Origin of the sequence: Halorientalis pallida, assembly GCF_004118325.1 — an archaeon.
In the GTDB taxonomy this organism is placed as follows: domain Archaea; phylum Halobacteriota; class Halobacteria; order Halobacteriales; family Haloarculaceae; genus Halorientalis; species Halorientalis pallida.
Map to the genome: position 1 here is coordinate 218531 of NZ_RDFA01000006.1, position 56488 is coordinate 275018.

The 56488-nt window shown below is 62.0% G+C and carries 55 protein-coding genes, 1 tRNA gene and 1 pseudogene (2 of these 57 cut by a window edge); 35 read left to right on the plus strand and 22 right to left on the minus strand.

The window, feature by feature from the left end; genetic code table 11:
• On the plus strand, positions 1-416 hold the end of the coding sequence (locus tag EAF64_RS16765) for an NAD-dependent epimerase/dehydratase family protein (RefSeq protein WP_129070129.1). It extends 577 nt beyond the left edge of the window; 416 of the gene's 993 nt are visible here — the last part of the coding sequence; the start codon falls outside the window, past its left edge; it ends in the stop codon at positions 414-416.
• Between the two features lie 31 nt (positions 417-447).
• Here the strand turns inward: EAF64_RS16765 and EAF64_RS16770 are convergent, their stop codons facing one another.
• Together EAF64_RS16770 and EAF64_RS16775 are read right to left on the minus strand one after the other, a co-directional pair.
• Entirely contained in the window at positions 448-1467 is a 1020-nt protein-coding gene (locus EAF64_RS16770) for an NAD-dependent epimerase/dehydratase family protein (RefSeq protein WP_129070130.1), read from the minus strand.
• The gene (locus EAF64_RS16775) at positions 1464-2480 is read right to left on the minus strand and encodes an NAD-dependent epimerase/dehydratase family protein (protein WP_129070131.1); all 1017 of its coding nucleotides are present in this window, start codon (positions 2478-2480) and stop codon (positions 1464-1466) included. Before EAF64_RS16775 ends, EAF64_RS16770 begins: the two co-directional genes overlap by 4 nt.
• Before the next feature lie 261 nt (positions 2481-2741).
• Here EAF64_RS16775 and EAF64_RS16780 point away from each other — a divergent pair, with 261 nt between their 5' ends.
• Positions 2742-4556, plus strand: coding sequence for an ABC transporter ATP-binding protein (locus tag EAF64_RS16780; protein WP_129070132.1), 1815 nt, complete (start codon positions 2742-2744; stop codon positions 4554-4556).
• A gap of 24 nt (positions 4557-4580) precedes the next feature.
• Here the strand turns inward: EAF64_RS16780 and EAF64_RS16785 are convergent, their stop codons facing one another.
• The gene (locus EAF64_RS16785; RefSeq protein ID WP_193767735.1) at positions 4581-5702 is read right to left on the minus strand and encodes a DegT/DnrJ/EryC1/StrS family aminotransferase; all 1122 of its coding nucleotides are present in this window, start codon (positions 5700-5702) and stop codon (positions 4581-4583) included.
• A gap of 99 nt (positions 5703-5801) precedes the next feature.
• Here EAF64_RS16785 and EAF64_RS16790 point away from each other — a divergent pair, with 99 nt between their 5' ends.
• Complete coding sequence (locus EAF64_RS16790) at positions 5802-7142, plus strand: nucleotide sugar dehydrogenase (protein ID WP_129070134.1); 1341 nt, start codon at positions 5802-5804, stop codon at positions 7140-7142.
• A 24-nt stretch (positions 7143-7166) separates the two neighbouring features.
• On the opposite strand, the gene asnB is transcribed toward EAF64_RS16790, so the two are convergent.
• On the minus strand, positions 7167-9110 hold the full coding sequence (gene asnB / locus EAF64_RS16795; protein WP_129070135.1) for an asparagine synthase (glutamine-hydrolyzing): 1944 nt from the start codon (positions 9108-9110) through the stop codon (positions 7167-7169).
• On the minus strand, positions 9110-10018 hold the full coding sequence (locus EAF64_RS16800; RefSeq protein WP_193767736.1) for an NAD-dependent epimerase/dehydratase family protein: 909 nt from the start codon (positions 10016-10018) through the stop codon (positions 9110-9112). The genes asnB and EAF64_RS16800 overlap by 1 nt, the downstream gene beginning before the upstream one ends.
• A gap of 118 nt (positions 10019-10136) precedes the next feature.
• On the opposite strand from EAF64_RS16800, the gene EAF64_RS16805 reads away from it, so the two are divergent.
• The 7 genes from EAF64_RS16805 (at position 10137) to EAF64_RS16835 (ending at position 17044) form a co-directional block, all read left to right on the plus strand.
• A complete protein-coding gene (locus tag EAF64_RS16805; protein WP_129070137.1) occupies positions 10137-11111 on the plus strand; it encodes a methionyl-tRNA formyltransferase in 975 nt (324 codons plus the stop codon).
• Complete coding sequence (locus tag EAF64_RS16810; protein ID WP_129070138.1) at positions 11111-11881, plus strand: hypothetical protein; 771 nt, start codon at positions 11111-11113, stop codon at positions 11879-11881. The genes EAF64_RS16805 and EAF64_RS16810 overlap by 1 nt, the downstream gene beginning before the upstream one ends.
• A gap of 56 nt (positions 11882-11937) precedes the next feature.
• A complete protein-coding gene (locus EAF64_RS16815; protein WP_129070139.1) occupies positions 11938-12513 on the plus strand; it encodes an acyltransferase in 576 nt (191 codons plus the stop codon).
• Positions 12510-13598 (plus strand): DegT/DnrJ/EryC1/StrS family aminotransferase, encoded by a 1089-nt coding sequence (locus EAF64_RS16820; RefSeq protein ID WP_129070140.1) that lies wholly within the window; start codon positions 12510-12512, stop codon positions 13596-13598. The genes EAF64_RS16815 and EAF64_RS16820 overlap by 4 nt, the downstream gene beginning before the upstream one ends.
• Positions 13595-14554: a Gfo/Idh/MocA family protein gene (locus tag EAF64_RS16825; RefSeq protein ID WP_129070141.1), complete on the plus strand. Its 960-nt coding sequence runs from the start codon at positions 13595-13597 to the stop codon at positions 14552-14554. Before EAF64_RS16820 ends, EAF64_RS16825 begins: the two co-directional genes overlap by 4 nt.
• A 105-nt stretch (positions 14555-14659) precedes the next feature.
• On the plus strand, positions 14660-16099 hold the full coding sequence (locus EAF64_RS16830) for a sulfatase family protein (RefSeq protein ID WP_129070142.1): 1440 nt from the start codon (positions 14660-14662) through the stop codon (positions 16097-16099).
• A 90-nt stretch (positions 16100-16189) separates the two neighbouring features.
• A complete protein-coding gene (locus tag EAF64_RS16835) occupies positions 16190-17044 on the plus strand; it encodes a class I SAM-dependent methyltransferase (RefSeq protein ID WP_129070143.1) in 855 nt (284 codons plus the stop codon).
• A 7-nt stretch (positions 17045-17051) separates the two neighbouring features.
• On the opposite strand, the gene EAF64_RS16840 is transcribed toward EAF64_RS16835, so the two are convergent.
• Positions 17052-18374, minus strand: a complete 1323-nt coding sequence (locus EAF64_RS16840) for a hypothetical protein (protein WP_129070144.1) — start codon at positions 18372-18374, stop codon at positions 17052-17054.
• Between the two features lie 615 nt (positions 18375-18989).
• Here EAF64_RS16840 and EAF64_RS16845 point away from each other — a divergent pair.
• From EAF64_RS16845 to EAF64_RS16855, 3 genes are all read left to right on the plus strand, one after another.
• Positions 18990-19955, plus strand: a complete 966-nt coding sequence (locus tag EAF64_RS16845; RefSeq protein ID WP_193767737.1) for an FkbM family methyltransferase — start codon at positions 18990-18992, stop codon at positions 19953-19955.
• Between the two features lie 207 nt (positions 19956-20162).
• Complete coding sequence (locus EAF64_RS16850; protein WP_129070146.1) at positions 20163-21164, plus strand: glycosyltransferase; 1002 nt, start codon at positions 20163-20165, stop codon at positions 21162-21164.
• Between the two features lie 74 nt (positions 21165-21238).
• Entirely contained in the window at positions 21239-22174 is a 936-nt protein-coding gene (locus tag EAF64_RS16855; RefSeq protein WP_129070147.1) for a hypothetical protein, read from the plus strand.
• Positions 22175-22189: 15 nt separating this feature from the next.
• On the opposite strand, the gene EAF64_RS16860 is transcribed toward EAF64_RS16855, so the two are convergent.
• The gene (locus tag EAF64_RS16860; protein ID WP_129070148.1) at positions 22190-23497 is read right to left on the minus strand and encodes a sulfatase; all 1308 of its coding nucleotides are present in this window, start codon (positions 23495-23497) and stop codon (positions 22190-22192) included.
• 219 nt (positions 23498-23716) lie between these two features.
• On the opposite strand from EAF64_RS16860, the gene EAF64_RS16865 reads away from it, so the two are divergent.
• The 3 genes from EAF64_RS16865 to EAF64_RS16875 all read left to right on the plus strand — a co-directional run bounded on the left by EAF64_RS16865 (position 23717) and on the right by EAF64_RS16875 (position 27786).
• Positions 23717-24886 carry a glycosyltransferase family 4 protein gene (locus EAF64_RS16865; protein ID WP_129070149.1) on the plus strand — a complete coding sequence of 390 codons (1170 nt, stop codon included), beginning with the start codon at positions 23717-23719 and terminating at the stop codon, positions 24884-24886.
• Positions 24887-25001: 115 nt separating this feature from the next.
• Entirely contained in the window at positions 25002-26435 is a 1434-nt protein-coding gene (locus EAF64_RS16870) for a hypothetical protein (protein WP_129070150.1), read from the plus strand.
• 85 nt (positions 26436-26520) lie between these two features.
• A complete protein-coding gene (locus EAF64_RS16875; protein ID WP_129070151.1) occupies positions 26521-27786 on the plus strand; it encodes a glycosyltransferase family 4 protein in 1266 nt (421 codons plus the stop codon).
• Here EAF64_RS16875 and EAF64_RS16880 read toward each other — a convergent pair.
• Positions 27778-29220, minus strand: coding sequence for a sugar transferase (locus tag EAF64_RS16880; protein WP_129070152.1), 1443 nt, complete (start codon positions 29218-29220; stop codon positions 27778-27780). The genes EAF64_RS16875 and EAF64_RS16880 overlap by 9 nt on opposite strands.
• Before the next feature lie 134 nt (positions 29221-29354).
• Here EAF64_RS16880 and EAF64_RS16885 point away from each other — a divergent pair, with 134 nt between their 5' ends.
• The 4 genes from EAF64_RS16885 (at position 29355) to EAF64_RS16900 (ending at position 33554) form a co-directional block, all read left to right on the plus strand.
• Positions 29355-31463: a hypothetical protein gene (locus EAF64_RS16885; RefSeq protein WP_129070153.1), complete on the plus strand. Its 2109-nt coding sequence runs from the start codon at positions 29355-29357 to the stop codon at positions 31461-31463.
• A gap of 51 nt (positions 31464-31514) precedes the next feature.
• Positions 31515-31757, plus strand: a complete 243-nt coding sequence (locus tag EAF64_RS16890; protein ID WP_129070154.1) for an antitoxin VapB family protein — start codon at positions 31515-31517, stop codon at positions 31755-31757.
• Positions 31744-32145 (plus strand): type II toxin-antitoxin system VapC family toxin, encoded by a 402-nt coding sequence (locus EAF64_RS16895; protein ID WP_129070155.1) that lies wholly within the window; start codon positions 31744-31746, stop codon positions 32143-32145. Before EAF64_RS16890 ends, EAF64_RS16895 begins: the two co-directional genes overlap by 14 nt.
• A 236-nt stretch (positions 32146-32381) precedes the next feature.
• Positions 32382-33554, plus strand: a complete 1173-nt coding sequence (locus tag EAF64_RS16900; protein WP_129070156.1) for an MFS transporter — start codon at positions 32382-32384, stop codon at positions 33552-33554.
• 121 nt (positions 33555-33675) lie between these two features.
• Here the strand turns inward: EAF64_RS16900 and EAF64_RS21470 are convergent, their stop codons facing one another.
• From EAF64_RS21470 to EAF64_RS16935, 7 genes are all read right to left on the minus strand, one after another.
• Positions 33676-33855: a type II toxin-antitoxin system RelE family toxin gene (locus tag EAF64_RS21470; RefSeq protein WP_227739027.1), complete on the minus strand. Its 180-nt coding sequence runs from the start codon at positions 33853-33855 to the stop codon at positions 33676-33678.
• Positions 33856-33952: 97 nt separating this feature from the next.
• On the minus strand, positions 33953-34225 hold the full coding sequence (locus tag EAF64_RS16910) for a ribbon-helix-helix domain-containing protein (RefSeq protein ID WP_129070157.1): 273 nt from the start codon (positions 34223-34225) through the stop codon (positions 33953-33955).
• 86 nt (positions 34226-34311) lie between these two features.
• Positions 34312-35130: an ABC transporter permease subunit gene (locus EAF64_RS16915; protein WP_129070158.1), complete on the minus strand. Its 819-nt coding sequence runs from the start codon at positions 35128-35130 to the stop codon at positions 34312-34314.
• Entirely contained in the window at positions 35127-35936 is an 810-nt protein-coding gene (locus EAF64_RS16920; RefSeq protein ID WP_129070159.1) for an ABC transporter permease subunit, read from the minus strand. The genes EAF64_RS16915 and EAF64_RS16920 overlap by 4 nt, the downstream gene beginning before the upstream one ends.
• A complete protein-coding gene (locus tag EAF64_RS16925; RefSeq protein WP_129070160.1) occupies positions 35933-36847 on the minus strand; it encodes an ABC transporter ATP-binding protein in 915 nt (304 codons plus the stop codon). Before EAF64_RS16925 ends, EAF64_RS16920 begins: the two co-directional genes overlap by 4 nt.
• 252 nt (positions 36848-37099) lie before the next feature.
• Complete coding sequence (locus EAF64_RS21475; protein ID WP_227739028.1) at positions 37100-37300, minus strand: DUF5615 family PIN-like protein; 201 nt, start codon at positions 37298-37300, stop codon at positions 37100-37102.
• Positions 37300-37581 (minus strand): DUF433 domain-containing protein, encoded by a 282-nt coding sequence (locus EAF64_RS16935; protein ID WP_129070161.1) that lies wholly within the window; start codon positions 37579-37581, stop codon positions 37300-37302. Before EAF64_RS16935 ends, EAF64_RS21475 begins: the two co-directional genes overlap by 1 nt.
• Positions 37582-37673: 92 nt before the next feature.
• On the opposite strand from EAF64_RS16935, the gene aglM reads away from it, so the two are divergent.
• Positions 37674-38969: a UDP-glucose 6-dehydrogenase AglM gene (gene aglM, locus EAF64_RS16940; protein WP_129070162.1), complete on the plus strand. Its 1296-nt coding sequence runs from the start codon at positions 37674-37676 to the stop codon at positions 38967-38969.
• Between the two features lie 7 nt (positions 38970-38976).
• On the opposite strand, the gene EAF64_RS16945 is transcribed toward aglM, so the two are convergent.
• The 3 genes and pseudogenes from EAF64_RS16945 to EAF64_RS16955 form a co-directional block, all read right to left on the minus strand.
• Positions 38977-39381, minus strand: coding sequence for an HVO_A0114 family putative DNA-binding protein (locus tag EAF64_RS16945; RefSeq protein ID WP_129070163.1), 405 nt, complete (start codon positions 39379-39381; stop codon positions 38977-38979).
• Positions 39382-39404: 23 nt separating this feature from the next.
• Positions 39405-39710, minus strand: a pseudogene (locus tag EAF64_RS21775) (toxin-antitoxin system TumE family protein).
• 86 nt (positions 39711-39796) lie between these two features.
• Positions 39797-40363, minus strand: a complete 567-nt coding sequence (locus tag EAF64_RS16955; RefSeq protein WP_129070164.1) for a metal-dependent hydrolase — start codon at positions 40361-40363, stop codon at positions 39797-39799.
• Positions 40364-40457: 94 nt separating this feature from the next.
• Between EAF64_RS16955 and EAF64_RS16960 the strand changes: the two genes are divergently transcribed.
• Together EAF64_RS16960 and EAF64_RS16965 are read left to right on the plus strand one after the other, a co-directional pair.
• On the plus strand, positions 40458-40718 hold the full coding sequence (locus tag EAF64_RS16960) for an AbrB/MazE/SpoVT family DNA-binding domain-containing protein (protein ID WP_129070165.1): 261 nt from the start codon (positions 40458-40460) through the stop codon (positions 40716-40718).
• On the plus strand, positions 40719-41117 hold the full coding sequence (locus EAF64_RS16965; protein WP_129070166.1) for a hypothetical protein: 399 nt from the start codon (positions 40719-40721) through the stop codon (positions 41115-41117).
• Between the two features lie 6 nt (positions 41118-41123).
• Here EAF64_RS16965 and EAF64_RS16970 read toward each other — a convergent pair whose 3' ends face one another.
• On the minus strand, positions 41124-43469 hold the full coding sequence (locus tag EAF64_RS16970) for an STT3 domain-containing protein (protein WP_129070167.1): 2346 nt from the start codon (positions 43467-43469) through the stop codon (positions 41124-41126).
• Positions 43470-43569: 100 nt separating this feature from the next.
• Positions 43570-45090 carry a phosphoenolpyruvate carboxykinase (ATP) gene (locus EAF64_RS16975; protein ID WP_129070168.1) on the minus strand — a complete coding sequence of 507 codons (1521 nt, stop codon included), beginning with the start codon at positions 45088-45090 and terminating at the stop codon, positions 43570-43572.
• Between the two features lie 136 nt (positions 45091-45226).
• Between EAF64_RS16975 and trmY the strand changes: the two genes are divergently transcribed.
• The 3 genes from trmY to EAF64_RS16990 all read left to right on the plus strand — a co-directional run bounded on the left by trmY (position 45227) and on the right by EAF64_RS16990 (position 47921).
• Positions 45227-45823 (plus strand): tRNA (pseudouridine(54)-N(1))-methyltransferase TrmY, encoded by a 597-nt coding sequence (trmY, locus tag EAF64_RS16980; RefSeq protein WP_129070169.1) that lies wholly within the window; start codon positions 45227-45229, stop codon positions 45821-45823.
• A 59-nt stretch (positions 45824-45882) separates the two neighbouring features.
• Positions 45883-46947: a PKD domain-containing protein gene (locus tag EAF64_RS16985; protein ID WP_129070170.1), complete on the plus strand. Its 1065-nt coding sequence runs from the start codon at positions 45883-45885 to the stop codon at positions 46945-46947.
• A gap of 602 nt (positions 46948-47549) precedes the next feature.
• On the plus strand, positions 47550-47921 hold the full coding sequence (locus tag EAF64_RS16990; protein ID WP_129070171.1) for a hypothetical protein: 372 nt from the start codon (positions 47550-47552) through the stop codon (positions 47919-47921).
• 6 nt (positions 47922-47927) lie between these two features.
• Here the strand turns inward: EAF64_RS16990 and EAF64_RS16995 are convergent, their stop codons facing one another.
• Complete coding sequence (locus EAF64_RS16995) at positions 47928-48425, minus strand: GDP-mannose mannosyl hydrolase (protein WP_227739030.1); 498 nt, start codon at positions 48423-48425, stop codon at positions 47928-47930.
• Between the two features lie 92 nt (positions 48426-48517).
• On the opposite strand from EAF64_RS16995, the gene EAF64_RS21140 reads away from it, so the two are divergent.
• Complete coding sequence (locus tag EAF64_RS21140) at positions 48518-48673, plus strand: hypothetical protein (protein ID WP_170845417.1); 156 nt, start codon at positions 48518-48520, stop codon at positions 48671-48673.
• Positions 48674-48721: 48 nt separating this feature from the next.
• On the opposite strand, the gene EAF64_RS17000 is transcribed toward EAF64_RS21140, so the two are convergent.
• Positions 48722-49234 (minus strand): YfcE family phosphodiesterase, encoded by a 513-nt coding sequence (locus tag EAF64_RS17000; RefSeq protein ID WP_129070172.1) that lies wholly within the window; start codon positions 49232-49234, stop codon positions 48722-48724.
• A 102-nt stretch (positions 49235-49336) separates the two neighbouring features.
• On the opposite strand from EAF64_RS17000, the gene EAF64_RS17005 reads away from it, so the two are divergent.
• The 8 genes from EAF64_RS17005 to tgtA form a co-directional block, all read left to right on the plus strand.
• Positions 49337-50122, plus strand: a complete 786-nt coding sequence (locus EAF64_RS17005; protein WP_129070173.1) for an ABC transporter ATP-binding protein — start codon at positions 49337-49339, stop codon at positions 50120-50122.
• Complete coding sequence (locus EAF64_RS17010) at positions 50112-51863, plus strand: hypothetical protein (protein WP_129070174.1); 1752 nt, start codon at positions 50112-50114, stop codon at positions 51861-51863. The genes EAF64_RS17005 and EAF64_RS17010 overlap by 11 nt, the downstream gene beginning before the upstream one ends.
• 66 nt (positions 51864-51929) lie before the next feature.
• Positions 51930-52002 (plus strand) — tRNA-Pro (locus tag EAF64_RS17015).
• A gap of 157 nt (positions 52003-52159) precedes the next feature.
• Positions 52160-52810, plus strand: a complete 651-nt coding sequence (locus tag EAF64_RS17020; protein ID WP_129070175.1) for a hypothetical protein — start codon at positions 52160-52162, stop codon at positions 52808-52810.
• A gap of 203 nt (positions 52811-53013) precedes the next feature.
• Positions 53014-54498 carry a glycosyltransferase gene (locus EAF64_RS17025; RefSeq protein ID WP_193767738.1) on the plus strand — a complete coding sequence of 495 codons (1485 nt, stop codon included), beginning with the start codon at positions 53014-53016 and terminating at the stop codon, positions 54496-54498.
• A gap of 38 nt (positions 54499-54536) precedes the next feature.
• Positions 54537-54926 (plus strand): cupin domain-containing protein, encoded by a 390-nt coding sequence (locus EAF64_RS17030; protein ID WP_129070177.1) that lies wholly within the window; start codon positions 54537-54539, stop codon positions 54924-54926.
• 129 nt (positions 54927-55055) lie between these two features.
• On the plus strand, positions 55056-55625 hold the full coding sequence (locus EAF64_RS17035; protein ID WP_129070178.1) for an NUDIX hydrolase: 570 nt from the start codon (positions 55056-55058) through the stop codon (positions 55623-55625).
• Between the two features lie 75 nt (positions 55626-55700).
• Positions 55701-56488, plus strand: partial view of a tRNA guanosine(15) transglycosylase TgtA gene (tgtA, locus tag EAF64_RS17040; RefSeq protein WP_129070179.1) — the 5' portion only. The gene runs 727 nt beyond the window's last position; only the first 788 of its 1515 coding nucleotides appear in the window; the start codon lies at positions 55701-55703; the stop codon falls past the right edge of the window.

Sequence of the window (56488 nt, forward strand, 5' to 3'; positions counted from 1 at the left end):
ACTTCTTCGTGAACCGGGCGCTGGCCGGGGAGACACTGACTGTCTACGAGCCCGGGAGTCAGTCCCGGAACTTCGTCCACGTCAAGGACGTGGCCGACGCGTTCGTCAAGAGTGCAGAGCGGCTGGTGGAACAGCGTGCGGCTGGGGAGACCGGGGTCGAGAAGTACGAGATCGCCAGTGACGAAGATCCGGGCGTGATGGAAGTGGCCGAGTTGGTGCAGTCGATTGCTCGTGAGGAACGTGGCATCGACGCCGACGTGGAACTGGTCGAGAACCCTCGCAGTGGGGAGACACTGGTCGACGAGTTCGGGGTGGATACGGCGGCTGCGCGGGATCGGCTGAGGTGGAAGGTGTCGGAGAGCGTCGAGGACTCGGTTCGCGGGCTACTGTCGGACGTGAAAGGAACCGATCAGTAAAACCCTCGGTAAATCGACCACCGATACGGATTTACCGCTCATGTAGGAGCGTTTCGAGATTTTTCTGGACGTACTCTCTGTCACGGGCGTCAAGATACCAGTCAAGAGTCTTCCTGATCCCCTCTTCCACGGTATACTGGGGTTCCCAGCCGAGGAGTTCCTCCGCACGTGTGGTATCTGCAGCTCGATGACGAACGCCCTCCGGTTTATCAGTCATATAGTTAATCTCGTCAGGCTCCCAGTCCAGATAGTCGAATATGTACTCGACAGCTTTGTTCATCGTCACGTACCGACTGATACCGGCGTTGACTGGCGTTCCGTCGGTGACGTTTTCGGCTGCGAAACGGATCGCTCTGGTAATATCTTTGACGTAGGTGAAGTTCCGAGTCTGTTCACCGTCACCCCAGATCTGGAACGGGTCTTGTTTGGCGTAGGCCTTCGCCATGAACGCGACGATGGCGTGGGTTTCGTTCTCTCGCGGACCGTATGCAGTGAATATTCGAACGATGCTTGCGTCGATGTCGTACTGTTCCTGGTAGGCCTGCAGCGATCGCTCCCCCATGAGCTTCGCCCAACCATAGACTTCGTCCGCGTATGCCCCACCTCGTTCGTCGAAGCTCACCATGTCCTCACGGAGACGTCGTTTTTCCTTTTGAATGTCGGTCGGATAGGTGCAAGCACTGGAGGCGAACGAGATCCGGTCAACCCCGTTCTTGGCGGCTGCTTCGTACACGATATTGTCCAGTGTCATGTTCGTGGCACAGTTTGCAGGGTACTGCGAAATGTACCCCCGTCCGCCGTGATCCGCTGCGAGGTGGAAGACTGTATCGATGCCCTCGGTCGCTTCATCCGCGAAGCCCCAGTGTTTAAGATTCCCGTCGAGAATTTCGATCTCGTCTCTGACAGCAGTGAGGTTTTCCATCTCACCGCTAGAGAAGTCGTCGGCGACGCGAACGTTCGCACCGTGATCGACCAGATCCTCAACGAGGTGTGAACCGATAAACGATGCACCACCTGTGACGAGAACGTCCTCACTGTCCCACTCTGTCATTCACCATCACCTCCATCTGTAGCTGCCGTCCGTTGCTCTCCGTCAAGTCGGTCTTCTGCCCACTCGTAGACTTGTCGGAGCCCCTCTTCGAGCGGGACGCTCGGCACCCAGTCGAGCTCTTCCCGCATTTTCGTCATATCACAGGCGTATTTGTCAGTACCCGTCGGTTTCGATAGGTCGTGTCCAATTTCGATATCTTTGCCGCTGATCTCGATGATCATTTCCGCGAGCTCGTTGATAGTAACGACTTCGTTAGAATTGCCGAGGTTGATCGGTTCGCCGTCCGTTTTCTTCTCCAGTGCCTCTATCATCCCGTCTACTAGATCGGTTACGTAAATGAATCCTCTTTCTTGGGTTCCGTCTCCGAATAGTTCGATAGACCCGCCCTCTGGTTCCTCGATCACCTTTCGACAAAGCGATGGGATGACGTGGCTACTGTCTGGATCGAGGCTCTCTCGTGGTCCGTAGCAGTTGAAGATGCGAACCGCACCAGTATTGACCGTCGTGTCGGTGTGATACGCGTCACACGCGACTTCACCGAGTATTTTTGCCCAGCCGTAGGTGCTGTGGGGGTTCGCCGGGACCGCCTGCTCCTCACTGAACAGGTTCAGATCGTCGTGTTCCTGTCGATAGATGCAGGCACTCGAAGCGAACAGGAAGCGGTCGACATCGTGAATCCGTGCGGCTTCGAGCATGTTCTGGTTCATCAGGACGCTCGGCGTGAGTCCTCCAACGTTCTCCCGCTGGATATAGTGGATACCGCCGACCGAGGCTGCGAGGTGAAACACGTGGTCGACTCCCTCAGTAGCATCAACACAGCCCTTGTGCGTAGTAAGGTCGACGGGGCGCACCTCGATGCGGTCCTTCAGATGTTCGATCCGGTCTCGATCTCCGCGTGAGAAGTTGTCGGCGATGACAACGTCCGCCTCGCGCTGAAGTAACTCTTCCGTCAGATACGAACCAATAAAGCCTGCACCGCCGGTTACTAATACAGTAGAATCGCTCAGATCCATTCTGATCCGGTAACGGTACCGTACAGGTATAAACTTTCATTTTGTCGCTGATAACGCGCCAATTCAGGTCCTGATGTGGTTTTAGATCGGTAGTAACCGGGCTGAACGATGATTTTGTTAAAATAAACTTATAAGTAGTATCTATATGCGTTGTCACGACAGCTATCCCTGACTGATATTAATGGCTGTTGCCTCGCTCCTCGCCTGGTCCGCTGTCGCGCAATCATATATCTTTTATACGTGTGGAAAAACTCTATTCCAGTGACTGACACGGATCACACGGATATCAGCCGAAGTGAAAAAATCCGTGCGTTAATCCGCGTTGCCAGATACAGGCCACTCTTTACCGTTGCAATCATTGGTGGTGGTGTCTTTGCAGCCCTACTCGAGGGAATCGGACTGAGTTTCATCCTGCCGATTATCGAAATTGTCCAGTCCAGCGGCGACCCTGCAGCGCAGGCCGACGGCATCCTCGGTGCCTTCGTGTTTGCCTACCAATTGCTGGGGCTCCCGTTCACACTGGGGTTCGTTGTCATCGGTGTCAGCCTCGTCCTGACAGTCCGGTGGACACTGACGTTCGTCGTCCGGTGGCTCCGTGAAGCACTGGTTGTCGACTACACGCGAGAGATTCAGGTCCAATCGTTCGAACGAGCACTCGATTCGCGAATCGCGTACTTCGACCAGGAAGGATCGGATGATATCCTCAATGCCATCGTTACGCAGGCGGAGTACGCCGGCGAAGTGATCAAACACGTCGTGAACTTCATCGAACAGGGATTCCTGTCGGTGATGTACCTCGGTGTTGCCTTCATCCTAGCACCAATCCTAACGGCCTTCGCAATCGTCTTTCTCGGCGGGTTTTCGCTCCTGTTTCGACGATTGATCGAGTCGGGCTACGAACTCGGCGATCGAGTCGCGGACGCGAACGAACAGATACAGCAAGCCGCTCAGTCGGGGACACAGGGGATCAGAGACACGAAGCTGTTTGGGCTGAAACAGGAGTTGCTGGATGACTTGATCAGGGCGACTAACCTGTTTGCCGAATCTGGTATCAGACAGCGTCGGAACAAGCAGGGAATAAAGAATTTCTACAATCTCTTAACTGCAATCTCCGTGTTCGTCCTAATCTACCTGGCGATTACCGTCGCAGAGATGTCGATCGGCTCGCTCGGGATCTTCCTATTTGCGATGTTCCGACTCGGTCCGAAGGCCAGTAACCTCAACTCAACGTTTTATCAGATTGAGAACAACCTCGCACACCTCGTTCGGATGCAAGCATTCGTCGACGAACTCGAACGAAACGAAGAGCCTACCACGGCGGACGAATCTGTTCCCAAAACGGTCGAAACCGTTGAGTTCGACGACGTTCGGTTTTCCTACCCCGGGCAGGCGGAGCCGGCACTGTCGGGGCTATCCTTCGCGTTCGAACGGGGCGAGTTCGTGGGCTTCGTTGGACAGTCCGGGGCCGGCAAGTCGACTGTCGTTTCGTTGTTAGCACGGATGTACGAGCCCGATTCGGGTGTGATCCGCGCAAACGGACGTTCGATCCATAAGATGGATATCGACGAGTGGCGCTCTCGGATAGCCGTGGTCCGACAAGATCCGTTCATATTCAACGATACGCTCAGGTACAACCTGACGATCGGTAACCGGGAAGCGTCTCGGCGTGATCTCGATCGTGTCTGCGAGATCGCAAAGGTCGACGAGTTCCTCAAGAACATGCCAGCGGGATACGACACGCAACTCGGTGACGAGGGCGTCCGTCTCTCGGGTGGTCAACGGCAGCGAGTCGCACTCGCACGGGCGCTTTTGAAGGACGCCGATGTGCTGGTCCTCGACGAAGCCACGAGCGACCTCGATTCCAGCCTCGAAAAAGAGGTTCAGTCCGCCATCGAGAGCATGGATCGCGACTACGCTATCGTCGGTATCGCCCATCGGCTCTCGACCGTAAAGAACGCTGACCGGATTTACACCGTTGATGACGGCGAGATCATTGAGTCCGGGACACACGCAACCCTAATCGAGAGCGGCGGTCAGTACGCTGACCTGTACGCGATCCAGTCACAGGGAAAGTAATCGCCACAGAAGGGCCCGTGATGATTATGTAGCCGACTCCAGTGCTGCTGCTAACGTCTCCACGACTCGCTCCTGATCCCTATCGGTCATACTGTGGGCGACCGGGAGCGTGAGCAGGTTGTGGTGCAGCGCCCGCGACGTTTCGAGGTCACCGACGCGCTTTGCGTCGGCGAAGGCGTCGGTCTGGTGGAGGGCGTACGTGCCGATCTGACTCTCGATGTCCTGTTCCGCCAGCGCGTCGATGAGGTCGTCGCGAGTGTGTTCGTCACCGGCCTCGACGTAGATGCAGTAACTCTGGAAGTTGTGGTGGGCGGGGGCTGGCTCCGCCGGCGGCGTGACGCCTGGAACGTCCTCCAGCAGATCGGTGTAGCGGTGGGCAATCTCGCGGCGTCGCTCGACGATCTCGTCTAGTCGGTCGAGTTGTGCGACGCCGACCGCCGCCAGGATGTCGCTGAACCGGAAGTTGGTAGCGTCGGCCCGGACGAAGCCGATCTCACCCTCGCGCTGATCGGTGCCGAAGTTCTTGACACTACGTATCTCCCGTTCGAGGTCGTCGTCGTCGGTCGTGATCATTCCTCCCTCTCCCGTCGTGAGTACCTTGCGAGGGTGGAAACTGAACACGCTCACGTCGAACTGTGACCCGACTGGCTGGCCGTCGTAGGCGGCCCCGGACGAACAGGCGGCGTCTTCGAGTACGGGGACGCCGTGGGCCGCAGCGATGTCGTTGACGACGTCGGTCGGGAGCGGCTGGCCGCCCCACGACACCGGGAGGAGCGCGCCCGTCTCGTCGGTCACGGCGTCGGAGAGAGCATCGGTGTCGACGTTGTACGTGTCCCGATCGACGTCGACGAGAACTGGCTCCGCACCCATGCGAACGACCGCGTTGGCGGTCGCTGGGTGCGTGAAGTCCGGAAGCGGGACCTCGTCTCCGGGCCCGATTCCCAGCGCGTCCAGTGCGAGTTCCATCCCGGTCGTACACGAGGTGACGGTGATCGCGTGGTCGGCGCCGACCCGGTCGGCGAACCCGTCTTCGAACTCGTCGGCGTACGGACCCTGTGTCATGTAACCCGACTCCAGAACGGATTCGATGTTCCCGAGTTCGTCGTCACCGACGACCGGCTCGATGAGAGGAATCGTATCTGCCATCTGGTCTATCATACGTCAGTGAGTACTTGGCTGTGGTGGTTCCCGCGCTGGTGCTCTCCAGAAGGGCTTACTGTATCGGCGCGCAACTGCCCGCTCACGATGGAACTCGCGACTGCCGGCCTGGCCGACGCGGACGACCTCTCGTCGATCACTGTCACCGTCTTCGGCCTCGGGAAGATGGGACTGCCGCTGGCGGCCGTCCTCGCCGATCACGGCGCACGCGTGGTCGGTGTCGACATCGACGAGGAGACCGTGACCGCCGTCGACGACGGGCACGCACCGGTGTCGGAACCTGGGCTACAGGCACTACTTGACGAGTACGCGGAAACTCGACTGACGGCGACCACCGACGGCCAGGCGGCCGTGGCGGACGCCGACGTACACATCGTCTTGGTCCCGACGCTCGTCGACGACGCGTCGGACCCCGACCTCGGTCCCGTCCTCGCGGCGGCGAAGACGATCCGTGGCGGGGTGAGCGCAGGCGACCTGGTGATCCTCGAGAGTACCGTTCCGCCGGGAACGACGGCGGGGCCGTTCGCCGAAGCGGCCGAACCGGACGGACTGACTGCGGGCGAGGATTTCGGCGTCGCGCACTGCCCCGAACGCACGTCGTCCGGGCGGGTGATCAGAGACCTGACGGAATCGTATCCGAAGATCGTCGGGGGCGTGAGCGATGCGGGCACGACGGCAGCCGCGTCGTTCTACCGGCAGTTCAACGACCCCGGTGTCATCGAGATGCCGAACGCCACGGCCGCCGAGGCGGTCAAAGTGTTCGAGGGCGTCTACCGGGACGTGAACATCGCACTCGCGAACGAACTTGCGAAAGCCTGTGAGGACTGGGGGCTCGACGCGGCGACGGTGTTCGAGGCCGCGAACAGCCAGCCCTTCTGTGACATCCACGACCCGGGTGTGGGTGTCGGCGGCCACTGCATCCCGGTCTATCCACATTTCGTGATGAACCGTGCCGAAGAGACACCACTGCTCGCGACGGCTCGGGCGGTCAACGACGGGATGCCGGGCCACACCGCCGACATCACTGCGTCGCTCGTCCGGGGTGCGGGCGTCGATCTCGCCGATGCAAGCGTTCTGGTCCTGGGGCTGACGTACCGACCGGGCGTCGACGAGACGCGGTTCGCGCCGGCGTTCGATCTCGTCGAGGCCCTCCGCGATCTCGACGTGACCGTCGCTGCACACGACCCGCTTCTCTCGGCGGCCGAGATCGAATCGGCGGGTGCCAGCCCCGTCACCGATCCGACCGACGGAACCTGGGACGCCGTCGTCCTCGCTACCGGCCACGAAGCGTACGAGTCGCTCGATCTGGACGCGCTCGCCGGCGCGATGCGGACGCCGATCCTCGTCGACGGGCGTGACTTCTTCGACCCTGCCGACGTGACCGCGTTCACCTACGCCTGTATCGGTGACGGGACGAGCGAGGTCTGACCGACGGCCCCGGCCACTGGCCGGTCAGCTGTAGTAGTGTTCGATCTCCGCAGGTCCGGCCGCACCCTCCACGATGTACATCTGGAACCAGATCTCCAGGGCGACGAGTTTCCAGAGGAGTTTGTAGTGAGGCGTCAGCGCCTCCGCGGGATCTCGATCCAGGAGCGTTCGGACGTACGAGTCCTGCACGAACCCCTCTCGAACGATGTGCGGGTCGTCGAGGATAGATCGTGCGTGCGGGAGCAACTCGTCCCGCACGAACGGGTACGTCGGCATGGTGAAGCCCTGTTTGTCTTTCTGGAAGACGGCGGCCGGCAACCGGTCTCGCATCGCCTCCCGGAGTACCTTCTTCCCGGTCGTTCCGCCGATTGGCCCGGACCCGAACTTCTCGGACTGGGGCAGCGAGAGCGCGAGGTCGACGAGATCGTTGTCGAGGAAGGGAACCCGGGACTCGAGCGAGTGGCCCATGCTCATCCGGTCTTCGACCAGCAGGAAGTCGTCCGGCAGTTTCGTCTGAAAATCCCAGTCGAGGGATCGTTCGACCAGCGACTGACCGCCCGCCCCGCCCCCGCGGTCGCGGATCCACTCCGCTGGGACGAGCTCGTCCGGGAGCGACTCACCGAAGGCCCGTTCCCGAAACACCTCGATATCCCCGATCACGTCGCTGTTGTTGAGGAGGACGTAGAGGCGTGCCGGATCGTCGATGTGACGCTGGAGGGACGTGTCCTCGAGCGCCTCGTCGGCGTCGAGATCCTCGGCTGACAGGTGCGCTCGAAGTAGTCGTGTTGCCGTCTCGCTGATCCCCGCTCTGGTGTCGGCCGGTTCGGTGTCGCGCAACTGCTCGTACTCCTGTAAGCGGCTGTATCGGTAGATGTACCCGCCGAACAGCTCGTCGGCACCGAGGCCACCGAGCGCCACTTTGACGTGCTCACGCATCTCCTGGGCGACGTAGTAGGGGTAGAGATTTCGTTTGGGTTCGTCGGCGTACCAGATCATCTCCGGGAAGTCCCGCACGAACGACCCGTCGAGCGTGAGTTCGTGGTGGTCCGTTCCGAAGTGGTCCGCGACGGCCCTGGCGTCGGCGCGCTCGTCCCACTGCTGGTCCGCAAAGCCCATGCAGAACGTCTGGATCGGCTCGTCGCTGATCTCGGCGGCCATCGCCACCACGCTGCTGGTGTCGAGCCCGCCAGACAGGTAGAACCCGACCGGAACGTCGCTGACCAGCTGGCGTTCGACGGCGTTGTACAGCGCGTCTTCGACGGCCGCAGCCGGGTTCGACGGCGGTGTCGCGTCCGCCATCGCGGGGTTCCAGTACTCGTGATCCGTCCACGTCCACTCGTCGTCGGCCCGTGTTCCCTCCAGCACGTGCCCGGGGAGGACCGTCTCGATCCCCTGGAACAGCGTCGTCTGTGACGGCGAGAACCGGAGCTGAAGGAAATAGGTTAGCGCCTCTGTGTCGACGGCGGGTGCCACCAGGCCACCCTGGAGGATGCTCTTTGGCTCACTGGCGAAGGCCAGTCCGTCTTCGAGGGGTGCGTAGTAGAGCGGTTTGATCCCGGCGCGGTCCCGTGCCAGGAGCAGACGCTCCGCGCTCTCGTCCCAGAGCGCGACCGCGAACATCCCGTTCAGCCGCTCGAACACGTCACGCCCGTACTCCTCGTAGCCGTGAACCAGCACTTCGGTGTCGGTGTCGGTCGTGAACGTGTGCCCACGTGATTCGAGCGCCGACCGTAGCTGCCGGTAGTTGTAGATCTCGCCGTTGTAGACCACGACGACGTCACCGTCTTCGTTGTATATCGGCTGGTCACCGCCGCCGAGGTCGATGATGCTGAGCCGTCGACTGCCGAGCATCACCCCGTCGTCGTGGTACGTGCCCCTGCTATCGGGGCCGCGATGCGTGAGGCAGTCGGTCATCTCGTCGAGAAGCGACGGATCGTCGACGCCGACCACCCCACTGATGCCGCACATTACAGGTCAGCGTCCTCCTGCAACCACTCGAAGGTGCGTTCGAGCCCGTTACGGAACTCCGTCTCCGGTGCGTGGCCGAACAGCCGTTCGCACTTGCTCGTGTCGGCGTAGAAGTCGTCGATCTCGTCGGGGCGTTCGGGCTTGCGGTCGATCTCCGGCTCGACGCCGACGACCTCGGCCATCTCGTGGATCGCGTCCAGAATCGCCGTGTCCGTTCCCCGTCCCATGTTCACGACCTCGTTTGTCACGTCGCCTTCCAGCCCGTCGACGATGAACGCCGTGATGTCACGGACGTAAATGAAGTCCCGGGTCTGCTGACCGTCGCCGGTGACGAAGACGCCTTCGTCCCGTGCCAACCGGGAGAGGACGACCGGCACCAGCGCGCCCGAATCCGGGTACTGGTAGGGACCGTACACGTTGAAAAAGCGGAAGACGAGGTAGTCCAGATCGTACAGCTGGTTGTACACGTCGAGGTACTCCTCGACGGCGTGTTTGGCGACGCCGTAGGGTGACTGCGGGCTCGCCGGGTGATCTTCGGGGACGGGGACCGTCTCCACCTCTCCGACGAGCGACGATGCCGACGAGAAAAACACCTTCTCGATATCGTGTTCTCGGGCGGCGTCGAGAATATTCAGCGTCCCGACGACGTTGATTTCGGCGTTCAGCTTCGGGTCGTCGGTGCTGGCCGGGAGCGGGTGTGCCGCGAGATGTGCGACTGCGTCGACGTCGCTGACCGCGTCTTCGACGGCCTCCTCGTCGGTGATGTTGACGTCGCGGTATTCGACGTTGTCGGCGTCGTGATCGATCGGTTCGATGTCACAGGCGAGAACGTGGTGGTCCGTTCCACCGAGTTCGTCGAGAAGATTTCGACCGACGAATCCGGAGGCGCCGAAGACGGCGATGTGCATAGCCGACGTACGGAGGAGCGACCGTTTAGTTGCTTCGGTCTGGTAGGTGTCTCGCCAGCTGAGGGGGCCAGCCAAGGGTGAGGACAAAGTACATAAACCACAAGCATAACTCCGGAGTATGCCTATCGGCAGTGACCACGACATCGTCTATGCGAGCTGTACCGAGGGCGGGTACGAGGTCGTACGGAACCTGGTTCGCGAGGGTGTCGAGATCGCGGAACTCGTGACGCTGACCGAGGAACAAGCGGCCACCCACGACGTCGCGGGCTACCAATCCTTTGACGCGCTAGCAGATGAGCACGACGTTCCCGTCTATCACCCCGAGACGTACTCGATGACTGAGGCCGACACCGACCACTTCGAGTCGCTGGACGCCGACCTCCTGATCGTCAACGGGTGGCAACGGCTGATCCCGGAGCCCGTGTTGAAGACGTTCACGCGGGGGGCGCTCGGCGTCCACGGCAGCGCCTACGGCCTACCGAAGGGCCGGGGTCGCTCCCCGATGAACTGGTCGATCATCGAGGACCGAGACCGGTTCCTGCTGTCGGTCATCCGGCTGGACGCCGGGGTCGACTCCGGCGACATCGTGGACACGGTGAAGTACGACATCACCGAGTTCGACACGATTCGCACCCTCTACTACAAACTCGCCATCGCGACGAGCGAGATGCTTGTCGACTCGCTCGAACCGATCCTCGACGGGACCTTCGAGTACACGGAACAGGAGGGAGAGCCGACCTACTACCCGAAACGGACGCCTGAGGACGGGGCGATCAACTGGCAGAACGGAACTCGGGAGATTTACGACCTCGTCCGCGCCGTCGCCGCCCCCTATCCGGGCGCGTTCACCGAACACGAGGGCGTGCGGATCATGATCTGGGAGGCGATCCCTTTCTCCGACGACTTCGTGTTCAACGAGGCTCCGGGGACCGTCGTCCAGTCGTTCGTGACCACCGGCGATTTCGTCGTGAAGACGGCTGACGGCACGCTCTTGGTCACCGACTGGGAGGCCGAATCGTGGACCCCGACCGAGGGCGATCAGTTGGCATCCCTCGGTGAGCGAACCCGTGTAGACGCACCGGAGGCCGAGTGATGACCGGCACAACCGATCCCATCGACGACGTTAGCTTCACCTTCGAGTGGTACGAGTCGCTGCTCAAGCTCCTTCAGTCCGAGGATCGGAAGTTCCGGACCTTCGAGGACGACGTTGATGGGGGGACGGTCCTGTACCGACACGACGTGGACTGGTCCCCGCGAAAAGCGGTCGAACTCGGCCGGATCGAGGCCGAGCACGACGTCACCGCTACGTATTTTTTCCTGGTGACGTCGCCGTTCTACAACCCTCAGACAGAGGCGGTACGGTCTGCAATCGAGAAACTGGCTGACCTCGGCCACGAAATCGGGCTACACTTTAGCACGCACCAGTACGACGTGGACGAATCGACGCCGCTCGAGAAGGTTGCGGAACGGGTCGATCGTGAAGGCCGGATTCTCGGAGAAGCCGCCGGGACGAGCGTCGACGTCGTCTCCTTCCACAATCCGCCGGATTGGATCCTGCGGGAGACGTTCGAGGACTTCGTGAGCACCTACGAGCCACGGTTTTTCGAGACGGTGGAGTACCGCGCGGACTCGAACCAGCGCTGGCGCGAGACCCATCCTTTCGCCGATGGGGTCCCAGATCCGTTGCAGGTGCTCACCCATCCGGTCCTCTGGGGCGAGCGGGACGCCTGGGCCGTCGACCGTCTCCGGGAGGAGCGTGACTACCACGCGGTGGGGATCGACGAGCACCTGGCCAGGACGGATCGGACCTGGGAATCGCCGCTGGGAATCGGGCGACTGGACGACGACGGCCCGCTGTACTGACCCGGATGAGCGAAATACACATACGCACTCGGCTACAGGGAAGAGTCAACGCTCCAATGGCTGATTCATCGTCGCACGTTTCGATCGCTGACGGCGCACAGTTTGGGGTCGCCTACGCCAACGATACTGCACCGCCAGAGGTGGGTCCGGGGAGCGTCATTCGCTCGGGCACGATCGTCTACGACGATGTGCGTGCGGGCGACTCATTCCAGACTGGCCACCACGCGCTCGTTCGCGAGCAGACCGTCCTGGGTGACGACGTCCTCGTCGGCACGCAGTCGGTCATCGACGGGACCACCACGGTCGGCGATGACGTGAGTATGCAAACCGGCGTCTACGTCCCCAGCGAAACGAAGATCGGGTCGAACGTCTTTATCGGGCCCAACGCGACGTTGCTCAACGATCAGTATCCGGTGCGGACCGACGCCGACCTGATCGGTCCAACGATCGAGAACGGCGTCTCCGTCGGCGCGAACGCGACGATTCTTCCGGGTGTGACGGTCGGCGAGGGGGCGTTCATCGCCGCCGGCTCGGTCGTCACCGAGGACGTGCCGCCCTGGACCCTGGCGGCCGGCGTCCCGGCGACCCACCGAGAGCTACCGCCGGAGTTAGACGGAGAAAATCAGCTATGACCATCCCTATCGCGAACCCGCAGGTATCCGAGGCCGCCAAGGAGGCCGTCTGTGACGTTCTGGACTCGGGGATGCTCGCCGACGGAGAGGTCGTCCGCGAGTTCGAGTCCGCCTTCGCCGACTACGTCGGTGTGGAACACGCCGTGGCGACCTCCTCGGGGACGACGGCGCTACACGCGATGTTCGAGGCCGCTGGCGTCGGCGAGGATGACGTCGTGTTGACGACTCCGTTCTCGTTTATCTCGACTGCCAACGCCGTCAAACACGCCGGCGCAGAGGTCACCTTCACGGATGTGCGGCTGGACACGTGCAATCTGGACCCGACTGCCGTCCGCGAGACACTGGCCGAGCGCGACGACGTGACTGCACTCATGCCCGTCCACCTCTACGGCTTGCCCGCCGATATGGAGGAGTTCCGCGAGATCGCCCGCGAACACGACCTCTTGCTGTTCGAGGACGCGGCCCAGGCCCACGGAGCATCGTACAACGGCGAGATGGTCGGGTCCATCGGCGACGCGGGTGCATTCTCCTTTTATCCGACGAAGAACATGACGACCGGCGAGGGCGGGATGATCACGACCGACGACGAGGCGCTGGCTGAGCGAGCGCGGCGGCTCATCGATCACGGCCGGGTCAGCGGGTACGAGCACGCCGAGATCGGCTACAACTTTCGTATGACCAACATCCAGGCGGCCATCGGTCGCGACCAGATCGACCGACTCCCGGACTGGATCGACCGACGACGGGAGAATGCGGCCCGGCTCACCGGGGAACTGGCCGGTATCGACGACGTCGAGACACCCACTATCCCAGCCGACCGGACCCACGCCTTTCATCAATACACCATCCGGACCGAGCACCGCGAGCGGATTCAGGCGGCCCTGGACGCTGCCAGTATCGGTTACGCCGTCTACTATCCAGTTCCGATCCCGGCACAGCCGGCCTACGACCAGCTTGGCGAGTATCCGGTCGCGAGCGACCTGAGTGAACGCGTGCTCTCGCTGCCGGTCCATCCCCAAGTGACCGCGGAAGACGTCGACGCCATTGCCGGTGCCGTCCAGCGTGCGGAGGTGAACGAGGCGTGACCGACCAACCGATCCCAGTCGGCGTCGTCGGAGCCGGGAACATGGGTGCGAATCACATCAGAGTGTACGACGAACTCTCGGGGGCAGACCTGGTCGAAGTCGTTGAGCCGAACCCAGACCGTGCGGCGGCGGTCAGCGACGAGTACGATATCCGGATCGTCGACGATGTCGCCGATCTGGAGGCCGCCGAGGCGGTCACGGTCGCGGTCCCGAATCGGTTTCACCACGACGTGGCCATCGACTGCTTGGAACGGGGGTTGGATGTCCTCGTCGAGAAACCGCTGGCCAACTCCGTTGAAGCCGCAGAACGGATCGTCGAGACGGCCTCCGACGAGGACGCGGTGCTGCAGGTCGGACACATCGAGCGGTTCAATCCCGCGGTCGAGACCTTGCAGAAACTCCTTGAGGATCAGGTCGTCATTGCACTTGACGCACATCGACTGGGGCCGTTCAGCGACCAGCTCTCGGAGGAAAACGTCGTGTTCGACCTGATGATCCACGACATCGACATCTTGAATTATCTCGTCCCTGGTGCGCTATCGACGATCAACGCGGTCGGCACCACGACTCGGTCGACCGAACTCGATCATGTCATCGCGCAATTCAAATCGTCCGACGGCGTCGTCTCAAGCGTCACCGCGAGTCACGTCACACACGGGAAAGTCAGGACCCTCGACGTGACGACGAAAGACGTGTTCGTCCGACTCGATTACCAGAAACAGGACGTCACCGTCCAGCGGCGTGGCTCGGAACGGACCACGAACATCATCGACGGGTCGGGATACCGGACCGAGACCGTGACAGAGAATCCCTACATCAACCGGGAAGAACCGCTAAAAAACGAACTCCGTCACTTCCTTGACTCGGTGGCGACGCGAACCAAGCCCCGTGTCGGCGGCAAAGTCGGTGTCGAGGCGGTCCGCCTGGCGAGGTCCGTCATCGACCGGTGTGAGTGAGGATGCCTCAAGTCCGGGATCCCTGCCAAAACCGGCCCAGACCGTGTGGAACCAGGGTCCGGCACCGCTACATTTTAATAAGGCTGGTTCCGTGTTCGGCTACGTATGAGCGGCATCGAGAATGTAGTTCTTGTCTCCATCGACGACCTCAGATACGACTGTATCGGCCCGGCGAAACCGACCGGGTGGCTCGACCAACACGGGTTGACGGTCGAGACCCCCACCTTCGACCGCCTGGCCGAGACGGGAACGCTCTTTCACGACACCGTCAGCACGTCGTCGTACACGCCGCCCTCTCACGCGTCGCTGTTCTCCGGTCTCTATCCGAAGAACCACGGAGTGAAGACGTTCTTCAATTCGATGAGTCCGGGAGTCGATACACTGGCCGAGGCGTTCTCCCGCGACGGCTATCGGACCACCGCCTGGATCGAGAACATCGCACTCGACATTCTGGACGTCACCCGGGGGTTCGACACCGTTCGCTGTCCCTTCGAGGAGGACGAACACGACCTCTTCGAATTCGTCGAGGCGGCTGGCGAAACCGACCGGACTTTCACGTTCGTCCATCTGTTCGACGTTCACAAACCCTACATACACACCCCTGGTGGCGGGGAACGACACCAATACAACGAGCGGTACCTCTCGGAACTCGGGTCGATTCTCGACGGGATCTGTGACCCGTCTGCCATGCTCGATGCCGCGGAAGCGGAAGCCAGAGAGCAGGTCGACCGGTACGACGACCTGCCGGACTCCCTCAGAGAGTACGCGACGTACCGGAGTCTCGATTACCTCATCAGACAGGAACTCGAATCACAGGTCGGTGACGACCGGTTCCAGTACCTGGCCGAAATGTACGCTCGTGGCGTCGAGGTTTTCGACACCGGCCGTTTCGCCGATCTGATCGAGCGGCTCCGTGCTGTCATGCCGGAGGACTACCTCCTGATCGTGACGTCGGACCACGGCGAAACCCGCTGCCGTTGGCGGGACCGAGAGGACTTTTTCAACAGCTTTAATGTTTCCGAGGGCGCGGTGCGGGTTCCGCTGTTCGTCGAGTCCGATCAGTGGGCCCCGGCCGTCGACCAGTCGACGCCGGTGAACCATGTCGACCTCGCTCCGACTATCGCGGACGTGGTTGGACTCGAGTGGGACGGGCCCGCTGACGGGGTCTCACTCGCGGGCGAGGGTCCCGACGACGACCGCTACCTGTACAACGAGTCGTGGTTCTACGAGGGTGGCGCGAACTTTTTCGGGACGATCCGGGATCCGGGCGACGGCGGGTTGAGTGAAGCGGCTGTCCGTCAGTATCCGTACAAATTCGTCCGCTCGTTCGCCGAGACGGGCAGTCCCGAACGGGCACTCTACCACATCGAGGCCGACCCGCTGGAACGGGACCCCCTTCCTGACAATCACGAAATGTACGAGCCGCTCGCGCTGGCGCTTGAATCCTATCTCGATGGGGTGAGCCAGTCGTGTGAACCGAATCTGGAACAGCGAAACTCGGACGAGATGGAAGAACGGCTACGGGCGCTGGGGTACCTGGAGTGACCACGACAGCCGTACGGGACTTCAGCAGACGACGATCCGTTGGTTTTCCTAATAGTTGGATTTATATTCCAAACTCTCTACCGTACCCCCATGTCTCAAGAGCAGACGAAACAACATTTTGACTATCGATGGCAACAGGACCCGGTCACCGGGGAGGAAGTCGAAAAACGCGCCCGTGACCGAATTATTCGGAACGGATGGACGGTAGAGGAGTTTGAGGAGTGGGTGAAGGGCAAGAAGGTTTTGGACGTAGGCTGCGGGATGGGGTGGTGGACGGACTATGTCGACGATCTGAACGGTGAAGCCGAAGCGGTTGGCATCGATCTCTCTGAGGGCGCAATCGAACAGGGCCACGAACTCGGTATCGAGAACATCCATGTCGGGGACATGAGCAATCTCGATTTCTCCGACGAAGAGTTCGATTACATCGCTGTAGAGAACTGTCTCCACCAGACGCCTAAACCGGAAGAGTACTTCCAGCATATCGTCACGAAGCTCAAACCCGGTGGAACGATTACGCTGTACGTTTACAAAGAGAAATCGCGAATCCGGGAGGCCGCAGACACGCTCATTCGTGACGAGACTGTCGACATGGACCGCGAGGACGTCCTCCAGTTTGCAGAGCAGATGTCGGGAGTTGGTGAGGAACTTTACAACCTGGACGAAGAGATTACGGTCCCGGACATTCCGTTGCTCGGAATCGAAGGTGGTACATACACCGTCCACGAATTCGTCTACCGTCACCTCTTACACTGTTATTACGACTGGGACGGGAAGGGTCAGGAGTACAGCGTCCTGTGCAACTTCAACTGGTTCAACCCGGAGTACACGTTCCGATTCAGTGAATCTGAACTCCGGTCGATGTTCGACGAGGCGGGACTCGAAGTCGTTCATTTCAACGAGCAAATGAGTGGCCATTCTGTTCGGGCCGAAAAACGGGAATGAGGGGTTCCTACCGTACATCGGGAGCGACGAAGGATCGGTAGCCGATAACCGTCGCTGCAGCAATTTCATCTTTCGCTGATTTCGGTGTGATCGTCAGTGTTGCGGACGTTTCAGTCCCGAGTCGTGCAACGGCCCCACGTTTGGTCTGCTGCCCGGACCCTGTTATGCCACTGATGCCAGTTTTGACGTTGTTTCCCTGCGCGTCAGCCGTCGAGAGTGCCGTGGTGACTTCGTCCCCGTCTGCTGTTCTGTACTCGACGACGAGCCGAACTGCTTTGGTATCTGTTGGCAATGCGATCGTATTCGACCCCGCCTGAAGCGGTATCGATTGGCTCCACGCGTTAATCTCGGTTAATCGGTCCAAACTGGGGATGTCGTCAAATTCTGCGAGACCGATTGAACCGTTATTATCCGCGGTGTCCTGCCCGTTGTAGTAGAACCGCGCTCGACCGTCGATGTTCTGCACAGTGTCGTGTGTCCTGTTGTCCTTCAGCCACGACCCACCGTAGACCCACTTCTCTTCCCACGTCCCCGGCGGCCCCGTATCGAGGACGCGCCCGGACACTGGAACGAACTCGAACCCGTCCCCGACCATGGCGTAGGTCTCACGCTGATCCGGTTCGTTCTCTAATAACCGTCCGACCATCGCGGTGAGACAGTACTGGTCGTCCGCGGCGAAGACACTGACGTTCCCGATGATCGTCCCGCTCCGTGGAAAGGCATCGGCCGTCGAAATCACGCCTCGGGGCCGGAGGTCACCGTGGTCACCGACCGCACAAAAGAGGACACAGTGGCTGTCCCCCGCGTCCGGGTCTGCCCACCCCTTCGTCCAGTAGAAGCCATAATACACATTGGTCGAGCCGATACTGACCATGTCTGTCAACTGGGGGTTCCGACAGGCGCCGCCGAATTTCTCCTCGAGTTCCTCGCTGGTCAACGCAGGACTTCGACCGTCGTCCCGCAGCTTTGTCGGATGCTCTCCCACGGCATGGCCGATGCTCCCACCGTCTTCTCCGCCGTCGGCTCTGTAGTACAGATGATACCGGTTCTCCGACGCTTCGTATACGAAGACCGGATGATGTATCTCGTTCACCGACAGGCTGCCGTCGGCGGGGCCGAACGTTGTGTCAGTCAATCGCCACTCTATGCCATCAGTACTCCTCCAGAGACGGAACCGACGACGGTTTTGATCGAGTTCATCGGACTTGACGAACATGAAATAGTCGCCGTCGACGCGAACGACCGCGGGTTGGTACTGTTCATATTCGGCAGCCGGATTCTGGTATGGTGTTATCAATGGATTGGCATCGTGCTTCGAACTCGACCACATCGAGAATTGCAATGGGTGCCGGTCGAAATAAGCTTACTGACAGTCATTGTAAAGTGATCGCTTCAGGGACCGATGCCACAGTGGATTCTTCAGCTCTGGAGAGCGTAATCCCGTTTCCTTTATTAATAATATCTCTTGTGATCGGTAGTTGCTTATTGTAGAAAAAATTTATCATGTAGACAATGCAGCAAATCTACCGTAAATTTATTGATGTGAAGCTCAGGGACTGTCGGTTGTTCAACGAGTCGTGGTTCTAGGGGACAGAGCGGACTTTTTCGGAAATACAGAATCCGGACGAGTACGGACTGAGCTAAGCAGTGCCCCGTCAGCACTCTACAAATTTGTCCGCTCGTTCGCCGAAACCGGTGGATCCGAGCGGGCACTGACGACTTTGAAGCCAATCCGCTCTCACAAGACCCTCACTAGACAAGCACAAGATGTACGAGCGGCTCGCGTTAGCACTCGAATACTATCTTGATGGCACAAACCGGTCGTGTGAATCGAACCCTGAACAGCGGAAAATTGACGATTTGGAGCAAATCTGTGGGCGCTGGAGTATTTGGAGTAAGAGTAAAGAACTCCCCGCTTAACCAACGAAACGTAACTCCCGACAACATGAGCAGTAAACTAATAAAACATATGCCGAAATCAGCACTTTCGTTCGTGCGGGGTACCGCCGCACGGTATCTCCCCGAAGGTGGCCCCAAAGATTGGCTTAGACAGAAATATACGGTGTCCGAACGAACAGCAAAGGTTGAGCAACTCGACATCGTTGACTCCGGTTTCGGAACCATCGAGGGCGAGACGTATCCGTACATCGAACTGGCGAACGGACATGTCTTCTATGGCTACACGTCCGACGAGTACGAGAACGATTATGCGCAACTCGATCAAGCGATCAAAGACGTTCTTATTCCCGAAGCTTACTTTGTCGCGTACGACTATTACCGGAGCTACGTAGATACCAGCATATTCGACCAAATCAAATACTACGATCCGAAGCCGGGTGATACGGTTGTCCAGGTCGGCCCCTACCACGGCCACTTCACTACGAAGTTATCACACATGGTTGGTGAAGAGGGAACCGTCGTCGCTATTGAAGCCCACCCGGAAAATCACCGACTGCTCGAGGCCAATGTTCGAGAGAACTGTCTTGACAACGTCAGGACACTAAACAGGGCGGTTTCTAACACAGACGGCGATCTCGAGTTCTACGTGACGACGGGTGCGAGTGGGAAAACGTACAGCCTCAAACGGGAAAATTTCGACGAGTTTGATGAAATTACGGAAGACATGATCTCGACGATTACGGTCGAGGGCTTGACCCTAGATGGAATCGTCGACGATATGGAGATAGAATCCGTCGACTATCTCATCTTAACTGTGAATATGGAAGAAGCGAACATCCTCCGTGGCGCTTTCCGGACCTTGCAAAAGGATCTGGATCTCGCCTTGGTCGCCTGTTCGGAACTATCGGCCATTGAAGAGATCCTAGCGGAGCACGGGTTTGAATACACGATCGACGAGGCGTTCGCCCCCGTTGTCTATGCATCAAAGCGAGGGCTCGTGGACCCAGACTGAGCGCCGCTCCTTGGAAGAATAGGTAGAACTGAGAAGAACCACTGGCTCCCGAACGCAACGGTCCTGAAACCAACATTGATAATGAAGCTGTTACAAGTCGGAAACGCTGCTAACTTGCCGTACGTCTGTTCAAAGCGGCTCAGAGACCGAGGTATCGAAACAGAGCAGGTGTTCCTCGACCGTCACGTGACGAACCATCCGCTCTGGATGGAAGTTGACACGGACCTCTCGGAACTAACCGACCAGAGCGGGGATGCTAAGTGGGGGCCTGATCAGCAGCGACGGCTCGAAGACTGGGTCACTCCTGTGTCGGTCGATGCAGATGATGAACCACTGAAAGATCTGCACGCCCACTCGGAGATGGTGCGTCAGATTCGGGCCGTCGATTGCGATGTAATCCACGCTTGGAACATCTGGAGTGCGATCTGGGCCTCGTTCTCCGGGACACCGTACATATATCACATCACAGGACACTACGACTGGCAACGGGACCGACACGTCGACAGCACGCTCTTCAGGATTCCGCTGTACGTTCTGGTCAAACGTGCGATCCGAGGCGCATCGGTCGTCGTGGGCCTTGGAAAGTGGCTTAGTGACTTCCGCTCCCGATACGACCGGGCCGAGACGGCCGAGCTCGATCCGCTTCTCGCCACCGAACTGTTCCATCCGGCCGAGGATACCCACACCGAACACGACGGTCTCGAACTGTTCGCCGGGGCGCGCCACGACTGGGAGACCAAACGGAACGACGTCATGTTCGAGGCGCTTGCTGGGTTCAACGGATCCGACGTCCAGCTCACGACTATCGAGTGGGGCAACGACGTGGACCGCTCGAAGCGTCTGGTCTCGGAACTGGGGCTCCAGGATTCGGTCACGTTCGCACCGCTCATGTCGAAACCGCGGTTAGCCAGAGATATCCGGCACGCTGACGCCGTCTTGGATCAATTCCGGTTCGGGTTCGGGTCGCTAGCTAGGCAGTCGCTGGCCTGTGGCACGCCGTTGATATCGGCCGTCGACGAGTCGCGGTGGGAACACCCACCGCCGATCATGCGGGCTTCGACCCCCGAGGAAGTGCGACAGCGACTCGGGGAACTGGAGACAGAGAGCGACGACGCCCGGGAACGGTCTGTCGCGTGGATCGACCGTCACTACGACCAGGAGTCGCTGATGAACCGGTACGTGGACCTCTACGAGCGACACGCCGAGTGAAACCTGGGAGTTGGTTTCGGAACCGAAAGGCATTATCCCTGAGGCCCTGATTGAGGCCCAAGGCCATCGTCGCTATGTATTCGTTCTCACAACTTCGGAAAGGGCTGGCACACCCTGTTCTCGTCGGTCGAGAACTCAACCGACTCTATTTCCGACGGCGTGGCGACGCCGGGTACAACACGAAAGGCATCGACGTCTTCGAGGAAGACTGGGACAATCTGATCGTTCTCGACGCCTGCCGCTACGACCTCTTCCGTGACCGAAACACGCTTGGTGGGGGCCTGGAATCTCGGATCTCTCGCGGTTCGAGTACCCGGGACTTCCTTCGGGGGAACTTCGCCGATCGCATGTTTCCGGACACCGTCTACGTAACCGCCAATCCGGTTCCCTATCACTACCGCGAAGAGATCAGAGCAGAGTTCCACGACGTGATCCACGTCTGGAAGGAAGAGGGGTGGGACGAGGAACTCGGGACGGTCCGCCCGGAGACGACGACCGAGTACGCCCGCCGCGCCGCCGAGGAGTATCCAAACAAACGGCTGATCGTCCACTACATCCAACCGCACTACCCGTTCCTCGACGCGAGCCTGGAGTTCGACAAGGGTCACCTTGCCGATCCGGACGTCGAGGATCCGGACCCGAACTTCTGGCGGCGACGGCTCCTGGGCGACCTCGATGTCTCGACGGAGACGCTCTGGACCGCTTACGCCGAGAACCTGGACGCCGTGTTGCCTCACGTGACCGATCTTCTTTCGGACCTCACTGGAAAGACGGTCGTCACGTCGGATCACGGGAACGTCTTCGGCGAGCGTGCATTCCCGTTCCCTATCCGGGAGTGGGGCCACCCCTCGGGCGTCTACATTCCGGACCTCGTCACGGTCCCGTGGCTCATCTGTGACGGTGACGGCGAGCGAAAGGAGATCACTGCGGGCGATACCACGACAGATCTATCGGAGGTCGACGACGGAACGGTCGCGGAGCGTCTCAACAGTCTCGGATACGTAGAGTGATCGGCCGCGCGACGCTCATTCCATGTAGCCCAGTTTCTTCAGCCGATCTCTCACCTCGTCGTCTTTGATGTCCGTAGACGTCTGGGCTTGGTCCGACACGGCGTCCCGATTCCGGTGTGTGGCGGCAATGTCGCGGAACCGTTCGAGTTGCTCGTCGGCCTCGTTGGTGACTAACTTCCCTTCCAGATCGGCTTCGGTCCGGGCGTATAGTCGTTCTTTGTCCGCGACCTTGTCGAGGACGTACTTGTACTCACTGCTGACGAACGCGGCACGGTAGTCCGGCGTTAGCTCGGCTTCCCCGATGGCGATCGGGTCGCTCTCATCCCTCGCTACCAGTGACGTTCCCTCGAACGAAGACGGGGTGTCGGCACCGACGATGTCGAGGACGGTCGGGGCGACACTGATCAGTTCCGTCGGTTCAGTAACGACGCCGTCCTCGAGCGTTCCGGTCGGGTCGTCGATCACGAGCGGGACGTTGAGCAACACGTCTTCGGTGCGATGGGGATGACTGTAGTACCCGTGTTCGTCGAATCCGTCGCCGTGGTCTGCAGTGATGATAACGAGCGTCGGGCGGTCCGTCGTTTCGGTCACAGTCTCGACGAGACGGCCAATCTCCGAATCGGTATATGCGACCTCCTCTCGATAGGTTTCGAGCAATTCACGGTGTTCTTTGTCGGTGATATCTTCTGGGGAGTGAACTGCCTTCTGCCAGAGACGCTCTCCCCGAAATTTGTTGTAGTAGACGAACCCGTCCTTGCGCTGGTATGGACCGTGAACGTCCATGTAGTGGGTCCAGAGGAAGAGTGGGTCCTCGGAGTCTTGCTCGTCGGTCCATTCGATGGCTCGGTCGGTGATCGTTTCGGCCGGGATGTACGCGTGTGTCCGGAGTAACCGTCGTAGTTTGTTCGTTAGGAGTTTGAAACTCCCGGGGAGTGACAGACCGGAGAACGGGAGATCGGCGTCAAATGTGTCGAAACCACGGTCGAATTCGAAGAGATTCGACAGCAACGGATTCGAGTGGAACCCGGCCGTCCGGTAGCCTTTGTCGGAAACCGCTTCGGCCAGCATCGTTCCCTCGGTCAGGTAGACGCCGACTACGTCCCCAGCAAACGACGTGTAGGTGAGTGCCGAGGGGTACCGGCCGGTGAACAGCGATGGCATCGAAAACGTGGTGAACGGACCTTGCGCGTACGCGTTGGTGTAGGTTGTGCCGTCCTCTGCTACGGCGTCGATACCCGGTGTATCGACCGGCGAGTCGGCGATACAACTGACGTAATCGGCACGTAGAGAGTCGACGGTAACGAAGAGGACGTTCGGGTTCATTTCAGTGGATGTATCCGGTGTCGCATTCCCTCTGCGACTATTTATTCATCCCGCCTTCCGGAACTGTGTCCCAGCCGTCGATACGGCTAGGTAATCGAATACGATATGATCGATCTCTCGGTGATGAGACATCACCCGCGATGCTGACCGAAACACAAAAATACGGATGCTTTGTAGAGGGTGACGAATTGTGATCGCCGTTAGTGTTCAGTGATCTTTATGAGTGAATCTGACGACATACTCGTCAACGCCGTCTCTTTCAGCAGCGGTTCTCTCCTCCGTGAATTTCATCTCTTGAAAGAGTTACCGGATGTCGAATCGACGAACCAGTATCACGTCCTCTGTACGTCGGAGGTGGCAGAGCGGTTGGGCGATACGGATCCCGTGATTAATCTCTACCCCGTCGTCCCGAAGGAAAACGGGTTTCTACAGCCCATTCAGACGCCGCGACGGATCTTCTGGGAGAACGTCGATTTGCTCCGGTGGGCACGCCGTATTGACCCCGATCTGCTGTACTTTCCGTCACATATCTCGAACGTGCTCAATTTCACGCCGAAAATCGTCGCCGTCCGGAACATCGCGCCATTCTATCCGAGCGCCCAGCCCAACAGGACGCTCCGCGAGTCGGCCCGGTTACGCGCGCTCCGAATCGCGACGCGGCTGTCGGTGCGACAAGCCAAGAGGATCGTGTTTTTCACGCAGGCCACGCTTGACCGCGTCGCTGAGTACATTCCGAGCGTCACCGAGAAAGCGGTCGTGATCCCACACGGCGTGCCTGAGGGGTTCGGGCCGGTCGAACCGGACCCGGAAATACTCGCGTCGTATAATCTCCCGGAAGAGTATCTTCTGTCGGTCTCGAACGTCGCTCGATACAAGAACTACCTCCAACTCGTCGAGGGATACGCCAAGGCCTGTGAGCAGAGCGACGGAGTCCCCGACCTCTGTCTCGTCGGAAAAGTAATCGACGACGGATATTCCGAGGAATTAGACGCAAAAATCCGATCGCTCGGTATCGCGGACCGCGTCCACAGGATAGGGTTTGTGGATCACGGCGATCTCCCACACCTACACAGTGCGAGCACGGGCTTTCTGTTCAGTTCCGCCTGCGAGAATGCCCCGATCACACTGATCGAAGCGCTCGCGTGTGGCTCCGCGATTGCCAGCTCGAACCGTACGTCGATGCCGGAAATCTGCGGTGAGGCCGCGCTGTATTTCGACCCGTACCGTCCGGATAGCATCGCCGACAGCATCGGTACCCTCGCGACCGAGGCCGACACGAGGGACGCGCTCGAAGACGCCGCACTGGACCGTGCAAAGGAGTTCTCTTGGAAAGATTCGGCCCGAAAGACTTGCAGTGTGTTCGACGAAGTGATACGAGAGGGCGTCTGATGTCTCGAAATCACCACCGAAGGTTCGTCGTCGGACGCCTGCCTGCACTGCTAACCGCGTTCACTGCTAGTTCGCGCGTGGGACCGCCCACTGGCGCTCACGCCAAGACAGAGCGATGCTGACGCTCCCGACCCTCATCACCGCTGTCCAGATCTGTGCGCTGGTCGTACTGGTCGTCAGATACCAATCTCTGTTCTCGAGTTACACCGAGAAGGTGCTTCTCTGGCTGTTCGCACTGAGTTTAGTTGTGACCCAACTGCTCGCGATTGTATTCGCCCGGTTTGTATCGATCGGTGACGCCAAGGTCGAACTGATCATCGAAACGCTCGCGGTTGGCGGCCCACTCCTGGCAATCCTGTGTATCGCCATCGTCGCGCTGGTGACACGGACGCAGCGATTCGTCGTCTCGGTCCACCGCTATGAGATTGTGATCGGTCTCTTCGGTCTGTACAACCTCGTGACCCTCGTGATCGGACTCGCTATGGGCAACGACCTTTCACATCTCCTCTCGGATACGTACAAACTGGTCATCTTTCCTCTGGGATATCTGGCCGTTCTGATCATCGTTGACCGCGAACGGATCTTCGAGTGGTTTCGTGCAGTCTACGCGCTCGTCACCGTTTCGTTGCTCGCGACTTTTGCGAAGCAGGTGCTCTCGCTACTAAGTGGTTCTTTCGCCGAAATCAGCGCCTCATTAGGCGTTTTCTATCTAGTGCCGCTCCTCTTGATGACGCTCTCTACCCCTGAGGCACGTGACCCGCTTCCGATATCCAGAACCGCACAGTTTGGATTGCTCCTTGTCTCCGTTGGTAGCATCATCCTCTCGCTGAGTCGGGGCGACTGGATCGTGACGATGTGTGTCGTCGGGGTCTTTCTGCTCACTTCGACTCGCAAGCGGACCCTTCTTCGACCGCTGAAAAGCATCCCTGGTGTTGCTTTCGCCGGTGTACTTGGGGTAACGCTGTTCGTCGAGGGCGAAACCATACTGGCCCAGATCAGGAACAAGACGCTACGCGTTTTGAATGACATCGCGATGCTCGAACAGTTCCTTGCGTACGAACGCCGTGCACGTGGCTCGCTGGCACAGAAGATCGCTGAAGCGTTGGACGTACTCAAGCACATGGCGGAGCACGGGTCACTGTTGCAGTACCTCTTCGGGTTTGGGAACGGTGCCCAGTACGAGACCGTCATCAGCAAGGTCTCGAGTTCCAGGGCCATCCTGTACGGCGACATCAATCACCAGATCCACAACTTTCTGTTCGCTCAACTGTTCCGTCGTGGGATTCTCGGCGTTATTTTGGGCCTCTGGCTGTTCGTCTCCGCAATCCTCGTCTACTTCCGGGCGTGGAAGCGAGCGGCCAGCAGGAATCGTGCGCTATACGGGGCCATCTTCCTGACTCTCGTCGCTGTGTTCGTCAAACTGATGTCAACCGCGGCGGTATTCTACCACACCCGGCTCATTGTCTTTCTTGGACTCGCCGGTGTTCTGTTGCGAACCGCAGAGTGGACTCCAGACGAGGATCTCGAGGAAACGACGAGTCAGCCGTAAGATGGCCGGCGGCCGAATGCGCGGCCAATCACTGAGGACAGCCAGACCGTCACGCTAAGGACACTCGCGTGTCGACTGATGCTCGATGAGTGACACAGATGGTTCGATAACTCTCCTCACGGAATACTTCTATCCGGAAGAGGCATCGACCGCGCAGTTGCTGACGCGACTCACGACACGGCTGGAGGCCCACTTTGACGTGTCCGTCGTCACGGCGTACCCCAATTACCACGACGAGGACCGGTCCGAAACCGTTCCAAAACGCTCGGTCCACGACGGTGTCAACATCTCACGCGTGCGGGGGACGCGGTTCGATAAAGACTCGCTCCCGCTTCGTGTGTTGAACTGGCTCTCCTTTTCACTTCTCGCACTGGTTCGGTTGTTCAGCGGCCGGTCTGAGCGTGACGTACTGTTCGTCCTCTCGAATCCGCCCATCCTGCCGTTCGTCGCTTGGGTGTACAAACGGTTGCGCGGGACGCCCTACGTCTATCTCATCTATGACATGTATCCAGACATGCCAATCGCCCTTGGATTGCTTTCAGACGATGGGATCATCGCTCAGATCTGGGAGCGAGCTATGGTGGTGATTTATCGCGATGCCGACCGAATCGTTGTTCTGGGCGACTCTATGGAGCGCCGCCTGCTGGAGAAGATGGAAGAGGATTCGGCGTTCGATCCCGAGAAGATTGAGGTGATCCCAAACTGGGAGGATGAGACGTTCATCAAGCCGATGGCAAAAGAGGATAACGACTTTGCGGTGGAACACGACACAATTGACCCGTTTACGCTTCTGTACTCGGGTAACATCGGCCGCTTTCACGAACTTGAAACGGCTATTGAAGCCATCGCTCAACTCAAACAACAGGGGCGAATGGATATACAACTGTTAGTCATCGGTGAGGGAGCAAAAAAGGACGAACTCCGTCGAATGGTTGACCGACGTGACATCGAAAATGTCCAGTTTTTCCCTTTCCAGCCGCTTGAACGACTGCCCGAGACACTCACTTGTGGCGACGCTTCGTTGGTCGGCATCCAGCCTGAGATGGAGGGGATGTGTGTATCTTCGAAACTATATTCCTCCCTGGCAGCCGGTATGCCGGTTCTGGCTGTCGTCGGTGAAGGCGACGAAGTCGCTCGCGTCGTTCGCGAGCACGACTGTGGCGCGTACGTCCGTCCCGGCGATGTGGATGCAACCGCGACCATACTCCAACGCTGGGCTGACGACGATAAACAGGCGTCACGGCTTGGTAGGAATGCTAGGTCCTGTTTTGAAGCCCGGTACACGCTTGACCACGCGGCTGAGGAGTATACGGAACTGTTCCAGACCCTTCTCGACACCAGGTCAGGTTGATCTCTCGTCCTGAACTAGCGCCACCACGTCCGTGAGGACCGACCAGATTTGGCGCACGACAATCTTGACGTCGAACCAGAACGACTGTTGGCGGATGTATTCCACGTCGTACCGGAGCTTCTTCTGTGGGTCGTGGCCGGTCACGTCGTTGATTTGTGCCAGCCCGGTCAGGCCGGGTTTGACGAACCACCGGTTGCGCCAATCCTCGGCACCGGACTCCATGGAGGTGTCCAGTTCCGGCCGCTCGGGCCGGGGGCCGACGACACTCATGTGTCCCACCAGAATCGACCACAACTGGGGAATTTCGTCGAGATGTGTCTTCCGAAGGAATCGACCGACGCGCGTCACGCGCGGGTCGATGTCGCCGCGGTCATCCTCGGAGAGTTTTGCGCCCGTGTCGGCTTCGGCTTCGGGGATCATACTACGGAATTTATAAACGGTGAAGATACCGCCGAACTCGGCGGTACGTTCTTGATTGTATAGCACCGGACCGGGACTATCGAGTTTGATCGCGGTGGCGATGACCAGGAGCAGTGGCGTCAAAACGAGCAACCCGACCGCAGCGAACGCGACGTCGAATACCCGCTTGACCACATAGTCCTGCCAGTCCCACGGATCGAGATCAACCTCAACCAGTTCCCCACCGGCCACACCTGCGGTCAACACGTTGTCAGCATGATCTCGGTGAACCATCGCTGTCACGCCGTGTTCGTAACAGGTGTCCAACGTCCCGAAAAACTCTGCGCGATCGGTATCCGCAAACGCCAACAGCGCCGTATCGATCTCGTATTTGACCAGCACCTCATCCAGTCGCGACAACCCACCGAGATTCGAGAGTTCGTCCAGCCGCGTCGTGACAGCACCACCGTCGGACACTTCCGGTTTTCCGACGACCACCTCACCAGTGGCCTCGTAGGACGACGGCGGCGAGACGTACCCGATCACGGGCAGATCGGTTTCCTCCAAGATGGCTTCCATCGCAGCCGGATCGTCACCGACGATGATCGCTCTGGACTGCTCGCTCGGCCGCCGTCGGATCGCGACCATCCAGGCGGGCAGCCAGAGCAACAGGAAGCCGGTCACGAGCAACAGCGTCGGCCGGGGGAGCCGGTAACTGTAGTCGAAATACCCCAGCGCAGCTAGCCCGATCATTGCGAGGAATACCCGTTTCTGCGTGAGCAGGATCGTATCAAGCACGCGCCGAGGTCGGGGTTTGAACAGCGGCCACATCGCGCCGAGAACCACGACGAGCACCGTCAAGATTACGAAGACAAGCGCGCCGTTCGACAGCACGGCAGGCGCTGGTCGGCCGACGAACGGCACCTGACTGAACGCGTCCTGAATCAACGGGTAGTTAATGAACCAGACAGCGAACGCGGTGAGGCTGGCAGTCCCGAGGACGCTCGCGACCCGGTACCGCCAGCCCGTAGCCATTAGAACTGATAACTCGACCGCCGGATATAAGACCTACGACAGCCGTCACACGAGCGTCTGACCACCGTCGAACGTCCGTTTCGGCGTGTCGACTCGGGGACAGCCTCTTGGTGTCGCCCTGCAGAGACAGGAACGTGACACGGCTGTCGGACCGCACGCAGATCGACGCCCAGTCCCTCTTCGAGACGGCCGACCGATGGCGACGACGACTCGGCCATGCCCTCTTCGGCGATCGGTACGGCGTCGTCCTCTTTCTCGGTACGCTCGCCGTCCTCGCGACCTACTGGCGGATCGGCGTGTTCCTCACCGACAGCTACGCCATCGCCAACGGACTCGTCAACGTCGCCGACGGCCACCTCGCAATCACGAAGATAACCTACTCGCTCACGGTGGGCTCCCAACCCGGCCTCTGGTACGCCGACGGGGCGGTCTACGCCCGCAACTACGCACACATCTTTCTCTCGTTACCTGCCCTCTGGGTCCTCGACGCTCTCGCTGCCCTCTTCGACCTGCGTCTCGTCCTCGCCGCGGCGTGGTCGGGGATCATCGTCCTCCTGTTCGACCGTGCCGGCCGCATTCTCGACCGACACGAGCCGTTCGCCATCGCGGGTGCGGCCCTCGCATTGCTGACTTTCCTCGCAAGCGCCCTCGTCGCCGCGCCCCTCCCCGACCGCTGGACGGCCTTCCTCGCACTCCAGATAACGGGGATGCTCGCCGTCGCATTCGCCGGCGTTGTCCTCTATCGCGTCCTCGCCCACGCACACGGCCGCCGGGTCGGGCTCGTCTTCGGTGCAGCGGCTGTGGTTGCCTCGCCCGTGAGCTTCTGGGCGTCGATCCCGAAACGGCACGCGCTCTCGGGATTGGCCGTCGTCGCCGTTCTCGGGGCCTTTTACTTCAGTCGTGCGGCAGACACACGACGACGCGCGCTCGGCCTCCGCGCACTGGCGTACACCGTCGTCGCACTGTGGGCGTGGCTCCACGCGCTCGAAGCCCTCGTGGTCTTTGCCGTCCTCATCCCGACAGACCTCGCGACAGCCCGCTCGAACCACCCGAAACACCTCGCGGTCGTGACCCTCGTCTTCCTCGTCGCACTCGCCCCGTTCCTCGCGACCAACGCGACGATCAACGGCGACCCCTTCCAGCCGCCCCGGTCGCTGGACTCGTTCTCCGGGCAGGTTGACCCGCTCGCGACCGGCGGCCAGGACGGCGGCGACAGTCGAAGCGGTGGCGGGGGATCGACGCCAACGCCGACACCCACCGAATCACAACCGACAACAGATACGTCGAGGACAACCGAGGGAACCGGGCCACCGGCGACGACCAACGGCACGACGACAGGGAGCGGAACCGGCGGGACGACGGCACCCGAACCACCTGTACCCACGTCGCCGTCCGAGCCCAGCCCAGGCCCGATCACGACGCTCCTGTCCGCACTCGCGGCCATACTCGGCGTGGCCATCGAGGGCAGTACCTGGGCATTCGGAAAGGGCTGGTCGTACGTCGATACCGGGATCACACTCGCACAGGACGAACCCGAGCGACTGTATCATACCTTCCTCAGGAGCGGCCGAATTCCGGAGTACGTGAGGTATCGGATGACCGAGCAGGAAGCGATCGACCTCGCGTTACTCGAAGTCGCGCCACTGCTTGGTGGCCTCCTCGGCGTTCTCGGAACCAGCCTCCGACGCCTTCGGACCACTTCGCTCCACGCATTCCGAACTGCACTCGGCCAGCCGACGCGCCAGACCGACCTGCTGGCGGTCGCGATGGCGGTCGCACTCGTGCTGATGAACGTCGAACGGCTTCCCCTGCATACCCAGATCACCGTCCGGTATCTCGTCCCCATCGTCCCGCTTGGCTTGTACGGCGTCGCTCGCCTGAGGTGTGTCCAGCGCGCCGTCAACGCCGACCTGCGCTGGCTCACCGGGGCGTACGTCGGGACGTTCCTACTTGGTACGCTCGGCTTCCTACTCGCCCTCCTGTGGTTCGACCTCGCGCTGGGGGAAGCGATGCAACTACACGCGCTGGTGAACCTCGCGGGTGCCGGCTTGCTCGCGATCTGGGCTGTCGTCGCCAGCCTCGGATTCGACTTCGACGAGCGGGTTGGTGTCGTTGCGCTCGCAGTCCCCACGGCCCTGTCGACGCTGTTCCTGCTGTTTACCGGCCTCGTCTACTTCCAGTACGCCGATTACGCGTTGCCGCTCGTGGAGACGCTCGTCGAACTGTTGCCGATCGCTATTTGAGCGAAGCGTATCGGCGTAACACCTACACTGTGTGAATACGTTGTATTCGACATGAGCAGTTCCATTCGGATCTCGGAAGAAACGAAGCGAAAGCTCGAGGCGAGAAAACGAGAGGGGGAGTCGTTTGATGACTTGCTGGACCGGTTGGCACGAACCGAGAAGGACGTCGAGAAGATGGGTGGGTGGCTAGACGAGGACGAGGCTGCAGGCCTCGAGGACCACGTTGCGGAGAGGCGTGCGGAGTTGAACGAGTCGCTCGAGGATCGAAAGGCACGCGTCGATGATCGTTCTTGATACGGACGTTCTCGTGGAGTACGCGCGGCCGAACAGCGACCCCGCAGTGACTTCGTATCTCACCCAGCGAACAGACGAGCAGTGGATCGTGCCGTCGGTGGGGCTGTACGAGTATCTCTCGTTCTACGGCTCGCAGTCACGGCGGCGGACGGAGCGGAAACAGGTGGAAAGTAGGGTCGACGCGGTCCTACCGTTGGACACCGACGCCGCCCTGGAAGCCTCGGACATAGAGAATCTCCTCAGTTCGTCGGGAACTTCACTCGATCCTGGTGACCTGCTGATCGCGGCGATCGCGCGATCCCGGAACGCGACGCTTGCGACCAGAAACAAGAACGACTTCGACAAGCAACCGGTCCATCAACTGATGGATGTCGACATCGTTCGGTAACGGAAATCCATAGCGGATATTCAGATATACAACTGGAAAATAATTATAATTTATAATTTCTCCGGATACCATGGAACGTACGGGTGTTTTGACTGGCCCTCTTCGACGATGGACAGCAGTCCGTAGTCTGTGAGCCGCGGATCGATTCGCGGGCGTGAGCAGCTGGTACAACTGGTATTGGGGTACGATCTCTCTCCTTCGAAACAGTCTTTCCCGGCATTCTCGAACCAAAGCCAGTGAGTCGTCGGTACGCGTCGGTCGTTCTCGCGCTGTGTACGCTGGCCTTCTTCGCCACGATGGTCGCTCGGCTGGTGATCAGCCCCGTCGTCCCGAACCTCACGCTCGCGCTCGGGGTCAGCAACGGTACTATGGGACTGGCGCTGTCGGGCATGTGGGTCGCCTACGCGACCACGCAGTTCCCCAGTGGGGTCCTCGGCGATCGCTTCGGCGAGCGCAAGATCATACTGACGGCGGTCGGCGGAACGGCCGTCACGAGCTTCCTGTTGACGACCGCTCCGAACTTCCCGCTCTTCCTTCTCGGGACGGTCCTGCTGGGTGCCGTCGCCGGCCTCCACTACAGCGTCGCCACGACACTGCTGGCTCGCTACTTCGACGACATCGGCTGGGCGATCGGTGTCCACGTCGCCGGGGGGCCGCTCGCTGGTTTGCTTGCACCCATCGCGGCGGCCGTCGTCGCGACGCGGTACGGCTGGCGCCCGGCCATCGGGATCGGCGCGGCCGTCGCGGTCCCGGTGTTCGTCGCCGTTGCCCTCGCCGTCGAGTCCACGGAACCGCGCCGGCCGGACCAGCCGATGCGGGAACGCTTCGAGGTCGGTGCAGTGCGGGAACTGCTCTCCCGACCCGAAATCCGTTACACGACTGGCCTCTCCGTCCTCGGAGCCTTCTCCTGGCAGGCGACGGCCTCGTTCCTCCCGACGTTCCTCACGGCCCACCACGGCCTCTCGACGACGATGGCGGGCGCGCTGTTCTCGGCGTACTTCGTGATCCACGGACTCACACAGCCGCTTCTCGGGTCGCTCTCGGACCGGCTTTCCCGGGACACGGTCGTCGCAGGTGCGCTCGCGTCGGCCACGACCGGGTACGCGCTGCTGGTCGTGACCGAACAATTCCTCGTCGTGATCGCCGGAGTCGGGCTCGTCGGCGTCGGGATGAGCTGGGGTGCGCCGCTACAGTCGCGGTTCATGGACATCCTCGGGAACGCCGAGCGTGGCGCGGGGTTCGGTCTCGTCCGCAGTGTCTACATGACGATTGGCGCGTCGGGAAGCCTGGTCGTCGGTGTGCTTTCGGACGCCATCGGCTGGACGGTCGCGTTCGGCCTGCTGGCCGTGCTGGCGAGCGTGGCTGTCGTCGCTATCGCCGTGAATCGGGTGCTGGGGCTCGGGCTCTGAGACTCGTCCGGTCTCCGTCTTTCGATACAGGATATCGAGATGTCTCTGGGAAGTACCGACCTAGTCGCCCTCGGTTCGACGATCCAGAAGTTAGTATCGCTTGGAACAAGCGCAAACCATCTCAATCGTCGTCAGCTTTGTACGCGCCACTGCGATGCTCGATAGTGTATGTATCGAGGTTTTTCTCGCCGTGGTCACACTCGGCACCGAGTCGAAACTGACCGATCCTGAGTTTCGAGTAGGGGACTCCAGTGAGTGGTTCGAGGTCGTCGTCGGGGTTTCGCCACTGATCGGTCACCATCTCGTCTAGTTTGTCGGTGATGCGGTCCTGTGCGTGTTCGTCGAGATCATCATAAGCTCGCTTTGCTGGTGTGCGGAACTGCCAGCTCCACTAGTCCTCACTCATCGTCGCCAACGATGTCTTCGCGGGTGAACGTCTCGCTGTCTCCCGTCCGACGTGCGTGTTCGACGGCCGCGATCTCCTTCCAGCTTTCACGTGTCAAGCCCGGGTGTCGAACCGCATCACGGAGAGCATCCCGAATGAACTCGCTACGGCTGTTGTACCCCTCTTCCTGCCACGTCGCATCGATGTCTTCGAGGAACGTTTCCGTCAACCGGATGTTGATGTTCGTCTTCTCTGGCCCACCAGCGGGTGTATCCGTATTCGACATACGATAGTGTTACGCAGACTCGAACAAGAGTGTTCGGGTGATCGGTCCGCTCTGTGAACCGAGTGCTGGGGCTCGGTCTCTGAGAGTCAGAGATCGGACGCCCGGAACCGCCGATACCCGACCACCAACGGAACGAGCGCCCACGCCACCAACAGTACCAGCGCAGCCGGCGCGCTCACGTAGAGGGGTGCGCCCTCAACCACGTACAGTCCGGCTAGGTCCACGTCGAACCCGGCGCGAACCAGTCGGGCGTAGGACTCGCCCGGCTCGAGCAGCCGAAAGAGCAGCGCCCAGTCGGGTATGTCCCGAAGCACCTGGAAGTCGAAACGATGGAGAACCAGAAGAGTGGCCGACTGGAGACCGCCCCAAAACGTGACGAGCAACAGGTAGCCGCCGAGTCCACCGAGGGTGATCCAGCGGTCGGCGGTCGTCGACATGGAGAGGCCGACGGCGAACCCGACGAATGCGGCACCAAACAGCGCACTTGCGAGGAGGAACGAGGGGACCCACAGCACCCCGTCGGTGCCGAAACGAACGGCACCGACGACACCCGCGACGGCGAGTGCGAGCAGGGCCGGGACGAGGACGACGACTGCGCGGCCGACGACGGTCCCGATCGCCAGGTCGCGCCGAGAGTGAGGCAAGGACAGCGTGAGCGTGAGTCGCCCGCTCGTCCGGTCGTCGGCGATCGACTTGTAGCTCAGCAGGATCGCGACCGCCGGGAGGACGACACCGACCACCCCGGCCAGTCCCGCCACGAACGCCGGGAAGTTTGGCTCGCCGACGTAGTCGTGGGCGACGACGTAGCCGAGGAACGCGATCGGGAAGAGCGCGACCGCGAGCCAGGTCGTCTTCGACCGAACGGCGTCGTAGACGTCCTCGCGGGCGACGACGCGCCAGCTCACGACAGATCCCCCCGGGCGAAGCGTCGATAGGCAAGTCCCAGTGGCCCGACCAGCCAGAGCACGAAGAGGACCAGCGCGACCCACTCGCTGAGGTACCAGGCACCATCGACGGTGGCGCTCGGGTCGACGAACCCATCGGTGAGCCGGCCGAAGACCCGGCCCGGCTCGAGACCGAAGTAGAACTGCAGGGGATCGGGCAACGCCCCGTCGACGAGGCCGACGAAGTTTAGCGCCAGCGTGACGCCGCTGTCGACGGTGTCCCAGACCATCACGAACACGAAGAAGACGAAGAGCGCGAGGACGAGCGCGCGACGCTTGGTCGCCGCGGCGATGGACGTAGCGATCCCGATACCCGTCCAGACCCCTCCGAACCACACAGTGAAACCGACGAACGCGAGGTATCGGAACGCTTCGAGTTCGCCGAAGGGGTAGACGACGAGAAAGCCAGCGACAGCCAGCGAAGCGACCAGCGTGGCCGTGACCACGCCGACGCGGCCGAGGAACTTCCCGAACACGACGTCGGCCCGGCTGTGAGGCAGCGACAGCGAGAGCCGGAGCGCCCCGGACTCGCGCTCGCTGACGACCGCGTTGTAGCCGAGCAGGACGCCGACGATGGGGACCAGCGTCGTCAGGCTCCCGTGGACGGCTCCGGCGAAGCGCCCCGTCGTATGCGGTCCCGGCCCGCTGACCGGGTAGACGTAGGCCGTGACGACGATCACGAACCCGAGCAGACCCAGCAGGCCCTTGGTCGAGCGCTCGCCGACCGTCAGCGCCCAGTCCTGGCGTGCGATCACGTCCCAGCTCATCGGCCCGTCCCGGTGTACTCGATGAACATATCTTCGAGGGAGGCCTCCTCGGTCCGGAAGTTCACCACGTCGACGCCCGCGTCGTGCAGCTCGACGAGGATGTCCATCTTCGCGTCGTTCGTGCAGGTCACCTCCAGCGTCGACTCCTCGCGCTCGACGGCCGTCTCCACACCCTGAATCTCCCTGACCGACGCCAGCGTGCCGTTCGCCATGTGATCGACCGTGATGACGAGCTTGGTACCCCCGCCGAGGGACTCCCGGAGCCCCTCGATCGTGTCGACGGCGACGAGTTCGCCGCCCTGGAGGATGCCCACCCGATCACAGACGGCTTCGACCTGTTCGAGGATGTGACTGGAGAAGAAGACGGTCGCCCCGCGTTCGTTCTCCTCGCGGATGATGTCGCGCATCTCGGCGGCCCCGTTGGGGTCGAGTCCGGTGGTGGGTTCGTCGAGCAAGAGGAGGTCCGGCTCGCCGACCAGCGCCATCCCGAGGACGAGCCGCTGGGCCATCCCCTTCGAGTAGTCACTGGCCTCCCGCTCGGCGTCCGTGGGGTCGAGCCCGACCCGATCCAGAATCTCGGCGGGATCGTCGTCGGCCTCCTTCGAGCGGATGGCGTACTCGAGGTGCTGGCGACCAGTCCGGCGCTCGAACACGGAGTACCCCTCCGGGAGGACGCCGATCCGCTTGCGGGCCGCGACCCCCTCCGCGTGGCAGTCGTGGCCGAAGATCTCGACCGAGCCGTCGCTGGGCGACACGAAGTCGAGCAGGACGTTGATGAACGTGGATTTCCCCGCGCCGTTGGGCCCGAGAAAGCCGAATATCTCCCCCTCGGCGACGGTGAGGTCGACCCTGTCGAGGGCGACCACCGTCCCGTACCGTTTCGATACCTCGTTCGCTTCGATGGCGGTCATATGTCAATCGGCGAACCGAGCCAAAATAAAAGCGCGCGCTGGTTTTCCGACTCGGAAACAGGGACGTATCGTTCACCGTCCCGATCGCCCTACGATTCAGCTCCCTGAACCTACAGCCAGTTCCGGCTCACGTACTCCAGTGAGATGTCTTCTTGATCCAGATATTCGGACATCTCGTGGACGACATCCCCGACCTCGCGTGCTGACAGTGTCTGGTCCGTCTGGAAGAGGACGCCTGCCGTCTCATCGATGTCAAAAATCGGTGAAGAAATCGTCGTCCTGCGTGAGAACGAGGCGGTTGGACTCATCGGCGTACGTGGCTATCGACTCGTCATCGATTCCCAGATGGAGTTCGGGGGCGTTACCGACCTGTTCGACGTCGTGATCCAGTTTTCGAAGGTAGTTGATCGTCGCGGGTTCGACGTTCTCGTCTGCCAGAAGTCGGTACCCCATCAGTCACGAACGTCGGCGGGGTCCGTCGTCATGTGGCGATGCTCGTCGACTGCGGACTGGCGCTGCTGTTCGACTGCTCGCATCTCTTCGGGATGATCGTGATAGTACGTGAGCGCGCGGTAGACGTCGGCGACGTCGAGATCGTGCCTGTCTGCGACCGTCCGTGGATCGAGGTCCTTGTCCTCGACCTGCTCTTTGAGAAACTCCACTGTGATCCGTCGGCCTTCTAGATGTGGCTCGTCGTGTACCTCACGAACGATCCGCCTCGCCATCTGACTCATGTGGGAATCTTGGTCGTCAAAGCACTTGAACATCCGGCTCGGACTCGCCTCTCAACCGAACCCTCAAGTCCAGTGACGTGGACGGATCCTGTATGCACGTAAGCGTCGTCGGCAGCGGCTACGTCGGGACGACCATCGCGGCCTGTTTCGCCGACCTCGGCCACGAGGTCACGAGCGTCGACATCGACGAAGACATCGTCGCGGCCGTCAACGATGGCGACGCTCCGATCCACGAACCGGGGCTGGATCCGCTGGTGTCGGTCTACGGCGGCGACCGACTTCGCGCGACGACCGACTACGACACCATCCGCGAGACCGACGTGACGTTCCTCGCGCTTCCGACGCCGAAAAACGACGACGGGAGCATCGACACCTCGATCATGGAAGCCGGCGCCGAATCCGTGGGCGAGGCCATCGCCGAGAAGGACGGCTACCATCTCGTGGTCGTCAAGAGTACCGTCGTCCCCGGCACGACCGAGGACACCCTGACGCCGCTCGTCGAGGCGGCCTCCGGAAAGACCGCCGGCGAGGACTTCGGCGTCGCAGTCAATCCCGAGTTCCTCCGAGAGGGGACCGCCGTCGACGACTTCATGGAACCGGACAAGATCGTCGTGGGAACCGACGGCGACGGTCGCGCGCTCGATCTGCTCGCGGAAGTCTACGAACCGCTGGTTCTCCAGTGGGACGTGCCCGTCTTCGAGACCGGCCCGCGTGAGGCCGAGATGATCAAGTACGCCAACAACGGCTTCCTCGCCGCGAAGGTCAGCCTCATCAACGACATCGGGAACATCTGCAAGGAGTTCGGTGTCGACGCCTACGAGGTGGCCGAAGCCATCGGACTCGATGACCGCATCGGCGAGCAGTTCCTCCGGAGCGGGGTCGGGTGGGGGGGATCTTGTTTTCCAAAAGACACATCAGCGATTATACAACACGCCCGCGACGCCGGCTACGATCCCCGCATGCTCGAAGCAGCCGTCGAGGTCAACGAGCGCCAGCCCGAACGGTTGCTCTCGCTGCTGGACGAGCACGTCGAGGCCGAGGGAGACCGGATCGCCGTGCTGGGGCTGGCGTTCAAACCCGGGACGGACGACATTCGGAACTCGCGGGCCATTCCGGTGATAGAGGGGCTCCGCGAGCGCGGGGCGGAGGTCGTCGCGTACGACCCCGTCGCCGCGGGTGAGATGGCCGAGCGGTTCCCCGACATCGAGTACGCCGAGTCGGCGGCGGCGGCCCTCGACGGCGCGAGCGGGGCCGTGGTCGTCACCGACTGGGACGAGTTCGGGACTCTGGACGAGGAGTTCGACGCGATGGAAGAGGCCGTCGTGGTCGACGGGCGACGGATCGTCGAACGGCGCGAGGGGATCACCTACGAGGGGCTGACTTGGTGACGGTCAGTCACGGTGCCGCGACGCCAGTCGCATCATCAGAATCAGCAAACGGAATGTCGATTTCGAGGCCGTCGTAAGCGAGGAGCGGCTTTTTCGGCCGTCCATTGCTGTCGTCGTCGAATTCGATCACACCGATATCTTCGAGTTCGGAAAGGTTTCTGTGTACCTGTTTGTAATCACGTTCGACCAGATCGGCTGTCTCGCTGATACTCTCGGGTTCGCGCCGGGCGATCAGCTCCAGTAACTCCAGATTCTTCGGGCTGAGGAGACGACTGAGTTCCGCGTACGACCCGAAGTTTAGAACCGGTTGCGCGTCGTCGAGTTCCTCGCCCTCCTGTGCGGCCTCAATACGACGACGTGCCCGCTGATCGAGTCGGTCGCGTTCCCCGACAGTGATTTTGAGCGTTGGCATTGTGTGGACCTCCTGATGCCGTCCTACTCCGGCCACTCCCACGTGACTGGGGAGTGGTCTTCGGCCTCCCGCTTGAACCGATCGTACAGGGCCAGCATTCCTGGGAAGTCGATGGTCTCGACATTTCCCTGGGTGTGACGTTCGTGCCCCTTGGTTCGTTCGTGGGCGTTGTCCTAGCGGAGGATGGTCTCACCACCGACTTCCCCGAGACGGAGCGCGTAACTCCAGCCACTCGGGTACGTATCGTCCTCCGTTCGGCGGATAGTGACATCGACGACGTAGTCATCTTCGACATCCGTCCACTCGACGACCGTCGTGTAGGACGCCATCCGATGGTCTCTACTACTCCGCCTAACGTCATAAGCCTATGGACCGAACAACATAGGTCGACACAAGTCTGGCCGAGGACACCTGCTCACGATTTCGGTTGTTCCTCCGGGATGGATTCGCCGTAGCCCGGCACCACGACCCCCAACCCGGGCAGTCCGTGGCGGTACCAGAGGCCCACAGCGACGGCGGTGAGGCCCAGCTCGAAGAGCGCGAGCGGGCCCAGATCGAGCGCGAACAAATGTGAGAGGAATCCGCCCGTCGCCAGGTCGTACTCGATGGCGGGGATCAGCGGCCAGCCCAGGAATCCGACGTAGTGGAACTCGCCGGCCAGTGCGGGGTAGAGCGCGTCACCGAACAGGTGGCCGATGTAGCCGATGCCGAAGGCGGCCACGCTCTCGCGGGCGTCGTACCGTCTCGCGACGAGCCACAGCGCAAACAAAAGCACGGCGGCGATCAGAAGCGAGTGGCCGAACGACCGACCGTTCGGCAGGAGGGCGAACTGCCAGGCCAGTGGCTTGTCGATCAGGTCCGGCAACTGCGTCCCGACCGCGAGCGCGACGACGGCGACGCCCTGCGGCCGTAGATCCAGGCGGGACCGACGGTAGGCGGTGTACAGGAGGTAGCCGACGGCGGCGTGTCCCCAGGGCCACATTACTGGGACGGACGGCGGCGACGGTGATACGGGCTTCGGATCGAAGCCCCCGAACACGCGTATCCTTTTAGTATTACACGGTGTATTACTCGATATGAGCGAATCGACTCGGATCACGGAGAAGGGGCAGGCGACGATCCCGAAGGGGTTACGCGAGAAGTACGACCTCGAACCGGGAGACGAAGTGGTCTGGCTGGATACCGACGAGGGAATCGTGGTGAAAAAGCGAACCCGGACCGAAGGCCGGGGGCTACTCGTCCCTGACGAGACATCCGAGGAGAAGCGGGCCGAGGTAGCCGAAGAACTTGAACAGCGAGTGCGCGACCGCCGCGACCGAAACTATGAGGAGTCGTAGATGTACACGGCCGATGCGGTCGCGCTCCTCTGTTATCTGGTCGATTCACTCCCGCCCGAGGCCGACCGACTCTTCGCGGAAGCCGAAGCCGGGGAGACGGTGATTCACGCGCCCGGGACTGCACTCGCAGAGGTGCTCTACTCCGTTTCGCGGGACGAGAACGTACGTGGCATCACCCTGTCCGGGACGCCGGAGCAGGCCCGGAGCGCACTCCTACGGGACGGGCCCGTCGCACTCGCATCTATCGACGACGCCGAAATCGCGGAGTATGCGGGATTGACGGAGACGTTCAGTATCCACGATGGTCTCGTCGTCGCGAGCCACAGAGCCAGGGACACCGACGCAATCATCACGTCCGACAGTGTCATTGCTGATTCGGGCTACGAAACGGTCTGGTAGCTCCGGTTACCCGACCCGCTGGCCGGCCGCGACGTTGCGCTCGCTCACCGTGACCGTCTCGTTCCAGAGGGTGTACTCGCCGGGATAGGGAACAGTGACGCCGTACTCGCCAGCGGCGTTCGTCCGGACCTGTCGCTCGTACGTGAACGACGCGCCCGGCACGTCGACAGACTGGGAGAGCGTCGTGGTCGCGTTGGCCGGTCCAGTGCCGGTAATCGTCGCGCCGGGGACGAGTCGGAAGGACTTGTAGTCGCCGCTGTCGGCCGCGAAGACGGCTTGGAAGTGCGCCAATCCGGCGACAGGCGATCGGCGGGAGCCGAATCCGTCGTCCAGCCGGGTGAACAGCGAGGCCGAAGTCGCGTTCGAGTTTGCCACCGACTCGGTGACGACGTAGCCGACGCGGTTGCGATGGGAACGGTACCACACCGACTCGTTGGTCGAACTGTACAGCGTCCGGTGTTGCTGGCGTGCGTAGCCGTACGACCGCGATTCGCCGTTGACGAAGTAGTTGTACATCCGGTTGCGACCCCACTGGCTGAGGACGTAATCGTCGGGATAGCTCAGGTTCGCGGCGGCCGCGTGGTCGTCGATGGCCGCCGCCGACTCGTAGGCTCCACCGTCGATGGTGATCTGACTCGTCTTGATCGGCGTCTGGAGGACGCCCACGCCCCCGACCAGCAGGAACAGGGCGACGAGGAGCCCCGCCTCCCGTGCGGTGGGCAGCCGGAGTGTTCCCGGACCTCCGTCGGTCGCGCTTTCATCGACACCCGATCTCGCGCTCATCGAATCCTCGGCGAACGGTTTTGGGACGGCCGTGAGGTCAACCCAGTGGGCCAACCAGACGAAGCCCAGGCCGCCGAAGAGGGCCGTGAAGGCGGCGAGTTCGCCGACGAAGCGGACCTGCACCGCCGCGAGTACGAGGAAGTACCAGGCGTAGACGGATCCCACGAGCCACCCCTTCGCGCCCTCGGCGGCGCGCCGACTCCCCCAGACCAGCGGGGGGAGCGCGAGGACGAGCACCAAGCCGAGCAACAGGAACCAGGTGAAGTCGCCGCTGAGAAGCGGCTGGGTCTCGACGATGTTCCGGGTCGCGAAGAACCGGTCCGCTCGGTCGCCGGCTCGCGTCCAGAAGTCCGTGACCACCACCGGAACCAGGAAGACGGCCGCGACTGTCCCGACGACCTCTGCACCGACCATCGTGAGTGATGGGAGCTCCAGCCGGTGGACGGCTTCGCCTGCCACTACCACGCCAACTGTGCCGACGGCGAGCAACAGGGGGACGGCGACGGTGAAGTCCGTGTGCCAGCCTACCTCGCCGTGGACGGTCCGGACGGTGACTGCCGCGATTGCCAGGCCACCGATCAGCGGCGCGTTCGCCTCGAGCGGCGACCGGTCCGCATTTACGTCCAGCACAACGGTGAGCGCCACGACCAGTGCGACTGGGACCACCAGTGCGGCCCCGTAGTCCCAGGCCAGGATCTGCCCGGTTACGCCGATACCCAGTCCCAGCCCCGCGAGCCAGGCGCGGGGGTCGCGGTAGGCATCGTCGCCCCGGTCCGCGAGGACAATCAACGCGAGCGCCGAGAGGACGAGCCACGGGTAGTCGAAGGCGTGGTGGTCAGCGAAGCCGAGACTCGTCCGAATCGCGTGGGCAGGCGTCGTCGCCAGGAACACGACCGCGGCGAGTCCGACCCGTCGGTCGTCCGTGAGCCGAACCGCGATGACGTACAGCAGCACGGCCGTGACCAGCGCCGAGGCGACCGGGTACCAGGCCATGAGGGTTCCCGCAGCGGACGCCGTTCCGCCGAACAGGTCCGCCAGCCAGTACAGCGTCGCGACGGTGAGCGGCTCGCCGTTCATCATTGGCATGTCGCTCAGCAGGGCGGCATCGAATCCACTGCCCTGAGTCAGCAGGCTCTCGACGATGTACCGGTAGGCATAGGGGTCGTTTCCGGACAAAACGACCGCACCGTCACGGAACACCGCGCCGTAGGAAAACACCGTCCGGAAGAGAACGACCACCGCGAGCGCGCCAGCCAGCGCCCCCGCCGCGCGCCGGTCCACGTCGAAACTGGGCAGTGACAGGTCCAGATCCGCTCCCTCCTGCGTGGCGGTCGCGTCGTCCGTATCGCCGTCGAGTGCGCGTCGGGTCGCGTCCGGGAGCCGGTATTCCCCGTCGACTTTCTCGACCAGATCCGCAGCAACGAGTTCGCCGAACGTGCCCGAGTCGATCGGGACGTCCTCGAAGGTCCAGGTCTCGGCGTCGTCGTCGACCGGGCGAACGGATTCGAGTGCGGACGCCAGCTCGGGGCGCTCGGTGAGCGTCTCGGCGGCGTCGCGCTCGTCGGCCATATCTCGCCCATCCCCCGTCGAGCGAATAAACCCATCGACAGGCGGGTCGCTGGCCACTCCGAGTATATGAACAACGAAAAGCCGACAGATCCGAGTCCGGTCAGTAGACAGCCGATTCGATCTCGTCGTCGAGGTCCGCGAACTGCGCCAGGTACTCCTGCCGTTCCGCGCGGAGGTCCGCGACCCGGTCGTCGGCGTCGTCCAGATTCGCCGCCACGTCGAACGCCGACACGTCCATCCCGGGCACCTCACTCGGGACGGTCAGGCCGGTCGTGTCGTCGTCGCGCCACGAGACGGTGTCCCGTGAGATTCCCTCCAGCAGCGTCACCGTGTCGTCGACGCCGACGTCGCGCCCGCCGACGGAGCCGGTGTTCAGGACGAAACAGTCCACGTCGAGGTCGTCGATCAGGTCGCGGAACCGGTTGCCCTCCTCGCCTTCCGAGCCCATGATGAAGGGGTTGGTTCCGACGACGCGGATCGACTCGCCGGCCTTCGAGGGGTCGCCCGCGCTGGTCTGGATGGACTCGCCGAGCATGAACGCCGCGGCGGCCTCGTCGGGATCGAGCTTGGCGACCGGCGGCATCACGGGATTGCGCGTGATGAAGAAGATCTGGTCCAGGTTCGGGAGGTCGATCTCTTCGCCCGCCGAATCGAGTTCCGAGCGCTGGATCACGGCGCGGCCGTTCGTGGTGTGGTGGTCGCTGTCGAAGTCGACGGTGCCGTCCTCGGCCACATCCACGTTCTCCAGCACGGCGGACTCGTCGGTCGCCGCGTCGTAGAGTTCGGGCTGTTCCGCGCGTTCCAGGCCGATGGTCTTGATGTAGAGGCCCTGGCCCTCGCTGCCGGCGACGGAGCCGTCCGAGAGGAGCGCGCACACGTCGTCCTGCAGCATCGTCGCGTCTTCCGGATCCGCGAGATCGAGGCCGTGAGCGGTCAGCGTGGACTTGCCGGTTCCCGAGAGGCCGAGGAACAGCTGGCCGACGGTCTCCAGGCCGTCCTCGTCGCCGTCGTCGCGTTCGAGTCGAACGCGCTTGCTGCCGGCGTGCAGTCCCAGACCGCCCGCTTCCTTGGCGCGCAGCATGAACAGCCGCAGGAACGACTTCTTGGCCTCACCGGTGTAGTCGCTCCCCAGGACGGCCGTGAAGCCTTCCTCGGGGAGGATCCGGATGGCCGTCTCGTCCCAGTCGGGGACCTGGACGGTCACGAAGTCGGGCTCGGCGTCCGGATCGTCGACCGGTTCGAACAGCTTCGCCACCGAGAGCGCGATGCGGCCGTACGCCTTCGGGACGTAGTACCGACAGACGTAGGCGTGGTCGGGGTGGCGACCCACCTGCCGATCGAGGCAGATGAGCTCGTTCGACTCGGCGAATTCGATGGCGTCCTCGAAGTGTTCGAGGTCGTCGGCGTCGAACTCGTGGTCGATCGCGTTTCGCGTCTTGTCTGCGTTGCGCGACTGCTGGTCGCTGACGTAGGCGGGCGAGCCGAACTCCGTGGTCGTCTCCAGGTCCCGGGAAAACTCCCGGAGCTGGTCGAGCGACGGATTGTAGACGACGTGTTCGGACTCGACCGGGTCGGGTAACGCCGTGACGGGCTCTCGCACCGTGAATCCGGACTCGGACATCAGGCGTCCCTACCACGGGCTCGGTAATAAGGTCGGGCCATTCAGTCGCGCCTTGGTTCGGTATACCGTCCCGTTACCTCTCCGCGGACACGTCGAGACGGACACGTTCTTTTCCCCGCGGGTCGACACCGGTCCCATGCGCCACTTCTGCCTGCTGGGCCACCGCGTGCCGACGACGCCCGACTTCTCGCTCGACGCCCTCCCGAGCGAGGCCGGCCGCCTCGATATCCTCTGTCGCGCGATCAGCGCCGCGTTCGTCCTCTCCCACGACATCCGCGAGGACGTACGCGTCTCACTCGTCCTTCAGGACGAGTTCACCGTCCAGTTCGACGGCCCCGACTTGCGCAACCTCAACCCCGACGAGCGCAGCACCGCCGCCCTCGTCCGCACCGCGCTCGACCACCGTGAGGACGCCATCGGCCACGTGCCCGCCGAGAGTTCCCCTGGCGTCTCGGTCTCCCGGAAAGGCTTCGAGACCACGCTCTCGGAGGCCGCCGCCGACAGCACCGTCGTCCACCTCCACGAGGACGGCGACCCCATCGTCGACGTCGAACCGCCCGAGGACCCGCTGTTCGTCCTCTCCGATCACCAGTCGTTCACCGACGCCGAGGCCGACCTGCTCGCGGAGTACGCGGACCACCGCGTCAGCCTCTCGCCGCAGGCCCTCCACGCGGACCACGCCATCACGGTCGCGCACAACTATCTCGACACCGACGGCTTCCGGCAGTACTGAAACCTGTTCGCAATCCTGAAGTTTAAGTACCAGACCGCGACAAAACCCGGGCACGGGACATGGATCGAGTCATCCGGGGTGGACTCGCCCTCTCGCTCGTGGTGGCGCTCCTCGCGATACCGAGTGTCGTCGCCGGCGAGGACAACGAACCGCCGCTGGCCGAGGCTGGCCTCGACCAGCAGGCGAGGGCAGGCGAGACCGTTCGGCTGGACGCCACCGGTTCACGGGACACCGACGGCAACGTCACCGGGTACGACTGGTCCATCGAAACGCCCAGCGGGGGGACGATCACGCCCGACTGCGGGACCTGTGGCACCACCTCGTTCAGCCCAGGGACGCCCGGCCGCTACAACGTCACCGTCACCGTGACCGACGACGATGGGGCTACGAAGACGGATACGCTGTACGTCGAGGTCGATCCCGCACCGGGGCCGTCGGTGTCGCTGTCCGGGCCAGCAGACCCGACCGTCGAGCAGTCCGGGACTGGTGGGCAGCCGACCGGACAAGCGACCTACGTTGCCAACTTCTCTCGCGGTGGGGCCCCTATCGACGACGTGACGTGGCTGGTCGAGAGCGAACAGACAGTCCAGCAGTCCGTCAACGAGTCCAGTGCGAACTCGATCAAGTACGTCCACAGCATGGAATCGGCCGCGAACCACACCCTCACCGTCCGGGTCGTGGACACTGCTGGCCGTGAAGCGACCGACTCGGTGTCGATATCACCGCAGGTCCGCAATGTCGGCGGTGGCTCCGATGGCGGCGACGACGGGTACGACGGTGCCATGCAGGTCGAATGGGGTGATCGCACCATCATCGTTCAAGCACCGACCATGGATGCCTCCGGTGACGTCGTCCGCCAGTCGAACCCGACCAATCGGGAGTTGACCAGAGCCGCGACCGCCGATCCGGGCGAGGAAGTCGAGACCGACTTTACCGATGACGGGGACGGTGGGAGGAATGAAAATCAGGACCAAGTGAACGAAGATCCTGACGAGGGGTATGAAAACGGAATTATTAATAGTGCTGCTGGTGTGTCACCTGGCTTCGGTCTGGTCAGCGGGGGCAGCACGTCGGATGACACAGGCGACAGCGTAACCTCCACTGATCTTTGTCTAATATGTTAGAAAAACGAATACTTTCGATTGTTACATGTATAGTTATTATCACTGCGGGGTGCAGTGGATATCAAGACGAACAAAGAAGTCCTGAGCCGCATGAGGATTTAACGACATCGCCGAATAGTAAAAATACTACAACAAAAATAGAAAATAATAATACTAATTCCTCAAATAAAAATAATAAATACAATAATACAGAATACACACCGCTGTTCAAATCTACAGTCGAAAGAGCACCAATAAAAATAAATAATATTTTAAAGTCTGAGAGTACTATTCGTGTAAATTATACTGGGAATTTCACTAATAATTCACGGACAGGATATGAATTAGCATACATAACGAGAGTTTTTGCAGAAGTTGTGAACAAAAGTTATCACAACACGTCTAAATGGGGAGTTAGTAGACTCAACATTGTGGGAATAAGTCCCAACGGTTCTACGGTCTGGGATTTTAGGACAGAAGATTGGTGGGCAATGAAACACATCCGTGGACATTGGGGACTAAATACATATCTGAATGCTACTCTCGCGAACGGACACCATTGGAATGTATCTGCGGGACGGCCAGAACCTGGTGCTGATCGGTATCTTGCTAAATTGAGAAGTATGATCTATTCTCAAACCAAGGCCAAAATACTCTCACTAAACAAACACGGCGGCGAAGCCTTCCTCACCTACGAAACCGATCACGAACTCAACTCCAGCGAGTACTTTGGCCAGGTAGCCAACGTCGTTGATGTCTACAAGAATCTCACACTACCCAGAAGCCTCAATCGAACGGACGGTTGGTACGCGGGAGTCCTCAACATCGAGATCCGCAACGGCAACGACACGCTGGAGTGGTATCGCTACCGCATCCGGTGGGCTGAGGAGCGAGTCCGGGGTGAGATGACCCGTGAAGAGGAAGCAGGGCGGCTTCGACTCTCCCGATTCCTCGAAAAAGACCGGCTCCGTGATACGCCGGAACCCGACGAGTAACCCAGTTCACCCCAGAATCCCGGCGTCGTCCAGATACGCCTCGACGTAGGGGTGCAGATCGATCTCGAACGGCGGCTGAAAGGTCTGCAGGGAACTGTGCTGGTCGTCCGGTTCGAACTCCGCGCCACTGTCGAGGCTGACGTGATAGCCGACGGGGACGTAGTGTTTGCCGCCCGTGTCGTCGAACTCCGACGTGTCGTAGAAGTGTTCGTAGACGCCGAGCTGGCGTTCGATGGCGACCGAACAGCCGAGTTCGGATTCCGCGACCCGATCGACGGCCTCGCACAACTCCTCGTGCTTGCGGACGCGACCGCCGGGGACGAACCACTCACCTTTCGCGGGCTCGTTCTCGCGTTTGCCGAGGACGACGCCGTCGTCGGTCTCGACCACGAGATCGACCGAAACCAGCGGCACGTTGCTGATCACCGTCTTCCACGCTTCCGCCGGAACCGGGCCCTCGCTCATATCCTCGCTGGCGTTCTCACCCCTCTTCTCGGTTGTCATCCACACCGACACTCGCCGGCCCACGAACGACCGTGATAATCATAGACCGTGATATTTATGTAAGTCCCACCCTCAGGATGTGATGAGGACAAATGACCGAACGGCCTCAGATCGAAACGACGGCTCCGCTCGTTCCCGAGATGCCCACGAACCGCGTCCGCACCGACGGTGGTCGCGCGGCACCGAAAACGTCCGGTAACGAGCTTGTAGACGAGGCCGACGCGCCGCTCGTTCCCGATCTCTCCTGATCGGCGCGGTCGTTCTTCCAGTACTCCAGTCGCGTAGCGACGGCGCTGTTATGCGTCGATCCTGACGAACTCGACAGCGTCGGCGTCTGTGTCGAGAATCGCGACGCTGCGGTGGTCGGCTGGCACTGTCGGAAAGTGTGCGCCGGGGTTGACGACGGTGGTGTCGCCGACGGTTCGTTGCTCGGCGACGTGGAAGTGGCCGTAGCAGACGTAGTCGTAGTCGCCGGATTCGGCGCGTTCGTCGACGGTCTCGATGCCCTGATCGCCGTGGAGGACGTGGACCGAGGTGTCGTCGAAGGTGAGGTCGACGTCGCGACCGTGGAGCTGGCTCCCGTCGCTGAAGCCGTCGATGGCCGACTGGAGGCCCTCGCGTTCGCCGTCGTTGTTGCCGAGGACGCCGTGGATGTCGAAGCCGTGGCCCTCGAAGGCCGCGAGCAGGGGCGGGGCGATGTAGTCCCCGCAGTGGACGAGGCTGTCGATCCCGCGGTCGTCGAAGGCGGTAGCGATGGCCTCGGCGGCGCTGTAGTTGTCGTGCGTGTCGGAGACGATTCCCACCTGCATGTGCGGGGCGTCGGCCGGCCGGACAATGAAGGTTTTCAGGCTCGGAAAACGCGACCCTATCTTCATAGGTCGTCCGCCGGGACTCTCGAACGACTGGTCCCCATGACAGCGATCGAGACGACAGGGCTGACGAAACGGTACGGAGCGACCACGGCAGTCGCGGACCTCGACCTCAGGGTTCCCGAGGGCGTCGTGTACGGCTTTCTCGGCCCCAACGGGGCGGGGAAGACGACGACGATGCGGATGCTCACGTCGCTGACCCGCCCCTCCAGCGGTAGCGCACGCGTCGCCGGCGTCCCTACCGACGACCGCGAGCACCTCATCGAGCGGGTCGGGTACCTCCCCGAGGAACCGCCGCTGTACACCGAACTCACCGCCCGCGAGCAGTTGACTTACGCCGCGGGGTTGCGTGACCTCCCGGAAGAGGCGACGAGCCAGCGCGTCGAGGAACTGCTCGACCGACTCGATCTGTCCGGCGACGCTGATCGACGGATCGACGCCTACTCAAAGGGCATGCGTCAGAAGACGGCGTTCGTCCAGTCGCTGCTCCACGATCCGGACGTGCTCTTTCTGGACGAGCCAACCAGTGGGCTGGACCCGCGGGCCGCGCGGACGATCAGGAAGATGATCGACGACCTGGCCGACGAAGGGACGACCGTCTTCCTCTCGACGCACATCCTGCCGGTGGTCGACGAGCACGCGGACACGGTAGGCGTCCTCTACGACGGGCGGCTGGTCGCGGAGGGACCGCCCGGCGACCTGAAACGGCAGGCCGACGCCGGTGAGAGCACCGACGAGCGGACACTCGAGGACGTGTTCCTCGAAGTGACCAGCGAGGATCCCGCGGCCGACGAGGCGACGGTGGAGGGTGCGACGGATGTCCGGTAACGACTGGATCCGACAGGGGCTCTCCATCGGCCGAATCGAGTTCCGCCGAACCGTTCGGTCCCTCCGGGGTGACTCGGCACGGCTGGCGCTGATCGGCGTCGTCGCCCTGCTGTTCGGCCTCGTTCTCCTCGCGGGCACGTGGTTCATCCTGCAGTTCGGCGACGAGGTTCCGGCGGGCGACGTGTCGAACGTGATCCGTGGCAGTGTCGCGATCCAGTGGCTGTTCGCGGTGTTCATCAGCGCCCAGCGTGCGGGGTCGCGCCACCACAGCATCGACCAGGAGTCGTTGATGCTACTGACCGTTCCGGTCCGGGCCGTCGCCCTAGGCCTGCTCAGTGCCGAGTGCTTCCGGGCGCTCGCCTACTTCGCCGTGCCCGTCCTGTTGCTGGGCGGGGCGTTCGTCGTCGCCTCGGGATCGCCGCTGATGGCGCCGTTCCTGGTGCTCGCGGTCCTGCTGTTCCTCTCGACGGCGCTCGTGCTCGGGTTCGCGCTGGGACTGCTCGCCAAACTGGTCGTGGCGCGCTACCGTGTCGTCGCCGAGAACAAGTCCGCGTTCAGCCTCCTGGCGGTGATCGTGTTCGTCGGCGGATACATCGGTCTCCAGAACTTCGGCGGTCAGGGCGTGACCGTGGTGCTGGGCTGGCTCCCGTTCTCCTGGATCGTCGACCTCGCAGTGATCGGGTCGCCGTTTTCGGGATCGCTCCTCCGGGCGGCGACGGTTCTCGTCGGTGGGCTGGCCTGGACCGCTGCTGGCGTGCTGGTCGTCGAACGGTTCGGGACGGCGCTGTGGTTCGGCGACACCGTCGAGGACGCGGTGGCCGCCGAGCAGGCGCGGGTCGACACCGGGACCGCCGACGACGCGCTCGCGGCCGCGGTCCGTCCGATTCCACTTCCGACGGTCGGCCAACCAGCCCGCCGGATCGCCCAGCGGTCCGTCGTCGTCGCCCGCCGGAACCCCCAGCGCCTCTCTTTCCTCGTGTTGCCAGTCGTCCTCCTCGGCGTCAGTCTCGTCAACGTCGCCCAGGCCGGCGTTGGCTCGCTCTTGACGTTGGTACCGCCCCTCGTGGTCGTCGCACTCCCCTGGCTCGCCGGTGCCGTGTTCGGTCTCAACCCGCTGGGCGACGAAGGGGCCGCCCTCCCGGCCACGCTCACGTCGCTCGCCTCCGGCCGGGACTACGCCGTCGGACTCGCCCTGCCGGGACTGACGCTGGGCCTGCCCGTGGTCGTCGTCGCGACCGTCGCCACTGGGCTCGCCGGGCCGTACGGCCCCCTCGAAACCGCGTCGCTCGCGGTGATCGCGCTCGTGCTGACGCTCGCCGCGGTCGTGATCGCGCCGGGGCTCGGGATGGCCTTCCCCCGGTACGATCCGGTCCGGGTGGGGAGCGACCGGGAGATCGTCCCGCCGAGTCTCAGCGCGGTCGTGCTGTACACGCTGACACTCGGCATTCCGGGGACCCTCGCCGCCGCCGCGACGCTGGCACCGGCGGGAACCCGTCGGTTCCTGTCGCTGCTCGTCGGTGGCCTCCTGTCGCTTCCCTTCGGCTTGCTCGCGAGCCAGGGTCTCGACCCTGCCCGTGGTGTCGCGACCTGGCTGAGTCAGGCCGGGGCCGAAATAGCGACGATCCCCCTGCCGACCGTCCGCTGGGGCGGCTACATACTTCCGCTCGCTGCCCTGTGTCTGCTCGGGATATGGTCGTTCAGGGCCGTCTCGCGGCGGTTCCAGTGGCACACGCTCGACTAGGCCGGGCGGTGGCGACTTTCGCAACCGTTAACAGTGGCGCGTGCCATCTCCGTATTGCTACTGCACGGGCCGGTGGGGTAGCTTGGTATCCTTCGGCCTTCGGGTGGCCGTAACCGCGATTCGAATTCGCGCCGGCCCACTTTTCCACCGAACATACGGCGAGCGTAGCGAGTGATCGTCATCCCGTGTTCGACGTTTGCGCCGGCCCAGCGTTCTACTGGGACAAATGGTGATCGACAGCCGGTGCTGCCTCGTGTAACCCCAGAATCTACAAATACCGCTCCCGAACCCGATGTATGAGTACGCACCGGACCATCTACGCCTTTGATCTCAGTGAGTTCACCCTCAATCGGTTGTCGTCCACGTACCGCAAGTTCAGGGAGGCCTCGGATGCGCTGGAGCGATCGGAACTGGTTGACCACTTCGACCGCACCGCCGAATCGGCGGATGATCTCTGGGAGCGGCTCCGAACGCTCGACTCGGAAACACCGAATTCTGTGGACGTACCGGCGTTGCTGCTCTCGATCGACCAGTATCCGTCACTGGATGATACAAAGGTACATCGTTCGAGTTGCGGTCTCACCGGTGATACGGTACTCGTACAGAAGGTCACACGATGGCTACGCGAGTACTCCGAACCGGCCGCGACGGCGTGGGAGGAGATGTGTTATTTGGAATCAGGGGAACCTGTAGAGCTCCAGTACGACGGCGAAACCTACAAAGTAGTCCCGGGGACGAAAACGGGTGGGCTCGTACAGGGTGAACGGATCGAGGACCTCCGTAGCGGCCTCGAACTCGCGAGTCCGTCAGTGACGGAGTTCTACGAGTCACTGGACGACCCGCACCGATCCGTCGGGCGACAGTGGCGGCCAGTGGAGTGGGTTTACGGGGAGTGTGGCCGGCTCGCACGTACCGACGAGGGCGTGATCGCTTCGAGGACGATCTGAGTCGAAATCTGTGCCATCCCACGTTCGCCTGCGAGCGAACCCGTGAGCGGTGCGTAGATGTGGTCAGAACGTGTCCCTGTATGGCGGTCAGGATGACGCGTCCGGCCGGAAAGTATCGGGGTGTATTCGGGGTGTCTGACGCTCGTCTGCTTTCTCCGAGACAAATCATCAATTATTTCTTAATGACCGACCGAAGAGGCTCTATGAAAGTAGAGACTGCGGAGAGTCAATCGTTCTCCTACAAGGGAGCTCTCCGCTATATCACCGTCGCCGCTGGCGTGATGGGGGCGCTGTACCTCCCGGCGATCATCTTTCCCGATACGTGGTTTCGGGTACTCACGACGGTCATGCTGGTCGCGCTGCTCGGGCTGACCGGGCGGGCACTCGTGTCGGCGCTGTTTTCGTTCAAGCGACCGGAGACGCCCGAGCTGACGCTGTCGGACACAGAGTTGCCGGATGTCAGCGTGGTCATTCCGGCGTACAACGAGGCCGCGGTGCTGCCCGACACGATCGAGGCGTGTCGGAACCTCGACTACCCGGCCGAGAAGCTGGAGGTCGTCCTCTGTTACGAGCGCGACTCCGTCGACGACACGGCGGCGATCTGTGAGGAGGCGGCCGCCGACGACGAGCGGTTCAAAGCGATCGAGCGGGACGAACCTGGCGGCGGGAAAGCGAAGGCGACGAACTACGCACTCCAGTACGCGACCGGTGAGATCATCGCCAGCATCGACGCCGATCACCGGTTCAAGTCGGACGCCATTCGCCGCGCTGTTGCGTGGTTCGAGTCCGACGCGGACATCTGGTGTGTCAAGGGTCGCTGTTACGGCGACAATCCGCGGGACTCGCTTTTGGCCCTGCACGCGACCGTCGAGCGCCACATCGCCGAGAAGGGCGATCTGTTCGCACGGGAAGTCCTCGGTGGATTCACCATCTTCGGCGGCGGACAGGCGTTCTTCCGCGCCGAGATGTTCGACGAACTCGGTGACTTCGACGAGAGCGTCCTCGTCGAGGATATCGACATGTCCTCGAAGATTCACGACTTCGGCAAACAGCTCCGGGTCGACCCCTCCATCGTCACGTTCGAGGAGAACCCGGGCACCCTCCAGTCGTGGTGGAGTCAGCGCAAGCGCTGGGCGCGCGGCTGGATGCAGGTCGCGTTCCGCTATCTGTTCCGACTCCCGCGCAGTCAGAACATGTCCATGCGCGAGCGGTTCGACGCCGGCTTCACCTTCGCGTACGCGCTCATGCCGGTCTACGTCGCGTTCACCTTCCCGATCTTGCTGTTCGACATGGTGCGTGACTTCGCGGTCCACAACGCTGCCACTGCACCCATCCTCGCCGACATGGGCCTGAAGACGACGCTCCAGTACGGCGTTCCGACCGCGACGTTCTTCTCGGAGTTCACCCGGAACGCGCTCTGGACGTTGCTCGCGGTCTCACCCGCCATCGCGGCGTGTATGGTGTTCGTCCAGGACTACCGTGACGGGTTCAGTCACGACAGTCTGGAACTGTTCGCCTCGTTCACGCTGTGGGTCTACCTGGCACTGCAGAGCGTGGTCTACGTCGTCTCGTTCCTCGACGAGGTCATCTTCGAGCGGCCGAGCATCTACGTGACGACCGCCCGGGTCAACTCCCAGGCCAAGTCGGGGTCGAGCAAGACCGGCGGCACCGAGACCAAATCCGACTGAGCGTCCCATTCTTTACTGCGCCGCCGTTGTCCTGTTCCATGGGTTATCATCACGTCGATCCAGCGGAGCTAGCACCGTCGCCGGACCACCCCTGTGACCGCCGGTCGCTGGCCGAGGCGGCGGAGCTCGCCCAGCTCGCGGCGGCGGTCTACGACCTCGCGCCCGGCGAGGACCTCGCGACGACCTACCACTACCACGACCAGCGCGAGGAACTGTTCTACGTGCTGGCCGGCGACCTCCACGTCGAGACGCCCGACGAGACGTTCGTCGTCGGGGCCGACGAGACGTTCGCCGTCGAACCCGAGAGCCCGATCCGGCCGTACAATCCGGCCGAGTCCGACGAGCCGGTCCGGGTACTCGGGGTCGGCGCCCCAAAGTTCGACATCGGGCGGCCGTACGAGCCGGACGCGGATGGCGACGACTCGTAGCCGTCTCGCCGGTGGCGCGTCCCCTCCCGCACGCGGCGCGACGGGCGGAAACTCTCCCGGTGTACAAACGGAAGGCCGATTGTCCGGTGTTTTACGGACGCTTTTGCACCCCGAGACGCTGGGGTCGGTATGACCGACGACGCCACCCACGACGGTCACTCGGAGTCGCTGGCCTGGGAGACGCTGTACGGCGAGACGGCCTACATCTGCCCGGGGTTCGACGTCCAGCGCGAACAGGTCCGCCTTCCCGACGGAACGGAGACAGACTTCGACTATCTCTCCGAGAGCGAGAGCGTCGTCGTCCTGCCCTTTACGCCCGACGACGCGGTCGTCGTCATCGAGGAGTGGCGACAGGCCGTCAAGCGGGTCAACCGCGGGCTCCCCGCGGGCGGCGTCGAGGGCGAGGACGCCGACCTCGACGCGACGGCCCACCGGGAACTGGAGGAGGAGACCGGCTACGAGGCCGACGCGGTCGAGCACCTGACGACGGTCGAACCGGCCAACGGGTTCTCCGACGCCGTGTTCCACTACTTCGTCGCCACCGGCTGTGAGCCGACCGGCGACCAGGCACTGGACCACAACGAGTCCATCAGCGTCGAGACGGCCGACTTCGACGACCTGCTCGCCGCGGTCGAGTCCGGCGACTGCCGGGACGGTCGGACGGCGTTCGGCGTCTGTCACTACGAACTGTTCGGGTAGTGCGAGGCTATCGCGCCACGGTCCAGGCCGGTCAGAACACAACCCTTAGGCCCGCGCCCCCGAAAGCCGGGGCCAATGGGCGACTGGTTCGAGGTACGCGACTACGACGCCGCCGGCCGGATCGGGGAGCTAACGGTTCCCCGGGCGGACGTGACCGTCGAGACGCCGGCACTCCTGCCCGTGGTCAACCCCCACGTCAGGACGGTCGAGCCGGCCCGCATGGAGGCGGAATTCGGCGCGGAGATCCTCATCACGAACGGCTACATCCTCTACGGCTCCGACGACGCCCGCGAGAACGCGCTCTCGGACGGACTCCACGACCTCTACGACTTCTCCGGCGCGATCATGACCGATTCGGGGTCCTTTCAGCTCTCCGAATACGGCGAGATCGACGTGGACACCCGCGAGATTCTCGAATTTCAGCAGGCGATTGGCTCGGACATCGGGACGCCGGTCGACATCCCGACGCCGCCGGACGTGAGTCGCGAGCAGGCCGAGGACGAACTCGCGACCACGCAGGAGCGTCTGGAACTCGCCTCCGAGGTGGAGACCGGCGACATGCTCGTCAACGCGCCGGTCCAGGGGTCGACCTACCCCGACCTGCGCAAGCGGGCCGCACGCGAGGCCTACGGGACGGATCTGGACGTGTTCCCGGTCGGCGCGATGGTGCCCCTGCTCAACAACTATCGCTTCGACGACGTGGTGGACATGGTCGCGGCGGCCAAGCGGGGACTGGGCGCGGACGCGCCGGTCCACCTGTTCGGTGCGGGCCATCCGATGATGTTCGCGCTGGCGGTCGCGATGGGCTGTGACCTGTTCGACTCGGCGGCCTACGCGCTGTACGCCCGCGACGACCGCTACCT

Coding starts and splice junctions, on each gene's coding strand:
- EAF64_RS16805 (WP_129070137.1), top strand. CDS start 10,137: ATGCCTATCGGCAGTGACCACGACATCGTCTATGCGAGCTGTACCGAG.
- EAF64_RS16865 (WP_129070149.1), top strand. CDS start 23,717: ATGAGTGAATCTGACGACATACTCGTCAACGCCGTCTCTTTCAGCAGC.
- EAF64_RS21140 (WP_170845417.1), top strand. CDS start 48,518: ATGACCGAACGGCCTCAGATCGAAACGACGGCTCCGCTCGTTCCCGAG.
- EAF64_RS16820 (WP_129070140.1), top strand. CDS start 12,510: ATGACCATCCCTATCGCGAACCCGCAGGTATCCGAGGCCGCCAAGGAG.
- EAF64_RS16960 (WP_129070165.1), top strand. CDS start 40,458: ATGAGCGAATCGACTCGGATCACGGAGAAGGGGCAGGCGACGATCCCG.
- EAF64_RS16890 (WP_129070154.1), top strand. CDS start 31,515: ATGAGCAGTTCCATTCGGATCTCGGAAGAAACGAAGCGAAAGCTCGAG.
- EAF64_RS16770 (WP_129070130.1), bottom strand. CDS start 1,467: ATGACAGAGTGGGACAGTGAGGACGTTCTCGTCACAGGTGGTGCATCG.
- EAF64_RS16875 (WP_129070151.1), top strand. CDS start 26,521: ATGAGTGACACAGATGGTTCGATAACTCTCCTCACGGAATACTTCTAT.
- EAF64_RS16990 (WP_129070171.1), top strand. CDS start 47,550: ATGATCTATTCTCAAACCAAGGCCAAAATACTCTCACTAAACAAACAC.
- EAF64_RS17025 (WP_193767738.1), top strand. CDS start 53,014: ATGAAAGTAGAGACTGCGGAGAGTCAATCGTTCTCCTACAAGGGAGCT.
- EAF64_RS16785 (WP_193767735.1), bottom strand. CDS start 5,702: ATGGCAGATACGATTCCTCTCATCGAGCCGGTCGTCGGTGACGACGAA.
- EAF64_RS17020 (WP_129070175.1), top strand. CDS start 52,160: ATGAGTACGCACCGGACCATCTACGCCTTTGATCTCAGTGAGTTCACC.
- EAF64_RS16790 (WP_129070134.1), top strand. CDS start 5,802: ATGGAACTCGCGACTGCCGGCCTGGCCGACGCGGACGACCTCTCGTCG.
- trmY (WP_129070169.1), top strand. CDS start 45,227: ATGCGCCACTTCTGCCTGCTGGGCCACCGCGTGCCGACGACGCCCGAC.
- EAF64_RS17035 (WP_129070178.1), top strand. CDS start 55,056: ATGACCGACGACGCCACCCACGACGGTCACTCGGAGTCGCTGGCCTGG.
- EAF64_RS16995 (WP_227739030.1), bottom strand. CDS start 48,425: ATGACAACCGAGAAGAGGGGTGAGAACGCCAGCGAGGATATGAGCGAG.
- EAF64_RS16835 (WP_129070143.1), top strand. CDS start 16,190: ATGTCTCAAGAGCAGACGAAACAACATTTTGACTATCGATGGCAACAG.
- aglM (WP_129070162.1), top strand. CDS start 37,674: ATGCACGTAAGCGTCGTCGGCAGCGGCTACGTCGGGACGACCATCGCG.
- EAF64_RS16970 (WP_129070167.1), bottom strand. CDS start 43,469: ATGGCCGACGAGCGCGACGCCGCCGAGACGCTCACCGAGCGCCCCGAG.
- EAF64_RS16935 (WP_129070161.1), bottom strand. CDS start 37,581: ATGAGTCAGATGGCGAGGCGGATCGTTCGTGAGGTACACGACGAGCCA.
- EAF64_RS16910 (WP_129070157.1), bottom strand. CDS start 34,225: ATGTCGAATACGGATACACCCGCTGGTGGGCCAGAGAAGACGAACATC.
- EAF64_RS16830 (WP_129070142.1), top strand. CDS start 14,660: ATGAGCGGCATCGAGAATGTAGTTCTTGTCTCCATCGACGACCTCAGA.
- EAF64_RS16870 (WP_129070150.1), top strand. CDS start 25,002: ATGCTGACGCTCCCGACCCTCATCACCGCTGTCCAGATCTGTGCGCTG.
- EAF64_RS16945 (WP_129070163.1), bottom strand. CDS start 39,381: ATGCCAACGCTCAAAATCACTGTCGGGGAACGCGACCGACTCGATCAG.
- EAF64_RS17030 (WP_129070177.1), top strand. CDS start 54,537: ATGGGTTATCATCACGTCGATCCAGCGGAGCTAGCACCGTCGCCGGAC.
- EAF64_RS17010 (WP_129070174.1), top strand. CDS start 50,112: ATGTCCGGTAACGACTGGATCCGACAGGGGCTCTCCATCGGCCGAATC.
- EAF64_RS16810 (WP_129070138.1), top strand. CDS start 11,111: ATGACCGGCACAACCGATCCCATCGACGACGTTAGCTTCACCTTCGAG.
- EAF64_RS16895 (WP_129070155.1), top strand. CDS start 31,744: ATGATCGTTCTTGATACGGACGTTCTCGTGGAGTACGCGCGGCCGAAC.
- EAF64_RS17000 (WP_129070172.1), bottom strand. CDS start 49,234: ATGCAGGTGGGAATCGTCTCCGACACGCACGACAACTACAGCGCCGCC.
- EAF64_RS16845 (WP_193767737.1), top strand. CDS start 18,990: ATGAGCAGTAAACTAATAAAACATATGCCGAAATCAGCACTTTCGTTC.
- EAF64_RS16775 (WP_129070131.1), bottom strand. CDS start 2,480: ATGGATCTGAGCGATTCTACTGTATTAGTAACCGGCGGTGCAGGCTTT.
- EAF64_RS16925 (WP_129070160.1), bottom strand. CDS start 36,847: ATGACCGCCATCGAAGCGAACGAGGTATCGAAACGGTACGGGACGGTG.
- EAF64_RS16800 (WP_193767736.1), bottom strand. CDS start 10,018: ATGCACATCGCCGTCTTCGGCGCCTCCGGATTCGTCGGTCGAAATCTT.
- EAF64_RS16955 (WP_129070164.1), bottom strand. CDS start 40,363: ATGTGGCCCTGGGGACACGCCGCCGTCGGCTACCTCCTGTACACCGCC.
- EAF64_RS16965 (WP_129070166.1), top strand. CDS start 40,719: ATGTACACGGCCGATGCGGTCGCGCTCCTCTGTTATCTGGTCGATTCA.
- EAF64_RS21475 (WP_227739028.1), bottom strand. CDS start 37,300: ATGGGGTACCGACTTCTGGCAGACGAGAACGTCGAACCCGCGACGATC.
- EAF64_RS16850 (WP_129070146.1), top strand. CDS start 20,163: ATGGAAGTTGACACGGACCTCTCGGAACTAACCGACCAGAGCGGGGAT.
- EAF64_RS16840 (WP_129070144.1), bottom strand. CDS start 18,374: ATGTGGTCGAGTTCGAAGCACGATGCCAATCCATTGATAACACCATAC.
- EAF64_RS16855 (WP_129070147.1), top strand. CDS start 21,239: ATGTATTCGTTCTCACAACTTCGGAAAGGGCTGGCACACCCTGTTCTC.
- EAF64_RS16920 (WP_129070159.1), bottom strand. CDS start 35,936: ATGAGCTGGGACGTGATCGCACGCCAGGACTGGGCGCTGACGGTCGGC.
- EAF64_RS16975 (WP_129070168.1), bottom strand. CDS start 45,090: ATGTCCGAGTCCGGATTCACGGTGCGAGAGCCCGTCACGGCGTTACCC.
- EAF64_RS16860 (WP_129070148.1), bottom strand. CDS start 23,497: ATGAACCCGAACGTCCTCTTCGTTACCGTCGACTCTCTACGTGCCGAT.
- EAF64_RS16880 (WP_129070152.1), bottom strand. CDS start 29,220: ATGGCTACGGGCTGGCGGTACCGGGTCGCGAGCGTCCTCGGGACTGCC.
- EAF64_RS16985 (WP_129070170.1), top strand. CDS start 45,883: ATGGATCGAGTCATCCGGGGTGGACTCGCCCTCTCGCTCGTGGTGGCG.
- EAF64_RS21470 (WP_227739027.1), bottom strand. CDS start 33,855: ATGGTGACCGATCAGTGGCGAAACCCCGACGACGACCTCGAACCACTC.
- EAF64_RS16815 (WP_129070139.1), top strand. CDS start 11,938: ATGGCTGATTCATCGTCGCACGTTTCGATCGCTGACGGCGCACAGTTT.
- asnB (WP_129070135.1), bottom strand. CDS start 9,110: ATGTGCGGCATCAGTGGGGTGGTCGGCGTCGACGATCCGTCGCTTCTC.
- EAF64_RS17005 (WP_129070173.1), top strand. CDS start 49,337: ATGACAGCGATCGAGACGACAGGGCTGACGAAACGGTACGGAGCGACC.